At 63.7% G+C, this 55,377-nt stretch carries 61 protein-coding genes and 2 pseudogenes (2 of these 63 only partly in view); 36 read left to right on the plus strand and 27 right to left on the minus strand.

Annotation, left to right across the window (positions count from 1 at the left end; translation table 11 throughout):
• A protein-coding gene (locus G6N54_RS22945) for an acyl-CoA dehydrogenase family protein (protein WP_163792254.1) crosses the window boundary here: on the plus strand, window positions 1-270 show its 3' end. The gene continues 906 nt to the left of window position 1, outside the view; the window shows 270 of its 1,176 coding nt (coding positions 907-1,176); its start codon lies beyond the left edge, outside the window; it ends in the stop codon at window positions 268-270.
• Between the two features lie 50 nt (window positions 271-320).
• Here G6N54_RS22945 and G6N54_RS22950 read toward each other — a convergent pair whose 3' ends face one another.
• From G6N54_RS22950 to G6N54_RS22975, 6 genes and pseudogenes are all read right to left on the minus strand, one after another.
• Entirely contained in the window at window positions 321-890 is a 570-nt protein-coding gene (locus G6N54_RS22950; RefSeq protein WP_163792256.1) for a hypothetical protein, read from the minus strand.
• Entirely contained in the window at window positions 887-1,792 is a 906-nt protein-coding gene (locus G6N54_RS22955) for a hypothetical protein (protein ID WP_163792258.1), read from the minus strand. Before G6N54_RS22955 ends, G6N54_RS22950 begins: the two co-directional genes overlap by 4 nt.
• A 35-nt stretch (window positions 1,793-1,827) precedes the next feature.
• Window positions 1,828-2,271 (minus strand): hypothetical protein, encoded by a 444-nt coding sequence (locus G6N54_RS22960; protein ID WP_163792260.1) that lies wholly within the window; start codon window positions 2,269-2,271, stop codon window positions 1,828-1,830.
• A gap of 105 nt (window positions 2,272-2,376) precedes the next feature.
• Window positions 2,377-3,741: pseudogene (locus G6N54_RS22965) on the minus strand (cytochrome P450).
• 14 nt (window positions 3,742-3,755) lie between these two features.
• Window positions 3,756-3,956, minus strand: coding sequence for a ferredoxin (locus tag G6N54_RS22970; RefSeq protein ID WP_163792262.1), 201 nt, complete (start codon window positions 3,954-3,956; stop codon window positions 3,756-3,758).
• 54 nt (window positions 3,957-4,010) lie between these two features.
• Window positions 4,011-4,712: an SDR family NAD(P)-dependent oxidoreductase gene (locus tag G6N54_RS22975; RefSeq protein ID WP_163792264.1), complete on the minus strand. Its 702-nt coding sequence runs from the start codon at window positions 4,710-4,712 to the stop codon at window positions 4,011-4,013.
• A 406-nt stretch (window positions 4,713-5,118) separates the two neighbouring features.
• Between G6N54_RS22975 and G6N54_RS22980 the strand changes: the two genes are divergently transcribed.
• The 9 genes from G6N54_RS22980 (at window position 5,119) to G6N54_RS23020 (ending at window position 16,222) form a co-directional block, all read left to right on the plus strand.
• On the plus strand, window positions 5,119-6,324 hold the full coding sequence (locus G6N54_RS22980; RefSeq protein WP_163792266.1) for a CaiB/BaiF CoA transferase family protein: 1,206 nt from the start codon (window positions 5,119-5,121) through the stop codon (window positions 6,322-6,324).
• Between the two features lie 330 nt (window positions 6,325-6,654).
• Window positions 6,655-7,473: an MlaE family ABC transporter permease gene (locus tag G6N54_RS22985; RefSeq protein ID WP_163792268.1), complete on the plus strand. Its 819-nt coding sequence runs from the start codon at window positions 6,655-6,657 to the stop codon at window positions 7,471-7,473.
• A gap of 6 nt (window positions 7,474-7,479) precedes the next feature.
• Window positions 7,480-8,325 (plus strand): ABC transporter permease, encoded by an 846-nt coding sequence (locus tag G6N54_RS22990; protein ID WP_163792273.1) that lies wholly within the window; start codon window positions 7,480-7,482, stop codon window positions 8,323-8,325.
• Between the two features lie 134 nt (window positions 8,326-8,459).
• A complete protein-coding gene (locus tag G6N54_RS22995; RefSeq protein ID WP_163794909.1) occupies window positions 8,460-9,638 on the plus strand; it encodes an MCE family protein in 1,179 nt (392 codons plus the stop codon).
• On the plus strand, window positions 9,635-10,657 hold the full coding sequence (locus G6N54_RS23000) for an MCE family protein (RefSeq protein WP_163792276.1): 1,023 nt from the start codon (window positions 9,635-9,637) through the stop codon (window positions 10,655-10,657). Before G6N54_RS22995 ends, G6N54_RS23000 begins: the two co-directional genes overlap by 4 nt.
• A complete protein-coding gene (locus G6N54_RS23005; RefSeq protein ID WP_163792280.1) occupies window positions 10,657-11,775 on the plus strand; it encodes an MCE family protein in 1,119 nt (372 codons plus the stop codon). Before G6N54_RS23000 ends, G6N54_RS23005 begins: the two co-directional genes overlap by 1 nt.
• A complete protein-coding gene (locus G6N54_RS23010) occupies window positions 11,772-13,187 on the plus strand; it encodes an MCE family protein (RefSeq protein WP_163792283.1) in 1,416 nt (471 codons plus the stop codon). The genes G6N54_RS23005 and G6N54_RS23010 overlap by 4 nt, the downstream gene beginning before the upstream one ends.
• On the plus strand, window positions 13,184-14,476 hold the full coding sequence (locus G6N54_RS23015; protein ID WP_163792286.1) for an MCE family protein: 1,293 nt from the start codon (window positions 13,184-13,186) through the stop codon (window positions 14,474-14,476). Before G6N54_RS23010 ends, G6N54_RS23015 begins: the two co-directional genes overlap by 4 nt.
• Entirely contained in the window at window positions 14,477-16,222 is a 1,746-nt protein-coding gene (locus tag G6N54_RS23020; protein WP_163792289.1) for an MCE family protein, read from the plus strand. It abuts the gene before it with no gap.
• A 69-nt stretch (window positions 16,223-16,291) separates the two neighbouring features.
• Here G6N54_RS23020 and G6N54_RS23025 read toward each other — a convergent pair whose 3' ends face one another.
• The 3 genes from G6N54_RS23025 to G6N54_RS31730 form a co-directional block, all read right to left on the minus strand.
• Window positions 16,292-16,813, minus strand: coding sequence for an Rv2253/PknI dimerization domain-containing protein (locus G6N54_RS23025; protein ID WP_163794910.1), 522 nt, complete (start codon window positions 16,811-16,813; stop codon window positions 16,292-16,294).
• A 131-nt stretch (window positions 16,814-16,944) separates the two neighbouring features.
• A complete protein-coding gene (locus tag G6N54_RS23030; RefSeq protein WP_163792292.1) occupies window positions 16,945-17,589 on the minus strand; it encodes a hypothetical protein in 645 nt (214 codons plus the stop codon).
• Entirely contained in the window at window positions 17,586-18,365 is a 780-nt protein-coding gene (locus tag G6N54_RS31730; protein WP_163792295.1) for a hypothetical protein, read from the minus strand. The genes G6N54_RS23030 and G6N54_RS31730 overlap by 4 nt, the downstream gene beginning before the upstream one ends.
• Before the next feature lie 275 nt (window positions 18,366-18,640).
• On the opposite strand from G6N54_RS31730, the gene G6N54_RS23040 reads away from it, so the two are divergent.
• Both G6N54_RS23040 and G6N54_RS23045 read left to right on the plus strand, forming a co-directional pair.
• Window positions 18,641-18,940, plus strand: coding sequence for a hypothetical protein (locus G6N54_RS23040; RefSeq protein WP_163794911.1), 300 nt, complete (start codon window positions 18,641-18,643; stop codon window positions 18,938-18,940).
• 108 nt (window positions 18,941-19,048) lie between these two features.
• A complete protein-coding gene (locus G6N54_RS23045; protein ID WP_232072935.1) occupies window positions 19,049-19,450 on the plus strand; it encodes a hypothetical protein in 402 nt (133 codons plus the stop codon).
• 2 nt (window positions 19,451-19,452) lie between these two features.
• Here the strand turns inward: G6N54_RS23045 and G6N54_RS23050 are convergent, their stop codons facing one another.
• Window positions 19,453-20,055: a TetR/AcrR family transcriptional regulator gene (locus G6N54_RS23050; protein ID WP_163792297.1), complete on the minus strand. Its 603-nt coding sequence runs from the start codon at window positions 20,053-20,055 to the stop codon at window positions 19,453-19,455.
• Window positions 20,056-20,160: 105 nt separating this feature from the next.
• Between G6N54_RS23050 and G6N54_RS23055 the strand changes: the two genes are divergently transcribed.
• The 4 genes from G6N54_RS23055 to G6N54_RS23070 are packed head-to-tail and all read left to right on the plus strand — an operon-like array spanning window position 20,161 to window position 22,630.
• Entirely contained in the window at window positions 20,161-20,937 is a 777-nt protein-coding gene (locus G6N54_RS23055; protein ID WP_232073816.1) for a hypothetical protein, read from the plus strand.
• Complete coding sequence (locus G6N54_RS23060) at window positions 20,934-21,749, plus strand: hypothetical protein (RefSeq protein ID WP_163792300.1); 816 nt, start codon at window positions 20,934-20,936, stop codon at window positions 21,747-21,749. Before G6N54_RS23055 ends, G6N54_RS23060 begins: the two co-directional genes overlap by 4 nt.
• Window positions 21,746-22,345 (plus strand): cytochrome c oxidase subunit 3, encoded by a 600-nt coding sequence (locus G6N54_RS23065; RefSeq protein WP_163792303.1) that lies wholly within the window; start codon window positions 21,746-21,748, stop codon window positions 22,343-22,345. The genes G6N54_RS23060 and G6N54_RS23065 overlap by 4 nt, the downstream gene beginning before the upstream one ends.
• 3 nt (window positions 22,346-22,348) lie before the next feature.
• Window positions 22,349-22,630 carry a cytochrome C oxidase subunit IV family protein gene (locus G6N54_RS23070; protein WP_163792305.1) on the plus strand — a complete coding sequence of 94 codons (282 nt, stop codon included), beginning with the start codon at window positions 22,349-22,351 and terminating at the stop codon, window positions 22,628-22,630.
• 18 nt (window positions 22,631-22,648) lie between these two features.
• Here the strand turns inward: G6N54_RS23070 and G6N54_RS23075 are convergent, their stop codons facing one another.
• Window positions 22,649-23,944, minus strand: a complete 1,296-nt coding sequence (locus G6N54_RS23075; RefSeq protein ID WP_163792308.1) for a cytochrome P450 — start codon at window positions 23,942-23,944, stop codon at window positions 22,649-22,651.
• A gap of 188 nt (window positions 23,945-24,132) precedes the next feature.
• Here G6N54_RS23075 and G6N54_RS23080 point away from each other — a divergent pair, with 188 nt between their 5' ends.
• The gene (locus G6N54_RS23080; RefSeq protein ID WP_163792310.1) at window positions 24,133-24,834 is read left to right on the plus strand and encodes a TetR/AcrR family transcriptional regulator; all 702 of its coding nucleotides are present in this window, start codon (window positions 24,133-24,135) and stop codon (window positions 24,832-24,834) included.
• Here G6N54_RS23080 and G6N54_RS23085 read toward each other — a convergent pair.
• Entirely contained in the window at window positions 24,750-25,154 is a 405-nt protein-coding gene (locus tag G6N54_RS23085) for a hypothetical protein (RefSeq protein ID WP_163794914.1), read from the minus strand. The two genes, G6N54_RS23080 and G6N54_RS23085, sit on opposite strands and share 85 nt — an antisense overlap.
• A gap of 38 nt (window positions 25,155-25,192) precedes the next feature.
• The gene (locus G6N54_RS23090; protein WP_163792313.1) at window positions 25,193-25,939 is read right to left on the minus strand and encodes an enoyl-CoA hydratase/isomerase family protein; all 747 of its coding nucleotides are present in this window, start codon (window positions 25,937-25,939) and stop codon (window positions 25,193-25,195) included.
• 107 nt (window positions 25,940-26,046) lie between these two features.
• On the opposite strand from G6N54_RS23090, the gene G6N54_RS23095 reads away from it, so the two are divergent.
• From G6N54_RS23095 to G6N54_RS23115, 5 genes and pseudogenes are all read left to right on the plus strand, one after another.
• On the plus strand, window positions 26,047-26,469 hold the full coding sequence (locus G6N54_RS23095; RefSeq protein ID WP_163792316.1) for a lipoprotein LpqH: 423 nt from the start codon (window positions 26,047-26,049) through the stop codon (window positions 26,467-26,469).
• A gap of 87 nt (window positions 26,470-26,556) precedes the next feature.
• Window positions 26,557-27,747, plus strand: coding sequence for an amidohydrolase family protein (locus G6N54_RS23100; RefSeq protein WP_163792319.1), 1,191 nt, complete (start codon window positions 26,557-26,559; stop codon window positions 27,745-27,747).
• An 85-nt stretch (window positions 27,748-27,832) separates the two neighbouring features.
• Complete coding sequence (locus G6N54_RS23105; protein ID WP_179969113.1) at window positions 27,833-29,236, plus strand: FadD3 family acyl-CoA ligase; 1,404 nt, start codon at window positions 27,833-27,835, stop codon at window positions 29,234-29,236.
• Window positions 29,233-29,855, plus strand: a pseudogene (locus tag G6N54_RS23110) (fatty-acid--CoA ligase). Before G6N54_RS23105 ends, G6N54_RS23110 begins: the two are co-directional and overlap by 4 nt.
• A 16-nt stretch (window positions 29,856-29,871) precedes the next feature.
• Entirely contained in the window at window positions 29,872-30,102 is a 231-nt protein-coding gene (locus G6N54_RS23115) for a (2Fe-2S)-binding protein (protein WP_163792322.1), read from the plus strand.
• Here the strand turns inward: G6N54_RS23115 and G6N54_RS23120 are convergent.
• On the minus strand, window positions 30,049-31,764 hold the full coding sequence (locus G6N54_RS23120) for an alpha-keto acid decarboxylase family protein (RefSeq protein ID WP_163792325.1): 1,716 nt from the start codon (window positions 31,762-31,764) through the stop codon (window positions 30,049-30,051). The genes G6N54_RS23115 and G6N54_RS23120 overlap by 54 nt on opposite strands.
• Window positions 31,765-31,829: 65 nt before the next feature.
• Between G6N54_RS23120 and G6N54_RS23125 the strand changes: the two genes are divergently transcribed.
• Genes G6N54_RS23125 through G6N54_RS23140 form a run of 4 tightly spaced genes read left to right on the plus strand, consistent with a single transcriptional unit; the run spans window position 31,830 to window position 34,404 of the window.
• Window positions 31,830-32,273, plus strand: coding sequence for an SRPBCC family protein (locus tag G6N54_RS23125; protein WP_163792328.1), 444 nt, complete (start codon window positions 31,830-31,832; stop codon window positions 32,271-32,273).
• Window positions 32,274-32,277: 4 nt separating this feature from the next.
• Window positions 32,278-33,411 (plus strand): CaiB/BaiF CoA transferase family protein, encoded by a 1,134-nt coding sequence (locus G6N54_RS23130; RefSeq protein WP_163792333.1) that lies wholly within the window; start codon window positions 32,278-32,280, stop codon window positions 33,409-33,411.
• 58 nt (window positions 33,412-33,469) lie between these two features.
• Entirely contained in the window at window positions 33,470-33,922 is a 453-nt protein-coding gene (locus G6N54_RS23135) for an SRPBCC family protein (RefSeq protein ID WP_163792336.1), read from the plus strand.
• Window positions 33,923-33,951: 29 nt separating this feature from the next.
• The gene (locus G6N54_RS23140; protein ID WP_163792339.1) at window positions 33,952-34,404 is read left to right on the plus strand and encodes an SRPBCC family protein; all 453 of its coding nucleotides are present in this window, start codon (window positions 33,952-33,954) and stop codon (window positions 34,402-34,404) included.
• Here the strand turns inward: G6N54_RS23140 and G6N54_RS23145 are convergent.
• Window positions 34,391-35,563: a pyridoxal phosphate-dependent aminotransferase gene (locus tag G6N54_RS23145; RefSeq protein WP_163792342.1), complete on the minus strand. Its 1,173-nt coding sequence runs from the start codon at window positions 35,561-35,563 to the stop codon at window positions 34,391-34,393. The genes G6N54_RS23140 and G6N54_RS23145 overlap by 14 nt on opposite strands.
• Before the next feature lie 215 nt (window positions 35,564-35,778).
• Between G6N54_RS23145 and G6N54_RS23150 the strand changes: the two genes are divergently transcribed.
• From G6N54_RS23150 to G6N54_RS23175, 6 genes are all read left to right on the plus strand, one after another.
• On the plus strand, window positions 35,779-36,990 hold the full coding sequence (locus G6N54_RS23150) for an acetyl-CoA C-acetyltransferase (protein ID WP_163792346.1): 1,212 nt from the start codon (window positions 35,779-35,781) through the stop codon (window positions 36,988-36,990).
• 9 nt (window positions 36,991-36,999) lie between these two features.
• The gene (locus G6N54_RS23155) at window positions 37,000-39,144 is read left to right on the plus strand and encodes a 3-hydroxyacyl-CoA dehydrogenase NAD-binding domain-containing protein (RefSeq protein WP_163792349.1); all 2,145 of its coding nucleotides are present in this window, start codon (window positions 37,000-37,002) and stop codon (window positions 39,142-39,144) included.
• Between the two features lie 418 nt (window positions 39,145-39,562).
• The gene (locus G6N54_RS23160; protein WP_163792352.1) at window positions 39,563-39,991 is read left to right on the plus strand and encodes a MarR family winged helix-turn-helix transcriptional regulator; all 429 of its coding nucleotides are present in this window, start codon (window positions 39,563-39,565) and stop codon (window positions 39,989-39,991) included.
• A gap of 9 nt (window positions 39,992-40,000) precedes the next feature.
• Window positions 40,001-40,456, plus strand: coding sequence for a hypothetical protein (locus tag G6N54_RS23165; RefSeq protein WP_163792355.1), 456 nt, complete (start codon window positions 40,001-40,003; stop codon window positions 40,454-40,456).
• The gene (locus tag G6N54_RS23170) at window positions 40,453-40,719 is read left to right on the plus strand and encodes a hypothetical protein (RefSeq protein ID WP_163792357.1); all 267 of its coding nucleotides are present in this window, start codon (window positions 40,453-40,455) and stop codon (window positions 40,717-40,719) included. The genes G6N54_RS23165 and G6N54_RS23170 overlap by 4 nt, the downstream gene beginning before the upstream one ends.
• Complete coding sequence (locus G6N54_RS23175; protein ID WP_163792359.1) at window positions 40,716-41,042, plus strand: rhodanese-like domain-containing protein; 327 nt, start codon at window positions 40,716-40,718, stop codon at window positions 41,040-41,042. The genes G6N54_RS23170 and G6N54_RS23175 overlap by 4 nt, the downstream gene beginning before the upstream one ends.
• Before the next feature lie 257 nt (window positions 41,043-41,299).
• Here the strand turns inward: G6N54_RS23175 and G6N54_RS23180 are convergent, their stop codons facing one another.
• From G6N54_RS23180 to G6N54_RS23190, 3 genes are all read right to left on the minus strand, one after another.
• Window positions 41,300-42,844 (minus strand): GMC family oxidoreductase, encoded by a 1,545-nt coding sequence (locus tag G6N54_RS23180; protein ID WP_443677339.1) that lies wholly within the window; start codon window positions 42,842-42,844, stop codon window positions 41,300-41,302.
• 588 nt (window positions 42,845-43,432) lie between these two features.
• Window positions 43,433-44,440 carry an AraC family transcriptional regulator gene (locus tag G6N54_RS23185; protein WP_163792364.1) on the minus strand — a complete coding sequence of 336 codons (1,008 nt, stop codon included), beginning with the start codon at window positions 44,438-44,440 and terminating at the stop codon, window positions 43,433-43,435.
• Window positions 44,441-44,540: 100 nt separating this feature from the next.
• Complete coding sequence (locus tag G6N54_RS23190) at window positions 44,541-45,743, minus strand: FAD-dependent monooxygenase (RefSeq protein ID WP_163792367.1); 1,203 nt, start codon at window positions 45,741-45,743, stop codon at window positions 44,541-44,543.
• A gap of 70 nt (window positions 45,744-45,813) precedes the next feature.
• Between G6N54_RS23190 and G6N54_RS23195 the strand changes: the two genes are divergently transcribed.
• Entirely contained in the window at window positions 45,814-46,350 is a 537-nt protein-coding gene (locus G6N54_RS23195; protein ID WP_163792369.1) for a TetR/AcrR family transcriptional regulator, read from the plus strand.
• Between the two features lie 7 nt (window positions 46,351-46,357).
• Here the strand turns inward: G6N54_RS23195 and G6N54_RS23200 are convergent, their stop codons facing one another.
• Window positions 46,358-46,540 carry a hypothetical protein gene (locus tag G6N54_RS23200; RefSeq protein WP_163792372.1) on the minus strand — a complete coding sequence of 61 codons (183 nt, stop codon included), beginning with the start codon at window positions 46,538-46,540 and terminating at the stop codon, window positions 46,358-46,360.
• Window positions 46,541-46,656: 116 nt separating this feature from the next.
• On the opposite strand from G6N54_RS23200, the gene G6N54_RS23205 reads away from it, so the two are divergent.
• Entirely contained in the window at window positions 46,657-47,640 is a 984-nt protein-coding gene (locus G6N54_RS23205) for an LLM class F420-dependent oxidoreductase (protein ID WP_163792375.1), read from the plus strand.
• A 3-nt stretch (window positions 47,641-47,643) separates the two neighbouring features.
• Here G6N54_RS23205 and G6N54_RS23210 read toward each other — a convergent pair whose 3' ends face one another.
• Genes G6N54_RS23210 through G6N54_RS23225 form a run of 4 tightly spaced genes read right to left on the minus strand, consistent with a single transcriptional unit; the run spans window position 47,644 to window position 50,521 of the window.
• A complete protein-coding gene (locus tag G6N54_RS23210) occupies window positions 47,644-47,937 on the minus strand; it encodes a putative quinol monooxygenase (RefSeq protein WP_163792378.1) in 294 nt (97 codons plus the stop codon).
• Between the two features lie 18 nt (window positions 47,938-47,955).
• Complete coding sequence (locus tag G6N54_RS23215; protein ID WP_163792381.1) at window positions 47,956-48,972, minus strand: ABC transporter substrate-binding protein; 1,017 nt, start codon at window positions 48,970-48,972, stop codon at window positions 47,956-47,958.
• Complete coding sequence (locus tag G6N54_RS23220) at window positions 48,969-49,706, minus strand: ABC transporter ATP-binding protein (RefSeq protein WP_163792383.1); 738 nt, start codon at window positions 49,704-49,706, stop codon at window positions 48,969-48,971. The genes G6N54_RS23215 and G6N54_RS23220 overlap by 4 nt, the downstream gene beginning before the upstream one ends.
• Window positions 49,703-50,521, minus strand: coding sequence for an ABC transporter permease (locus tag G6N54_RS23225; protein WP_163792387.1), 819 nt, complete (start codon window positions 50,519-50,521; stop codon window positions 49,703-49,705). The genes G6N54_RS23220 and G6N54_RS23225 overlap by 4 nt, the downstream gene beginning before the upstream one ends.
• 225 nt (window positions 50,522-50,746) lie before the next feature.
• Between G6N54_RS23225 and G6N54_RS23230 the strand changes: the two genes are divergently transcribed.
• Entirely contained in the window at window positions 50,747-51,160 is a 414-nt protein-coding gene (locus G6N54_RS23230) for a Zn-ribbon domain-containing OB-fold protein (protein ID WP_163792390.1), read from the plus strand.
• A gap of 69 nt (window positions 51,161-51,229) precedes the next feature.
• Complete coding sequence (locus tag G6N54_RS23235) at window positions 51,230-52,375, plus strand: thiolase family protein (protein WP_163792392.1); 1,146 nt, start codon at window positions 51,230-51,232, stop codon at window positions 52,373-52,375.
• Between the two features lie 145 nt (window positions 52,376-52,520).
• Here G6N54_RS23235 and G6N54_RS23240 read toward each other — a convergent pair whose 3' ends face one another.
• The 4 genes from G6N54_RS23240 to G6N54_RS23255 form a co-directional block, all read right to left on the minus strand.
• Window positions 52,521-52,976, minus strand: a complete 456-nt coding sequence (locus G6N54_RS23240; RefSeq protein WP_163792395.1) for a RidA family protein — start codon at window positions 52,974-52,976, stop codon at window positions 52,521-52,523.
• A gap of 270 nt (window positions 52,977-53,246) precedes the next feature.
• The gene (locus G6N54_RS23245; RefSeq protein ID WP_163792398.1) at window positions 53,247-53,957 is read right to left on the minus strand and encodes an alpha/beta hydrolase; all 711 of its coding nucleotides are present in this window, start codon (window positions 53,955-53,957) and stop codon (window positions 53,247-53,249) included.
• A 213-nt stretch (window positions 53,958-54,170) separates the two neighbouring features.
• On the minus strand, window positions 54,171-54,848 hold the full coding sequence (locus G6N54_RS23250) for an RraA family protein (protein WP_163792400.1): 678 nt from the start codon (window positions 54,846-54,848) through the stop codon (window positions 54,171-54,173).
• 37 nt (window positions 54,849-54,885) lie between these two features.
• Window positions 54,886-55,377: the 3' portion of an SDR family oxidoreductase gene (locus G6N54_RS23255; RefSeq protein WP_163792402.1), read on the minus strand. Its footprint extends 294 nt past the window's final position; 492 of the gene's 786 nt are visible here — the last part of the coding sequence; its start codon lies off the right edge, out of view; its stop codon occupies window positions 54,886-54,888.

Here is a 55,377-nt window from a genome sequence, read left to right on the forward strand (position 1 = left end):
GAAGACGACGTGGCGGCGATCTCGGTGCTCAAGTTGCTCGGGTCCGAGGCTGAGTTGCGTGGGATGGAGCTTGCGTTGACGTCCGCGGGATCCGACGGGCTCGTGCACCCGGCTTTGACCGGGCCGTATGCGCACATGAACCTCGACCACTACTTCGCCAGCTGGTTCGAGCGTTATGCACGAAGCTTTTCCGGCACCATCGCCGGTGGAACGTCGGAGATCCAGCGCAACATCATCGCGCAGCGGGTGCTCGGCCTACCGCGCGGCTAGCCGGCGTTCGACGCCGAATTGCTTGTTATCGCAACGGCATTCAACGTCGGCTAGACCGGGTCGAATTTGGTGATCAGCCAGTTGCCGTTGACTCGGGTCAAACTCACCAGCACGCTGCTGGACGCCATCGAGGGCTCGGGATTGTCCTTGCTCGTGGTGCTCTGGTCGACCAGCACCAGCACGACGGCCGAATCGGGATGCAGTTCCTGAACCGCGGCCCCCAACACCCGAGCGTTGGTCTTCAGCGACTTCTGCTTGGCGGCGGGAGCCACGATCTGTTGGGTGAACTGGTTGTAGTACGACAAGAAGTCCCCGGACAGGTGCGACTTGGCGGCAGCGAAGTCCTTGTCGAGTGTGTCGGGTGAGTAGGACAGCAATGCGACTGTCCCGTCGGATGCCGAACTGATGACTGCGTTCGCGACGCTGGCGTTGGTCTGTTGATCGGGCCGGTACTGCTTGAAGTACAGCCACGCTGCCGCGCCAGCGGAGATCAGCAGCAGCGAAATCAGAACAACGGGAACGACTTTCACCTTGCGTCGCGCGCGTGGCTCACTTCGTCCAGTGCGTTCTGTTTCATCCGACGAGTCGGCGTGGTCGGTGCCGGGGTTGTCCTCGGTCATGGAATGAACTCCACGTTGGACATCTTGTATTTCCCGCCGTCGTCTTTGACTGTCACCTTAAGCCGCCAATTGCGTGGTTCGTCTTTCGCGCCCGCGGCATTCGTGATGTGCGATGTCGCCGCGACGAGAACCAACGCGTAATCGCCGTTTATCGATTGCACGGCAGCCGCATTCACGGTTCCTTGGGTGACCACCTTGGACTGCTCAACGACGGTCGTGAAATCTTTTTCACGCTGCTGGAAGTCGTCGCGGAACTGGCCGGTCGAGCTGTCGATCACCCGCTGGACGTCCTCCTTGGCCTTACTGAAGTCCAAGGAAATCATGTTGACGACACCCTGTCTGGCTCCCGCGATGAAGTTCGCGACGCGCTGGTTGCGCTCGGTGATTTCATGACGCTGCCACATCATGTATCCGCTGGCCCCGGTGAAGACGCAGATGAGGATGATGACGGCCGCTTTCCACGTCACGGACAGCGATGGCCACCGCAGGCGGAGCCGGCGGGCCGGCTTGGTTTCGGATTCCGCGTCTTCGGGTGTTTCGTCGGAGGCTTCTTCCTCGGATTCCTCCGACTCCGCTGCGTCGGTCGCGTCCTCGGCGGCGGCGTCGTCGTCGGTCTTCGCCTCGGCGGCGGCCTCGGCCTCGGCGTCGTCGTCGGTCTTCGCCTCGGTTGCGTCCTCGTCGGCGTCCGACGATTCTTCGGTGGTTTTGGCGGTCTCGGCCTCCGTTTCAGCGCTGACCTCGGCTTCGGCCTCGCGGCGGAGCCGGGCGGCCCGGGCACGAGCGCGCGCCGCGGCGGCCAGCGCTTCGGCTTCGGCGGCTTCGGCTTCGGCTTCCTCGATCAACGCCATGGTGTCGGCTCTCGATGTGGCCGAATCTCGCGATGGCTTCTTCGCCTCAGCCAAAGTGCCTGCTCCCCGTTGCTGAACGTCTCACGCGGTTACCACCGCACGAGTGAAAACGGATAACTGTTGGTGCCCCCCGGGCCGCCTCCGCAGCCCGTGTTGAACGTTGAGTCGACCTGACCCGCCAGCGTCACCTCGTCCCACGAGTAAACGTCATGCGAGGAAAAGAACTGGACCACGCAGCGCACACCGTCGGGCACGTCAACGGCCATGGTGTAACGGCCGTTGGACAGGTGCGCGTCTGACTTCCAGGGTGCGGCTTGCCCGTTGGGTTGCGGAACCCCTTGAATGGACAGGCATCCCGGCGCTGTAGGAGTGCACCTGCCGAGGGCCCAGATCCACAGGTGGCCGGGGTCCCGGGGTGTATCCACTCTGTAATTGCCAATGATCATGTCCGCGTGGGCGGTCGGCATGACGGTCAGCGCGGCCGTGGCGAGCGCAAGGCTCACTGCGAAAGTCTTCACCGGAACGACTCCCATCTCTGTACACGCGCTCGTCTCGAATATAAGGCGCGGTCACGCTGAACAGGCCTACTCGGAAAAACTGCGGCAGTCAACGGCCGGTTTTAAAGGTGCGTGTCGCGCTCAGTCGATGACCGCAACTTCGGTGCGCTCGGTGACCGGCAGGGCGAGTTGCTGCTCGTCGCAGATGCGCTGCAGCTTGTCCAGGGTCTCGTCTAGGCCCGCACCGATCTTGCGGCCCGGGGTGAAGGTGGCCGGCAGCTTCCGCATGCCCTGGATAACGCCGATGCACTCGTAGTGCACGGTGCCTTCGAGGTCGCAGCGGTAGTCGGGCATCCGATCCAGCACTGCCGTCAGCATGGACTTGAACACGGTACGCGCCACATTCGACCCCTTGCACCGATGCAAGCCGAGACCAAAGCTGAAGTGCCGATTGCCCTTACGATCGAGGACAATCTCGTCGGGGTCGGTGAACAGCGATGGGTCGCGGTTGGCCATGGCCCACGAAATCCACAGCCGCTCACCCTCTTTGAAATGATTGCCGTCGAGTTCGACGTCGTCGGAGAAGGTCCGGCCGTCACCGGCAGCCGGGGTGAAGTACCGCAGGAACTCCTCGGTCGCCGGGCCGAGCAGGGTGTCGCGCTCCTTGGAGAGCCGCTCGCGCTCATCGGGGTGTTCGGAAAGCCACTCCAGCGTGTGGGCCGTCAGCGCCGTCGTGGTGTCGAAGCCGCCACCGATGACCAGGCCGAGGTTGCCGAGAACCTCTAGATCGGGGGCGGGCTCACTGTCGATTCGCATCTGCAACAGGCCATTGATGATGCCGGGCCGCGGATTCTCGCGGACCTCCAACATGTTGTTGACCATGTCGAGCCCCATCTCGCGGTGCATCGCGGTGACGCGCTCGATGTCGGGGGAGTGTTCGGGGGTATAGACGGCGGCGTGGACGGGTTCGCTGTAGAGGGCCCACTTCTTCAGTGGAATGCCCAGCATCGCCAGGGTCAACACGGCGGGCACGACGTTGGCTAGGTCGTCGACGAAGTCGATGCCGCCGCCTTCGATCTTCTCGTCGAGGCAGGCCCGAGTGATGTCGTCGATAAAGGGTTCCCAGCGCTTGACCGCCGCCGGTGACAGGTAGGGGTTGAGCACGTTGCGGTACGTGCGGTGGTCGGGCTCGTCCATCTCGAGGATGCCGCCGCGCACGGCCGCGACGCGGCTGGCGGTCGGGATGGAGATGCCCTTTTAGCCGCGGCGCTCGTTGTGGATGTCGTGGTCGTTGGAGACCGCGGGGCAGCGGGCGAGTTCGAAGACTTCGTGGCTACCTGCCGCGACCCAGTGTCCACCGTAGGTCTCAGACCACGCCATCGGGCACTTGGCGTGCATCTCCGCAGTGATCTGCTTGAACTGCGAACGATACTCCGGCGCGTTTCGGTCAAAGTGATACGTCGGCTTCTTGCCGTCGCCTTCGCCCACGACATCCTCGACACTCAACGTGATGTCTCCCTTTAGGTTTCGTCCGTGATCTTGATCGCCTGCTCCGGGCAGGAGTGCGCGGCCTCGCGCACCTGGTCTTCCTGGTCGGCCGGCACCACCTCGTTGACCGCCGACGAACTGCCGTCAATATCGCTGAGCTGGAACGATTCCGGCGCAATCATCGCGCACAGGGTGTGGCCCTGGCAGCGTTCTGAATCAACCCAGACCTTCACGATGTCTCCTCCTGGGGGCTGCGGTGTGACTGGCGTTGCGGACGCCGACGTCGCTCAGGTGTTTCGACCGCCGTTGACGCCCAATATCTGACCGGTGATGTAGCCGGCTTCCTCGGATATCAGAAATGCGCACGCGGCCGCGATGTCTTCGGGCTTGCCGATCCGGCGCACCGGGGTCCGGGCGATGGTCTCGTCGATATCTCCGAGGTAACCGCGTTGCTCGGCGCTGCGCAGCATCGGGGTGTCAATGAAACCGGGCGGCACCGCGTTGACCGTGATTCCGCTCGGGCCGTACTCGAGGGCCAGCGACTTGGTGAGTCCGTTGACCGCCGACTTGGCCGCCACGTAGTGCGACATATAGGGAGCGCCGGAATGGGTGCTCGACGAGGAGATGTTGACGATTCGTCCCCACCCGGCCTCGACCATGTCGGGCAGCACCGCCTGGGTCATGTGGAAGACGCCGTGGAGGTTGACGTCGACCACGCGTTGCCAGTCCTCGAACGTGATGTTGCTGAAACGCTTGAATCCATCCAGGCCCGCGGCATTGACCAGAACGGCCACCGGCCCCAATTGCGCGCGGATCGCAGACAGCGCGGCATCCACCTGGGAGCGATCCGTCACGTCGGCGGTGAACGACAGCTCGGCGTCCGACGGCCTCAGATCGATGGTCGCGACATCGAGACCATCGGCACGCAGCCGATGGGCGACCGCCAGACCGATACCGGATCCGCCACCGGTGACCACTGCGGTCTTCACGCCACTGCCCCTGAGCCCAGTGCGGGCGTCTCAGTCACAAAGAATCTCCTTCGCAATTATGAGAACAGTACTCTCACGCCGAAGTGACGTGCAACATAGCGGGGAAACGGCTTACTGCCTGGGCTGAGGCGGCCCACACGCTATCGTGTAGCCGACACCGGCGCTGGTCAGTCCCCGTGTCCCATTCTTATGGCTTTCTTGAATTCTCGAGACTCGAATGTAAGATTCGCCGAGGATGAGAATGAAATTTTCGTGACCGCCACCACATCAGGAGCCGAATGTCAGCGCAGGTCACACTGCGGACGCCGCGGAAACGACGGGCTCGGGGGTCGACCGTGGCCTGCTGATCGATGGCCGGCTCATCATGACGGACAACCTTCGCCGTGCCGGTGATGGGAGGCAATAAATGAGGCCGTTAGAGGGCATCCGTGTGCTCGAGGTCGCCATGTACGGGTTCGTCCCGTCGGCGGGTGCCGTGTTGGCCGAATGGGGCGCGGACGTGGTCAAAGTGGAGCACGCGGTGACGGGTGACCCGCAGCGTGGGCTTCGGCAGACTGGCATGTTGCGCGTCGAAGGCGATCCGAATCCCAACATCGAGCACGCCAACCGCGGCAAGCGCAGCGTCGGACTCGACATGTCGGTTCCCGAGGGCAAGGAAGTGCTCTACGAATTGGCCCGCCGCTCGGACGTTTTCTTGACGAGCTTCCTGCCCGGTGCCAGGCAGAGGTTCGGCATCGACGTCGACGACATCCGCGCGGTGAACCCGAAGATCGTCTACGCGCGCGGCAGTGCGCTCGGGCCGCGCGGTGAGGAGGCGACGAAAGGCGGCTACGACATGACCGCCTTCTGGTGCCGGGCCGGAACAGCTGCCACGATCACCCCGATGGGGATGCCCGGCATGATCGCGCCGCCGGGGCCTGCCTACGGCGACACCATTTCCGGGACCAATCTGGCGGGAGGCATTGCCGCGGCGCTGCTCAAGCGGGAGCGCACCGGGGAACCGTCGGTCGTCGACGTGTCTTTGCTGGGCAGCGGGCTGTGGTCGATGGGCCACACGGTTGCGCTGACCAAGCATTTGAACCAGCGGCTGGAGGCTCCGCCGCCGGGTGTGCACGGTGCACCGAACAACCCGTTGGTGGGGTTATATACGACATCTGATGGCCGGTACATCTCCTTCGTGATGATGCAGCCGACGAAGTTCTGGGCTGATGTGTGCCGGCACGTCGACATGCCTGAACTGGCAGATGACCCTCGGTTTGCGAGTGTCGAAAAAATTGCTGAGAACACATCCGAGGCCGTGGAGATCTTGACCAAGGCCATCGCAACCCGCACGCTTGCCGAGTGGAGCGACCGCTTTGCCACGTTGGCCGGCCCCTGGGCGCCGGTCCAGGACACGTTGCAGGCGACCGACGATTCACAGATCCGAGCCAACGAATACCTCGTGCGCGCAGGCGAACTCGACCTGGTCGCCAACCCCGTTCAGTTCGACGTCACCGCACCGCAAACCGGACCGGCACCGGGATTTGCCGAACAAACCGACGAGATCCTGCAGGAATTGGGATTCGACTGGGACCGCATTATCGAATTCAAGGCGGCCGGCGCCGTTACTTAGAAGCGGAGCAGCCCTCAATTGTCTAAGCCGAATATCCCGGGTGTTCGCACCCGCCCGCACGATCCGGGCGCGGCGGCCAAAAGTCGTTCGATAACGGTTGCGCGATTTTTGCTTCGCCCGGACGTGGCATGAGTCACAATGACCCGACGCTTTCTCGCGCGACAGAACGGAGGACCAGCGTGATGCTGGTTGCGGCTGTCTCTCCGGCGATCGATGTCGGGATGCGGCTGCTCGGTGGGCATTTCGACATCGGCTTTCAACCGAATCTACCGGAGCCATTGCGGATGAACAAGACTGTCCGTCTCGTTACGCGGGAAGGGTCTGAGGCCGATGGTGGATAGCCGCGTCGAGCGCTGGTCGACGGGACTGCCTGCGCTGAGTTGGAAGTTCGACCTTTCGGGGCCGATGCAGGCGGTCGGTGCCCTGTTCGCAATGTCGGCCGACGCGGTGAAGTTCTTGTTCCGCCGGCCGTTTCAAGGGCGAGAGTTCTTGGAGCAGTCGTGGTTTGTCGCGCGGGTGTCGCTGGCTCCTACCTTGTTGGTGGCGATCCCGTTCACCGTGCTGGTTAGCTTCACGCTCAACATCCTGTTGCGCGAATTGGGTGCGGCGGACCTCTCTGGTGCGGGTGCCGCGTTCGGTGCTGTCACCCAGCTCGGCCCGCTCGTCACAGTTTTGATCGTGGCGGGCGCGGGTGCCACGGCGATGTGTGCGGACCTGGGGTCGCGCACGATTCGCGAGGAAATCGACGCGATGGAAGTGCTGGGCATCAACCCGATACAAAGATTAGTCACCCCGCGCATGTTGGCTTCCGGGTTGGTGGCCTTTCTGCTCAACAGCCTCGTCGTCATCATCGGCGTTGTTGGCGGGTACGTCTTTTCGGTATTTGTGCAAGACGTCAATCCCGGAGCGTTCGCCGCGGGCATCACCTTGCTCACCGGCGTCCCCGAGGTGGTCATTTCCTGCGTCAAGGCAGCCCTCTTTGGCCTCATCGCCGGCTTGGTCGCGTGCTATCGGGGCCTGTCGATCACCGGCGGCGGCGCCAAGGCCGTTGGCAATGCGGTCAACGAAACCGTCGTCTATGCCTTCATGGCCCTGTTCGTCGTCAACGTGGTCGTGACCGCGATTGGCATCAAGATGACGGTGAAGTAGGGCTGCATGGCACTACGGGCTGCATATCCGCGATTGAGCCGCCAATTCGGAAAGCCGGCCGCCTCGTTGGGCCGGATCGGTGACCACACCCTGTTCTACGGCAAGGCGCTCGGCGCGATGCCCTTCGCCGCGGTTCACTACCGGCACGAAGTCATTCGACTGATCGCCGAGATCAGCATGGGCGCGGGCACTTTGGCGATGATCGGTGGAACCGTGGTGATCGTCGGCTTCCTGACGCTGGCGGCCGGCGGCACGCTGGCCATTCAGGGTTACACCTCGCTGGGCAATATCGGCATCGAGGCGCTGACCGGCTTTCTGTCCGCGTTCATCAATGTGCGTATCGCGGCACCGGTGGTCGCCGGGATCGGCCTGGCGGCCACCTTCGGCGCCGGGGTGACCGCTCAACTGGGTGCCATGCGGATCAACGAAGAGATCGATGCGTTGGAGGCCATGGCCATTCGGCCGATTTCCTATCTGGTGAGCACCAGGATCCTAGCGGGCATGTTGGCGATCACGCCGTTGTACAGCGTCGCCGTCATCTTGTCGTTCGTGGCCAGCCAGTTCACCACGACGTTCTTGCTGGGTCAGTCGCAGGGTCTTTACCAGCACTACTTCAACACGTTCCTTAATCCGATCGACTTGTTGTGGTCGTTCTTGCAGGCCATCCTGATGGCGCTCACCACCCTACTAATCCACACCTACTACGGCTATTTCGCTTCGGGCGGGCCGGCCGGTGTGGGCAACGCGACCGGTAACGCGGTACGCACGTCGCTCATCGTCGTTGTGTCGGTAACTCTGTTGGTTTCGCTATCGATTTACGGTACGAACGGCAACTTCAACTTGTCCGGTTAGGAGGGGCAGACGTGACAGACAAGTTCGGGCCGGGCCCCATACACGTGTCTGAAGCCGCCGGTGACGCGTCTCCTGTTGCCGCGTCACCGGGACGCCATTTTGGTGCTCAGTCCTACGTACGCCCGCTTGCGGGCCTGGCCACCGTGGCCGTCGTCGTCGTCATCTTCGCGTTTGCGGTGGGCCTCTTCCGTGGCTCGTTCACCGAATCCGTTCCGGTAACCGTGATTTCGGAACGCGCCGGGCTGGTCATGAATCCAGACGCGAAGGTCAAGTTGCGCGGCGTGCAGGTGGGCAAGGTTGCCTCGATCGAGCCACTCGCCGATGGCCAGGCGGCTATTCACCTGGCCATGGACCCGTCGCAGTTGCGCTTTATTCCCAGCAATGTGTTGGTCAACATCGCGTCATCGACGGTGTTCGGCGCGAAGTCCATCCTGTTGGTCGACCCTGACCAACCCTCCGCGCAGCGGCTGCACAGCGGCCAGACTCTGCAGGGTCAGCACGTCATGGTCGAAATCAACACGGTGTTCCAGCAATTGGTGTCGGTGCTGTCGCACATCGACCCGCCGAAGCTCAACGAGTCACTGGGCGCGCTGGCGCAAGCGTTCAGTGGGCGGGGCCCGCAGCTCGGCCAGTCGCTGAGCGACCTGGATTCGTTTCTCGCCAAGCTGGAGCCGAGCCTTCCGGCGTTCCGCCATGACCTTTCGGTCCTGCCGGCGGTGTCCAACGCGTATGCCGACGCGGCACCGGACCTGCTGAGGACCGCTTCCAACGCGACCCGCATCAGCAAGACGATTGTCGAGGAACAGCACAACCTGGATGCATTGTTGATCAGCGCGATCGGCTTGGCCGATATCGGCAACGATGTGTTCTCGGCGAACCGCCAACCGTTGACGGACGTGATGCACCTGCTGGTGCCGACCACCAATCTGACCAACGAATACAGCCCGGCGCTCACCTGTGCTCTCGGCGGGATGGTCAATATCTCGCACAGCGCGCCGTTGTCGGAGCCGAGCATCAACATCTCGGCGAGTCTTACGTTGGGCGCCGAACGTTATCGGTATCCGACTAACCTGCCGAAGGTTGCGGCGACGGGCGGCCCGCGCTGCGTGGGTTTGACGCCGGTAAGCGAACACGATGGTATGCGGATACCGTTCAACACGAACCCGCCGCAGTTGATTGCCGATACCGGCGCCAACGCGGTGGGTTACGGAAACCCGCAGGTGCTGCTCAACTTCGACGGGCTCAAGCAGCTGCTGTACGGCCCGATCGCCGGCCCGCCACGCAACCCGGCTCAGATCGGACAACAGGGATGAGTACGCGCGCAACGCTGATCAAGTTCGGCATCTTCGCGGTCGTAATGGCGATGCTGACCTCGTTCCTGTTCTTCATCTTCGGCCAGTACCGGACGGGCTCGACGAACGAGTATTCGGCGGTATTCACCGACGTGTCGCGCCTCAAGGTGGGGCAGTCGGTGCGGGTCGCCGGGATCCGGGTGGGAACGGTCAACAGCGTTTCGCTGCAGCCGGACAAGAAAGTTGTGGTGAAGTTCGACGTCGACCACAACATCGTGCTCACCGAGGGCACCAGGGCGGCGGTCCGCTACCTCAACCTGGTGGGCGATCGCTATCTCGAGCTCATCGATGGCCCGGGTTCAAGCAAGCGCATGGCGGACGGCGCCCAGATTCCCGTCAACCGGACCGCGCCGGCGCTTGACCTCGACCTGCTGCTGGGCGGACTCAAACCGGTTACCCAGGGTCTGAACGCGCACGATGTCAACGCGCTGACCTCAGGGCTGTTGCAGGTCTTCCAGGGCCAGGGCGGGACTCTCGACTCGCTGTTCTCCAAGACGACATCGTTTTCAAATGCCTTGGCCGACAACGATCAAACCGTGCAACAACTGATCGACAATCTCAACATCGTGGTCGGCACGGTTGCCAAGGATGGAAAGCAGTTCGATGGCACCGTCGATCGGCTCGAGCAGCTGATCAGTGGGCTGGCAAACGATCGAGACACGATCGGGTCCGCCATTGACGCCTTGGACCGGGGAACCACTTCGCTGGCGGATTTGCTGGCCAGCGCGCGACCGCCGTTGTCCGGCACCATCGCTCAGCTGAATCGACTGGCGCCGATCCTCGACAATGACAGGGACCGCCTCGACACCGCAATTGGCAAGGCGCCCAAGAACTACCGCAAGCTGGTCCGACTCGGCGTGAACGGCGCCACCGTTCCGTATTACCTCTGCCAGTTCGGGATCCGCGGCACGGATCTTCAGGGTAAGACCGTGCGCGCCAATATCTACAGGTCAGACGCGGGAAGGTGCACGGAGCCCTAATGCTGAAGTATCGCGGAGGCGGGCGAGTCAAGGCGGGATTCATCGGCGTCGCCCTGGCGGTGATGATCATCCTGGTGGGCCTATCGCCGGACCGGTTCGTTGCCTGGGCGACGATGGTCCGCTACCAGGCGCTGTTTACCGAAGCCGGCGGCATTGCGACGGGCAACCCCGTGATCGTTTCGGGGGTGAAGGTCGGAACGGTATCGGACGTGTCGCTGCGGCACGGCGATGCGCTGGTGACGTTCACGACGAAGGGCGACGTCCTGCTCGGGTCGGAGACCACCGCACACATCCGCACCGGCTCGCTGCTAGGCGAGCGGATGCTGACCCTGGAGTCCTCCGGTGGCGGCACGTTGCATCCGATGAGTCTGATCCCGGTCTCGCGCACGTCCTCGCCGTACTCACTGACCGAAGCGGTCAGCGACTTCGCTTCGGACACCGCGGGAACCGACACCGCCTCACTGAATCAGTCGTTGGACACCCTGGCGTCGACACTCGACCAGATCGCGCCCCAGATGGGCCCGGCCTTCGACGCACTCACCCGGTTGTCACGCACCCTCAACAGTCGTAATAGGAACCTGGGCGATCTCTTCAAGAGCGCGGGCGACGTCACCGGGATACTTTCCGAACGCAGCCAGCAGGTCAACAAGCTCATCCTGAACTCCGACTCTCTGCTGCAAGTACTGGTGGCCCGGCGACAAGAGATCGTGGACCTGCTGGCCAGCACGTCGACGGTGGCCAAGCAGTTGACGGCGTTGGTGCACGACAACGAAGCAACGTTGGCACCAACGCTGGAGAGGCTGAATCGGGTGACCGAGGTGCTGCAGAAAAACCGTGACAACATTGGCAAAGCGCTGCCGGGTCTCGCCAAATTCCAGATCACCGTCGGTGAGGCCATCTCCAGCATGTATGCCTACTCGGCGTTCGTCCCGAACTTCCTTGTCCCACAACTCTTCCAGGAATTGTTCGACTACCTGTGGGGCTTCCGCACCTTCGACACGGCCCGCGGTCCCGGCTTCCCGTCGCCGATACCTCGGGCGCTGACCCCCTGGCCGTACAACTCCATTCCGATGTGCCCGACCTGCACGATGGGTGGCAGGATCGGAGGATCACAATGATCTCCCGGATCCCCCGCAACAGGCTGACAACCGTCACGGCGGCTGTCTTGGTCGGGCTCATCGTTGCCGGCGTCGCAATGGTCGTCCGCAACACGTTCTTCGGTCCACGAACGATTACCGCCTACTTCGCCACCGCCACCGCCATCTATCCCCATGACGAGGTGCGGGTATCCGGTGTCAAGGTCGGCAACATCAAATCCATTGAGCCGCAGGGCACCCGGGCTAGGTTGACCCTCGAGGTCGACCGCGACGTACCCATTCCGGCGGACGCAAAGGCGATCATCGTCGCCCCGAACTTGGTGGCCGCCCGTTACGTTCAGCTGTCGCCGGCCTATCGGGATAAGGGGCCGGTGATGCACGACGGGGCCGTCATCCCGGTCGAACGTACTGCGGTGCCGGTCGAATGGGACGAGGTCAAAACCCAGTTGATGCGGCTGGCAACGGATCTGGGACCCAAGAGCGGAGTATCGGGCACATCGGTGGGTCGCTTCATCAACAGTGCCGCCGACGCTCTCGACGGCAACGGCGACAAGCTGCGGCAGACACTCGGGCAACTGTCGGGGGTGGGCCGGATCCTCGCCAACGGCAGCGGCAACATCGTCGACATCATCAAGAACCTGCAGACCTTCATCGGCGCGCTGCGCGACAGCAATGTCCAGCTCGTGCAGTTCAACGACCGCCTGGCGACGCTCACCAGCGTGGTCAATGACAGCAAATCCGACCTGGACGCGGCGCTGGCCGACCTGTCGACGGCGGTCGGCGAGGTGCAGCGATTCATCGCCGGGACTCGCAACCAGACCAGCGAGCAGATTTCCAGGCTGGCCGACGTCACACAGAACCTGGTCGATCACCGCATGAACCTGGAAAACATCCTGCACGCAGCACCGAACGCGTTCGGCAACTTCTTCAACGACTACAACGCCGACACCGGAACCATCGTGGGAGGGTTCGGGCTCATGAATATGGCGAATCCCACCTGGGGCGGTCAGGTTCTGGTGTCCGTGCCAGGCTGCGACCAAATCGGCGCCATCGAGAACGTCACCGCGGTCGAATCGGGCAAGCTGTGCGCCCTGTTCCTCGGTCCCGGATTGCGGCTGCTCAACTTCAATAACTCGCCACTTCCCCTCAACCCAGTTCTCGCCAAGTCGATGGACCCGTCCAAGATTCTCTACACCGAACAGCGGCTGGCGCCCGGGGGCGAGGGCCCGAAGCCGGGACCGCCCGAAATCCCGCCCGCGGTGTCGGCCTACACCGGCCTGCCGGGTGATCCGGTGGGACCGCCAGGGTCGGTGCCACTAGAGCGGATACCGGGTGCGGCGATGCCGCTGCCGCCCCCACCGTCGACACCGATGCCACCACCGCCACCGCCCGCGGCGGGCCTGCTGCTGCCAGCAGACGGGCCCCAGCAGTGATCGCCGGGGCTGCGGTTCGGCGGGTGCTGACCGTCGGTTGTTGTGTGGTGTTGACCTCGACGGCCTGTGCATTCCACGGCCTGAATTCACTACCGTTGCCCGGTGCGGTCGGGCGCGGGCCGGGAGCCAACATCTTCCACGTCGAGCTGCCGAATGTTGGCACGATGGAATCGAATTCGCCGGTGATGATCAACGACGTCGTCGTCGGCAGTGTCGGTGAGATGCGGGTGCAAGGCTGGCACGCCGACGTCGAGATCTCGGTCAAGCCCGACGTGGTGGTCCCAGCCAACGTGGTGGCCACCGTCGGCCAAACCAGCCTGCTGGGCTCGATGCATGTGGAGCTCAATACTCCGGTGGGCGAGTCGGGTAGCGGACAGCTGAAGCCGGGCGCCACCATCCCGCTGAGCCGCTCAACAGCCTACCCGTCGACCGAGCAGACATTGTCGTCGTTGGGCGCGGTCGTCAACGGCGGCGGACTGGGTCAGATCGGGGAGGTCATCCATAACTTCTCGGCCTCGTTGTCCGGGCGTGAGGGTGCGGTGCGTGATCTGCTGACTCGCCTGGACACGTTCGTCGGGACCTTGGACGATCAGCGCGACAACATCGTCGACGCCATCCACGCGCTGAACCGGCTTGCCGGCACCTTCGCTGACCAACGTGACGTCATCACTGAGGCGCTGAACAAGATTCCGCCGGCACTCGATGTGTTGGTCAAGGAGCGGCCGCGCCTGACCGAGGCCCTGGATCATCTTCGCGCGTTCAGCAATACGGCCAACAGGTTGGTCAACGACGCTCAGGCGGACCTGGTGAAGAACCTGCAGAACCTGGAGCCGACCATCAAGGCGCTTGCCGATGTCGGACCGGAGTTCGGCGCGGCCATCGCGGCGTCGTTCGTGTTCCCGTTCAGCCAGAACTTCGTCGACCGCGCGGTCCGGGGCGACTATTTCAACCTGCACTTCGACTTCGACTTGACGATTCCACGGCTCAAGAAGGGTCTGCTGCTGGGGACCCATTGGGGACAGCTGGACATGCCCGTGCCACCGGTGCCCGGCGACCCGTATCGCATGAACTACACCCTCGGTCCGCTACATAACCCGCTGAGGCCACCGTGGGTCGACCCCAACGCGTTGCCGCTGCCGCCACCCCCGCCGGGTGCCGTGCCGTCACCGGGGGTGGGGAACTATGGACCGCTACCCGGGCCTGCGCCGGGTCCGGTTCCGGCGCCTGATGCCGTTCTTGGTCAAGCGCCACCGCCAGCAGAGGCACCTTCGATGGGAGCGGGTGGATAGATGCTGACGCGCTTCGTTCGGATCCAGCTGGCGATCTTCATGATCGTCGGGACCATTGGCGTGATCGCGATGGTTCTCTTCTACATCCAAGCGCCGACCCTGCTGGGCATCGGCCGGATGACGGTGACGCTGGAGTTGCCCGCCACCGGCGGTCTGTACCAATTTTCCAACGTGACCTACCGTGGGGTTCAGCTCGGCAAGGTCACCTCGGTGGGGCTGACGCCGACAGGCGCGAAAGCGACACTGTCGCTTAGCACTTCACCTAAAGTGCCCGCGGACCTGACGGCGCAGGTGCTCAGTGTCTCCGCGGTGGGTGAACAGTACGTGGACTTGCGGCCCAAGACCGACTCGGCGCCCTACCTGCACGACGGCTCGGTAATCTCCATGCGCGACACGACGATTCCGCAGGCGGTCGCCCCGATGCTCGAACAGCTCAATGCGTTGGTTGGCAGCATTCCGAAGGAAAAGCTCGGCCAATTGCTCGACGAGACCTTCCAGGGATTCAACGGTGCCGGTTACGACTTGGGATCACTCATAGATTCCTCGAAGATACTCGCTCGCGACTCGAACGCCATCGTCGATCGCACCAAAGCCCTCACCGAAGACAGCGGGCCGTTCCTGGATTCTCAGGCGAAAACCACCGATTCGATCAGGACATGGGCGCGCAGCTTCGCCGGCATCTCGGATGTGTTGGCGAACAACGATTCCCACTTCCGCACGCTGCTGGAAAATGGCCCCGGCGCGGCGGACGAAGCGTCCAGCCTTCTGCAGCAAATCAAACCGACGCTGCCGGTGTTATTGGCGAACCTGACCACCATTGGGCAGATCGGCGTCACGTATCACCCCTCGCTAGAACAGCTGCTGGTGTTGCTGCCGTCCGGGGTCGCCATCGAGCAGGCGGCTCAGGGTGAAAACCATCCCGACGGTAGGGCTTACGGTGACTTCGCAGCCACAGTCGACGATCCGCCCATTTGCACCGTCGGTTTCATGCCTCCCAACACGTGGCGGTCCCCGGACGACCTGACCGACATCGACACGCCGGACGGATTATATTGCAAACTGCCGCAGGATTCGCCGCTCTCGGTTCGAGGTGCCCGCAACTACCCGTGCATGGGCCACCCGGGCAAGCGCGCGCCCACCGTCGAAATCTGCAACAGCGACAAGCCTTACATGCCTTTGGCGATGCGCCAGCACACCCTCGGTCCCTACCCGCTGGATCCGAACCTGCTAGCTCAGGGCATACCACCCGATGACCGGGTTACGTCCAACGACAGGATCTTTGGTCCGATCGAGGGCACGCCGTTGCCGCCGGGCGCGGTGCCGCGTGGCACACCTGCAGGACCCCGGGGAGAAAGTCCGCCATCGGGCACGGCTGGGGCCGCTGTTCCTCCCGTGCCGTCGTCGGGGCTACGGCTGGCGATCTCGCCAATGTCGGCTGACATTCCGGCTTTTGCGCCACTCGACGTCGCCGCACCGGGTGAGCTTCCGGCCCCCCCGCCAGCACCAGCGGCGGCGCCGGCACCGGAGCCCGCGCCCGCGCCGATGGATCAGGTCGACGGTCCACAGCCGCAGGCGGCGCCAAGTTCGTTCGGCGCCAACGCGTCTAAGCCTGCGCCGTCGGTCGTGGTGGCGAAGTACGATCCGCGCACTGGCCGCTATATCGGTCCGGACGGAAAGTTGTACCAGCAGTCGGATCTCGTTGCCTCGAAGGCGCCCAAGACGTGGAAGGACATGCTTCCCACCTGATTTCACGGTGAGCCGCCGCCGCCCGTGAAACGGCCCGAGGAAACGGATTAAGAAGCTATGGCCGGCCGGTCAGGACAGGCGGTCTAAGCGCAGCGGCATCGTGATATCTAGCCAATTGTTTTGCCCGCAGGCGCCGCTCGGGCCGACCGTCTTGTCCTTGCCCGAAAACACAGGCGACCCTAGATGATATCCACCATTCTCGTTCACCGGGTAGAAAAAGAAAGCCTGCATTCCGGAGAACGCGGTGCCGTCTGCGCACCGCTCCCAGTTCGGCACTTCGTGTTTCACCTTCCACATCTCCCCATCGAGCATGTAGAGAGGCGCGCTCCATCCCTGGTCGCTCGTCACCGTGCCATGGCATTCCTGGGTCGAGACGCATGTCGAGGTGATAGTCCAGACTTGGTAGACCGTCGGCTCACCGAAGTACTGATCATTTCTCTGGGCGTAGTCACCGATGGACGTGGCGCGGAATGTTCCGTTGAGTTCCACGTCTTCCTTGGTTATTGCGTGGGCCGTGGGTGCAGTCTCCAAACCACCGAATGCAATGGCGGCCATCAGCATTGCGGTGATGAGGGATTTAGTTGAACGCATCAGGTGCTCCTCGAAGCGCATAATCCGGCAGTGCCTCTGGCAACTATTCCGCCATCGGTTGCTGCGTTCTCGACCGATGACGTTACACCGCCTTGCCCGACCAGGTAATGGTTGGACAAGTTTTGCCACCCTTATCCCGCCGGATCGAATTTCGCGATCCGCCAAGAACCACTGACCTTGGTCAGTCTCACCAGGACCGCGCTCTGGGTCTTCGTGGGATCTTTCTTTTCCATGCTTGCCGTGGTCTGGTCGACGAAAACCAGCACGCCGGCCGAATCGGCATGCAATTCCATAACCGCGGCCCGAATCACCCTGGCGCTCGCCGTGAGATGTCCTTGCTTTGCCGTCGGCGCGACGACGTCGGCGGTGAATTTGTCGTAATACGCGAGGAACTCGCCGGTGAGATAGGGTCTCGCTCTCGCGAAATCGCTATCCAGATGGTCGTAGGAATAGGACAGCACCGCGACGGCACCGTCTGACGCGAACTGGATGGCCCGGTGTGCGGCCGCGTCGTCGACCTGCTGGTCCGGCCGGTACAGCATCAAGTACACACCGGTAGCGACTCCGACGAAAGCAACGACAACCGTTGCCGCGAGTATCGAACGCCACCTTGCCAAATACCAACGGGCCCAGCGCCGATTCGCTGCCAACCGGCGCCAGCGTGCCGATTCCTCACCGGCCGGTGGCTGTGACCGATCCTCGTCGGCGGGTGGAATCTGCGTGCCGTCAGTTGGTGTTTCGGCGCTGTCGAGCGACGAACCACGCTTGACAGTCATGACAGGAATTCAACTTTCGATATCTTGAGCTGACCGCCGTCTCGTTCCATGTTGACGCTGGCCCGGAACAAGGCCGGGGGCGGTTTGACGTCATCCGGTCCAGTGGCATCGGTTCTTGCCGCCACGAGCACGGCTCCCGAATCGTCGCTCACCGACTCGACGGCGACGGCTTCCACGTTGACCTTGCTGCCAACCTTGGTGTCCTCGGCCTTCTTGACTATGAGAACTGACAGGGCCGAAAGCATGTTCTTTTGGTCGCCCGTCGAGGCATCGATCATCCGCTGGACGCTGTCCTTCGCATGGTCGGGGTCAATCGTCATCAGCGCTGTGATCCCTTGCCGGGCGGCCGCGGTGAACTCCGCGGTGAGCTGCCGTTTGTGCAGCGCGATCCGGTGCTGCCACAGCATGTAACCGGTCGCGCCGAGGGAAGCGAAGGTGAGCACGATGCCGATGCCAACAGCTACTGTTTTCCGCCCTGGGTGGTGCAGCCACCGCGGACGTTTGGGACGCCAGGACAACCAGCGTCGTTTCCGGCTCGGCTTCGTGCCATTCGCCGCGTCGTCAACGTCGCCAGCTTCCCGGCGCAGCCGCGCGACGCGTGCCCGGGCCGCCTCAGCGCGCGCTTCAGCCTCGGCAACTTCGTCCTCTGCGTATGCAGCCAACGCGGGAGCCACATCGCCGGAATCGATCCCTGAGCGCGACCGCGGTTCGGTGGCATAGGCTATATCCGTCGAGTCACCACAATCGTCGGCGTCGGGCCCGTCCGGATCGTGCACGGAGAAGCAGCTTATCACTTGGGCCTGGCTTCAATGCCGTTGTCGGGCAGCTGCCGCGCGGCTCTTACATGTGGAAATGTCCGCCTTGTGAAAAGGCGAACTAGCGGTCGGATGGTTTCGCGCGAATAACGACTAGCGCTCAGGCAATCGGCAGTGGCTCGGTTTGAAACCGAGTAGCGTGAGGCGAGCATATTCGGCATGACCCCAAGACGTTTCGGGAGAAGATCGTGATGCAGATCCTTAATTTAAGCAACCGAGTTACTGCGTCGATCGGCATGGGCGTCGCCGTCTTGCTCATCGCCCCGGTCGTGCTGATGGGGGCATCGTTTGCTCACGCTGACACTGGCATCGATGGCTACATTCGTTGCGTAGGCGGCGACACGAAGCCGCCGCCGCCGGGGGTAGATGCAGAATATTGGTTTCCAAGCGTTCATGTGATCACAAACGATTTCGATGGTGGAGTTCCCTCTGCCCAAATAATTCAGAGATTAGTGGACATGGGAGTCAAGCCCAGCGATGCTGCCACCCGAGTGCAGTGTTTTCTGGCCAACCAGCCGCGGGGGATGGGGCGGTGACGCCGGCAAGGCATGAAGCCGGCTAAGCGTGGCGGGGAGGTCAAACTGACCCACAATCATCTTCTCCAAGCAGGAGAATTTTCTTTTCGGGTGTGACAAAGTAATCGGGTGCGATTAATCGTGGCCCTGTTTGCCGCGTTGCTCGGCGCCGGTGTGCTGGCGGCGCCGCCATCCTTCGCCGGGCCGACCGTCTGCGACTACCCCGACTGCACGCCGGGCATCATGGCGCATCAGGTCCTCGGGGCGCCGTGTGACAACACGACGTACTACGCCTTCGGTGTCGCGGATGGTTACGTCTCCTTCGCCTCGCAGCCCGGCCGGCTGATGTTCTGCGGTTCGCCGCGGAGATATCAGCCGCGCTGGTTCCGCTCACCTCCGATGGCGGGAGTCAAGGAGGAAGGCGCCAACTGCCAGAATTACCAGAACTACGTCGCGCAGGCGCCCGACGGCCTCTTCCTCATCTGTTTTGCCCACGACGGCATCCTGAGTTGGGTTCGCGCCGACACGTAGCCTCACTCCGCGGCTTCTGGATGCAGACCGAGCAAACGCCGGATCATGGCGGTAAGACGCTCGAGCAGGGTGTCGTCGTCGATGTCGGCCAGCAGCGGGTGCATGACGGCGGTGCTGATCGCGCCGGAGAACATGGCCGCCTCGATCCGGCCGTCGAGGCCGGCATCGCTCAGCAGCCCGTCATACAACCGGTCCATAAAGCGTTGAAATGGCTTGTGTTCGGCGAGTAACCGAACCACCACGGGATCGAACTGCAGCGTGCGGACTAACCGACGGTCGCGGACCGCCATCTCAACGACGCCCTGCAGCAGCGCATCCCGGGCCTGCGGTCCGTTGCCGTGCGCCTCGGCTGCCTCCAGCGCCGGCAGCAGCCGTCCGAGCTCGCGCTCGGTAACCGCGATCACGATCTGATCCTTGGTCCGAAATTGGTGGTACACAGCCGCTTTCGTGATCCCGACGGCGTCGGCGATCATCTGCAGCGACGTACCACTGACACCATGCTGCGCGAACAGGTCGAGCGCGGCATCGAGTACCCGCGTTCGGGCAGGGCTGTAGTGAACAACTCTCAGCGTTTCATCGCTGACCGGCCGCTGCGCTGTTCCCACGGAACGAGCCTAGACGACCGGCTATTGACCCGTGGCTAGCCGAACGGCTAACTTCGGTGGGGGCCGAAAGTAGCGCCGCGATTTTCGTGCTGAAGGGAGTCACCGATCACCGATATCGGCGGGGGAGATGCACCAGGTCGGCGGGCGACCCTGCGGACGACCGACGGTGAGGTCATCCTGCTGTGGACACTGCCCGTCACGGTGATCCTCTGGATCGCCGGCTTCCTGCTGTTCCCGGGCTTCAATCCGCCGATGTCACCCTCGATGCCGGCGGAACAAGTCGCCGCCTTCTACCGCGATCCGGCCCACGTCCCGCAGATCCGGTACAGCATGATCGTGTTCAACTGGTTCGGCGTGTGCCTCGTGCCGATCCTGGCCTTGATCGTGCTGCAGATCCGTCGCATGGCGCATCGGACGCCGATCTTCTCCTACGCGATGATGGGCTGCGTCGCCGGCGGTCCCACGTTGTTTCTCGTCGCCAACGTCTGCTGGCTGCTGGCTGCTTTTCGTCCCGAGCGGAGCCCGGAACTGACTCAGCTGCTCAACGATTTCGGCTGGATGACCTTTACCATCCTGGTTCCGTTTCTGATCGGGCAGAGGGTGATCCTTGCCGCTGCAATCTATTTCGATGATCAGCCGCGCCCCGTGTTCCCCCGCTGGGTCGCCCACTTCAACCTTCTCGTCGCTGCCGCGCTGGTGCCCGCGGCCTTCGTCGGAGTGTCATTGACCGGACCGCTGGCATGGGACGGCTTCCTGTCGTTCTGGGTGAAGAACATTGCGATCGCCGTCTGGATCGTCGTGATGGGTGTTGCGTTGGGACAAGCAATTTATCGGGAGCGTGCCGAAAACCGGGGGCGGCCAGACGAATTGGTCGACGCATGAGTGCGGCGATCACCCCGCCGACCTCGTCGGCCACGCCCCCGTCCGGCCCACTGCCGCAACGGATCGCCTGGCACCTGCTGCGCGGCCCCAAGCGTGAACTCTGGCTGGCGTGGTGGGTACTCGTCGTGTTCTACAACTTGTTCTTCCCGGTGTTCTTCATCATCGCGCAAGTTCAACCCCCGCCGGAGCCCACCTGGGACCTCGCCACGCAGGTGCACTGGTTCTCCGAGCGCCACCTCGGCATCCCTCTCGGGTTCGGCATCATCTTCGCGATCAGCGGCGCGATCGCGACCAACAATGCGCTGATCGCGTATTCGATGCGGCGCATGTCGGTCAGCCGTGCATTCGGTTACTCGTATCTGATCATCTACTCGCTCAGTGCGGTTCCCGGCATGATCCTGCTCAACATCGCGCTGATCGTCGGGACGTTACGGCCCGAACGCAATCCGGAAGCGATCGGCTGGCTCTACGACTTCGCGTTCTTGTCTTTCGACGGAACGATGGGAGTCTTCCTGATCGGCTCGCTGATCTGGATGGTCGCGATTCTGCTCGACAAGAATCGGGTGTTCCCCAAGTGGTTCGGTTATCTCAACCTCTGCAACGCGCTGACCGAGGTCGTCGTCGCCCCCTGCTGGATCTTCCGGCGTGGTGTGCTGGCCTGGGACGGTGAGATTGCCTGGTGGCTGGACATGGTCGTTTTCGGCGTCTACCAAGTCACCTTCGTCGTCATGCTGTATCGGATGATCCGGCGCGAAGACTTCGGCACCGGGCGGTTGCCGGACTTTCCGCGGAAACAGGCTGTGGCGCAATGACCGATCTGCAGGCCGTCCCGACCGACAAGCACGAACGCGCCCGGTTCATTCCGGGTCAGCCCGACATGTGGGCCTTCGTGTTGTTCGAAACATTAGTGTTCACCGGGTATTTCGGCTTCTATCTGTTCTTCCGTGCCCGCAACGACGACCTTTTCGTACACGCGCAGGCGCACCTGGACCTTTGCGTCGGAGTTTTCAACACGCTCGTCTTGTTGCTGAGCTCGTGGTCGGTAGCACGGTGTGTTCAGTCGTCGCGAGCCGGCGAATACCGGGCGGCGCTGCGCGATGTGTTCCTCACTGCGGCATTCGCCGCGGTGTTCCTCTTCTTCAAGGTTGTCGAGTGGGTCCGGCTGGTCAACACCGGAAACGGGTTGGACAGCAACGACTTTTTCACCTACTACTTCTTTCTCACCGGGATCCACTTCGTTCATCTCCTGATCGGCTTCGTCGTTCTCGGCGTGATCGTGTACCAACTCCAAAGTGCGGCAACAAGACCACGGGAATCTCAAGAGATCGTCGAAACGTGTGCCACCTACTGGCACACCGTCGACTTCCTGTGGGTGCTCATCTTCGCACTGCTCTACGTGGTGAGGTGAGGCGTGAGATTCAACAAACGGCTACTGGTGGTGTGGGTGATCCTGGCGTTGCTCACGCTCGGCTACCTGTGGATAGACCACTCGGTGGACGGGTCGCTGAAGTCCAGCGCGGTGGTGACGTCGAGCGTCATCGTGATCGCGCTCGTCAAGGTGCGCATCATTTTTCGCGAGTTCATGGAGGTGCGCAACGCGCCGGTCCTGCTGTGCCGACTGACCGACGCCTGGGTGGTGCTGATGGCCGTCGCGATGCTCAGCTGCTACTTCGTCGGGCTGCGGCTCGGGTAGTCCGCGCGACGCGGTGGTTCAGGCGACGGGCACTACCGCGTCTGCGGTGGTGAACGACAGGTGCAGTTCGCTCAGGCCCCGCAAGATGTAGGTCGGCTCATAGGTGTAGCGACGCTCGGCGGCCGGCCCGTGGTGGGCTTCGTTGATCTCGATGTGCGGCATCCGGTCCAGGATCCGCTCGATCGAGACCCTGCCTTCCACGCGCGCGTGCGGCCCGCCCGGACACGAGTGGACGCCGCGGGCAAATGCCATGTGCTCGCGGACGTTCTTGCGCCGGACATCGAACTCGTGCGGGTTCTCGAACCGACGGGGGTCGCGGTTGGCCGCGCCCGGCAGGATCATCACCACGGTGCCGGCGGGGATGTCGACGCCACCGATGGTGGTGTCCCGGACGACAAGTCGCGAGTCGCTCTTGACCGGGCTCTCCATCCGCAGTGATTCCTCGATGAATCCGGGAATGAGGCTCCGGTCGTCGCGAATCTGTTGCTGGATTTCCGGCCGGTCGCCCAGGGCTTGCAAAGCGGCGCTAAGTAGTTTGGCCGTGGTCTCCTGGCCGGCGGCGAAAAGGAAGGTGGCCGAGCGGACGACCTCGATGACCTCGGGGGTGGATCCGTCTGGATACTTCGCCGTCGCCAGCGACGTCAACACGTCTTCGCCGGGATTGCTGCGGCGGTCCTCGATGTAGGAACAGAATTTGTCGTCGAGCCACTCGAGCGGATTGATGCCGACCGACTCGTGATCAAGCGCCCCCACCCGGGCGCCGGGCCGGTCGGCTCCCAGCACGGTGCGGAACTCCTTGTGATCTTCCTCGGGGACGCCGAGTAGGTCGGCGATCACCAATGTGGCGAACGGCTTGGAGTACTCGGCGATGAACTCGCACTCGCCGTTGTGCAGGAACTCGTCGAGCTGGCGGTCTGCTAGGCGCCACATGAACTCCTCGTTCTGCTTCAACCGGCTCGGCGTCAACAGCTTGGCCAGCACCGAGCGGGCCTTGGTGTGGTCCGGGGGGTCCATCGTGACCATGTGCTCGTTCATTGGAAAGTAGCTGCGGTGCTCGTCGATCAGGGCGCTGATGTCACCGCCCTGGGGCGTGAAAGGCAGCGGAGGGAACGGCCCGCCGAGCGCGACGATGTTCGAGAATGTTTCCGGGTCTTTGTAGACCTCGGTGGCTTCGGCGTAGCCGGTGATCGCGACGACCCCATAGTGCGGCAGGCGCAACACCGGGTGCTGGCTGCGCAGGTAGTCGAAGTACGGGTGCGGATCGGGGACCAGCGACTGGTCGGTGAAAAAGTCGATCGACTCGTAGCTACTCATCGGATTGTGTCTCCCTGGGCTGGGTCTACCGGTGGGGTCTCGGCGGCATGCGGATGCGCTGCCCGATTTCGGAAATCTGCTGAGCACCTGCTTAGCACGGCAGTAATGTCGTGGTCAAGGACACAACGCCGCGCCGCGCTACGATTCGGGTGGTCGGCAGGTGAGCGTGGACAGGACGGAGCAACGGCATGACATCGGCCCGCAGGATCGGGGCGCCGGACGCCAAGAACCGCGGCCTGCTACTCGACGCGGCCGAACACTTGATGATCGAAGAGGGCTACGCCGCCGTGACGTCGCGCCGCCTAGCGAACAAGGCCGGACTGAAACCTCAGCTGGTGCATTACTACTTCCGCACGATGGAGGAACTGTTCCTCGAAGTCTTCCGTCGTCGCGGTGAGGAAGCGCTCGAGGCGCACGCCCGGTTGATGCAGTCGCCGCAGCCGCTGTGGGCGGTGTGGCGATTCGGCACCGATCCTGCGTTCACCCGTATCTCCATGGAATTCATGGCGCTGGCCAATCACCGCAAGGAGATGCGGGCCGAAATCGCTTACTACGCCGAACGTTTCCGCGAAGAACAGCGTCAAGCGCTGACGGCCGCGCTGGAGCGCTACGGCGTGGCCCGTGCAGAGATGCCGCCCGTGGTGGTGTCCGTGCTCATGTCCAGCCTGTCGAGATTCCTGGTGCTCGAGCAGGCGGTCGGCATTTCCGCTGGGCACGCCGAAACCGTTGAACTAGTCGAAAGTCACCTGCGTCGGCTCGAAGGCGAGCCACAGCCCTTTGCGGGGGTGCCGGAGACCTGGGTGGTTCACCAGCTGCGCAGCGAACAGAGCACGCCTTTGGGGCCGCCGTTGGATACGACGACGACTCCGTCCACCGCTAACACGCAGTGAAGCCCTGGCGTGCCGGGCTCGGTGCCCGTGCTCGCCACGACCATCGCGTAGTGGTCGGGATCCGTCATGTCCAGATCGAAGGTCCACGGCGGCTTGCCCGGGCCGAGATCGACGTCGACGTGCGGGGTAAACAAGTACGGGTTGTGGCTGTAATCGGCGAATTTGGCCGGCTGGTGGTCCAAGTAATAAATGTCGGTGTAGATCGAGTTCTCCGCGGTGACGGCGTACTTGACGTGATGCATCACCGGCTCGGGGTCGGCGTGGGCCCTTGGAGCGCTCACGATTGCACCGGCACCTGCCAACGGGCCGACCACTGCCATCGCAGACCCGATGCTCAGCAGTCTCTTCGCGTTCGTTCTCATGACGCTCCTCCGCCCGCCGCCGGCGGCTTGGCGTTTCGATTCATTACCCGCTCTGCGGCCTGCCAGTGCGCCTCGGCAACCCACAACCGTGCAAAGGATGCTATCGCCTCATCAGGCGAAACACCGCTGATTACGCGTTTTATCTCGGCGGCCGGCTGGTGGGCGAGCGAGGCGGCAATCGCGCGCCAGCCCTCTTCGAACGAGGCGCGCGGTAACACCACGTCCACCAACCCCATTCGCTCGGCCTCGGCGGCGTCCACGGTTTTTCCGCTGCCCGCCAACAGAAGTGCTCTGCCTTTTCCGACCAGCGCCGCCAGTCTCTCCGCACCGCCCCAGGCCGGCATGATTTCCAGTGTCGCCTGGTTGAACGCGATCTTGATATCGCTTGCGGCAACCCGGATGTCGGCGGCGACGGCCACCTCGGCTCCGCCGCCGAAGGCGTGGCCGTTGAGGGCGGCGATCACTGGTGCGGGAAAGTTCGCCAGCTGGTCGCAGATGGCCCGCATCCGCTTTGCCATCGCGGTTGCTTCCTCGAGGGTCCGCAGCGCGGCGAGCTCCTTGAGGTCACCGCCGGACACGAAGGCCTTGTCCCCGGCGCCCGTGATCACCAGGGCCTGAGCGCCCGCCGCCGTGTCGAGTGCCTTCTCCAACTGGTCCATGGTGTCGAGCGCGATGGCGTTGCGCGCGTGGGGGCGATCGATGGTGAGTACCGCCAACCCGTTGTCGAGCTCCAAATCCAGCATTCGTATTTGCTCCTCGAAGAGCCGTCGATATTGGCATTCTCGTGCAGCGAGAATAGCATCATCGCTGCAGGCTGAATGGTTTGTCAGCAAGGATATGAGGTGGCCCAGTGCAGAATGGAATCGTCGTGGCGGCCGCCGCGGTGCTCGCAGTGGCCGGCCTCGGGGCCTGCACGTCGCGACCCCCCACACAGATCTCCGGCTCGGCATCCGTGACGGTCAACGGTGACGACGCGAATTTCCACGTCGTGCAGTGCGGGCAAATTCAGTGGACGCGCACGATCGATATCGGCGGCAAGTTTGCCGGGGCCAAGATCATCATCGACCAGGGCGCGCATCCGCCGTCGGCCGAGTCGGTGCGCATCCAAAATCTGGGCGGGTTCACCGGGATGTACGCCCGGGGCGACGGTCCCGCTGCCGACATGAGCATGACCGGGGACAAGTTCACGATCACCGGCACCGCAAACGGTTTCAAGACCGACAAGCCCAACGTAGCGGCTTCGGCGACTTTCAAAATCATCGTCACCTGCTGACCCGCGAGTCGCGATCACCCCTGGGTGCAGGTTTGCCTAGCGGACTTGTAGAGAATATTATTCTCGCAAATTGCGAAGGAGGATCTCATGGGCCAATTGTCTCACCGGGTCGACGTCCCGTTTCCGATTTTTGATGCCGACAATCACCTCTACGAGCCGCCGGAGGCGCTGACCAAGTTCCTGCCCAAGGAGTACAAGGACTACGTCCAGTACGTGCAGATCAACGGGCGGACCAAGATCGCGATCCGCGGCCAGATCAGCAACTACATTCCCAACCCGACCTTCGAGGTCGTCGCTCGTCCGGGTGCCTGGGAGGAGTACTTCAAGTACGGCAACCCGGATGGCAAGACCAAGCGCGAGTTGTTCGGCGAGCCGATGCGCGCAATCCCCGCGTTCTTCGAACCGGGCCCACGCCTGGAGACGATGAACGAGCTGGGCCTGGACAAGACGCTGATGTTCCCGACCCTGGCCAGCCTCCTCGAGGAGCGGCTGCGTGACGACCCGCTCGCCATCCACGTACTTGTCCACGCGCTGAACGAGTGGCTCGATGAGGTCTGGGGCTTCAACTACCAGAACCGGATCTTCACCACCCCGGTCATCACCCTGCCGATCGTCGAGAAGGCGATCGAGGAGCTCGAGTGGGCGGTCAAGCGCGGTGCCCGTGCCATCCTGGTCCGCCCGGCGCCGGTTCCCGGCTTTCGTGGCCCGCGTTCGTTCGCGGTGCCCGAGTTCGACCCGTTCTGGGAGCGGGTCGTCGAGCACGACGTACTGGTCGGCATGCACTCGAGCGACAGCGGCTACTCCCGGTACACCTCCGAATGGGACGGTGCCGACCAGGAGATGCTGCCGTTCCAGACCAACGCGATGGGCATCCTCAATGAGTGGCGGCCGATCCAGGACTCGGTGGGGTCGTGGGTGATTCACGGCGCGCTCTACCGCCACCCGAAGCTGAAGGTCGCGATCGTGGAGGCCGGTTCGAAGTGGATGACCCCGCTGTTGGACGGCCTGGCCGAGGTCTTCCGCAAGGCCCCGGAGGCTTTCCCGAGCGATCCGGTCGAGATGGTCAAGAGCCGCATTCACGTCAGCCCGTTCTTCGAGGACGGCATCGACGATTTGGTCAACCTCGTCGGTGTGGATCAGGTGCTGTACGGCTCGGATTGGCCGCATCCCGAGGGGCTGGCTGAGCCGACCTATTACATCGAGGCGCTGTCGCACCTGTCGGCCGACGACCAGGCGAAGATCATGGGCGGCAACCTCGCTCGACTCGTCACGGTGTAGCGCCCGGTGACGATGCAGACCGCGCTGCGGTCTGAGGAGGAGGCGGGCAATCAGGCCTGAGCCAACCTGGCAGACCATCCCCGAGATGGTCTTGAGCGCGGCGGACCGCTTTGGCGATGCCGAAGCCGTCGTAGACGGTCCGCTGCGCTTGACATTCGCTCAAGTTGTCGAGCGAATCCGTTGTGCCGCAGGTGCATTCGCTGAGTTCGGGGTTGGCAAGGGCGACCGAGTCGCCGTCTGGGCACCCAACTCGGCGGAGTGGATCGTCGCGGCGTTCGGGCTACTCACCGCCGGCGGTGTGCTGGTGCCGGTCAACACGCGGTTCAAGACGGAGGAAGCGGGCGACATCATCGCGCGCAGTGGCGTCAAAGCCGTCCTGGTGCAGAAGGGATTTCTGGGCCAGGACTACACCGCACCCGCGGGGACTCCTGTCATCGATCTGAAGTCCGATTTCCTTTCCAGCGGTGCGCCGTTCGAGCGTGACGTCAACGGCAGCGATATCTCGGACATCATCTTCACCTCGGGCACGACCGGGCGCCCGAAGGGTGCGATGATGAATCATCGCCAAACGCTGAGGATGTACGAGGAGTGGGCGACGCTCGCGGATCTGCGCGAGGGTGACCGCTACTTGCAGATCAACCCGTACTTCCACACCTTCGGCCTGAAGGCGGGACTGGTCACGTCCTTTCTGCGCGGCGCGACGATGCTGCCGGTCGCGGTGTTCGATGTCGACACCGTCGTGGATCTTATTGCACGCGAGCATATTACGATGCTTCCCGGGCCGCCGACGTTGTACCACTCGCTGCTGACGGTCGCCGACAAGTCGAAGCTGTCGACGTTGCGGGCCGGCGTCACCGGTGCCGCCGACATCCCGGTCGAGCTGGTCCGTCGCATCCATGACGAGCTGCCGTTCCAGACGCTGATGACCGGTTACGGGCTCACCGAGGCCGGCAACGTCACCCTGTCGCTGCCCGGCGATTCGTTCGAGCACGTCGCCACTACCGCGGGTGTGCCGTGCGACGGGGTCGAGGTGCGCATCGCCGACGACGGCGAGGTGCTGGTCCGCGGCTACGGTGTGATGCAGGGCTACCTGGACGACCCCGCCGCCACGGCGCAGGCGATCGACGGCGACGGCTGGCTGCACACCGGAGACCTGGGCAGCTTCACCGAGACCGGTCGACTGCGCATCGTCGGGCGCAAGAAGGACATGTTCATCGTCGGCGGTTTCAACGCCTATCCCGCCGAGATCGAGGGTTTCCTGCTCAATCACCCGGCAGTCGCGCAGGCGGCGGTGATCGGCGTCCCCGACGACCGGATGGGCCAGGTGGGCAAAGCGTTTGTGGTCCGCAAAGGCGATGTCACCGCCGACGAGTTGATCGGCTGGTGCCGTGACCGCATGGCGGGATTCAAGGTCCCGCGCGGGGTACAGTTCCTTGATTCACTTCCACTCAACGCGACCGGGAAAGTGGTCAAGGACCAACTTCGATGACTAACGGCGACATTCACTCGATGGTGATTGCGTCGGACTATCGCGTGCCCGATCCGAGCCGGGTGTGGCCACTGCTCGAACACAACAGAGCGGCGCTCTCCGACATCGGCGCGCATCACGTTCTGGTCATACCTCAACGCACGACTACGGCCGGGTCCTGGTGATGATCGGTGTGCACAGTCGTGAGCCGATCGTGGAGTTGCTGCGATCGCGGGTCTTCTTCGACTGGTTCGACGAGGCGGGCGTCGAGGACATCCCCGCGGTCTTCGCCGGCGAGATCATCGACAGATTCACTCCGGCGTCCGCGTCGACCCCAGAAGTCCCCGGGGTCGTGGTGGCCGCCATCGCGTCGGTCGACGATGTGTCGGCGCTGACCGCCGATGTCGGCTCGGCGATCGACAGGTTCGCTGCGGCCGGCATCCGAAAGACATGGATATTCCGGGCTTTTGACGACGACCACGAGGTATTGATCCTGCAGGAATTTCCCGATGAACTAAGCGCGCGGCGGTGGATCGATCACCCCGACGCCGCCGCCCAATGGATGTCCGCCGCGGGCGAGGGTCCCTACCCACCGCTGTTCGTCGGCCAGTTCTCCAACATCATGCGTATCGAGGGATAAGCGAGTCGACCGCGCGATGTTCGTGTGCCTGTGTAACGGCGTCACCAGCCACACGGTGACCGACGTGGTCCGGGCCGGGGCATCGACGACCAAAGCCGTGGCCCACGCCTGCGGGGCCGGGGCGGACTGCGGTCGGTGTCGCCGCACCATTCAGGCGATACTCAAATCATCGACGCCCGGGCCGGAGCCCGAGTCAGCGACGCCTACTGCCATCCGGCGACATGGGTTGCACGAGTTCGACCAGTAGCGGCGGAATCTCCATGCGGGGCAAGACAACCTCGACGAGCACCATGCGATCCTGATGGCCCGCGGCCGCGGTCAGCGCGTCGTCGAGCTCGCCGTAGGTTTGCGCGCGGTAGGCGAGGTGATTGGCTACACCCAGTGCGTTGGGGATGTCGGTCCAACTCCAGCTGGCGATGTCGTTGTAGGGCGCGGTCTCTCCGTGGATAGCCCGTTCGACCGTGTAGCCGTCGTTGTTGACGACCACGATCACCGGGGAGAGTCCTTCGCGAAAGAAAGACCCGAGTTCCTGGACGGTCAGTTGCGCGGCGCCGTCACCGATCAGCAGCACCGTCCTTCGGTCCGGATGGGCGACCGCCGCGCCAAGCGCCGCGGGCAGCGTGTAACCGATTGAGCCCCAAAGGGGTTGGCCGATGAACGTGACCCCCTTGGGCAACCGGTGGTCGGCCATCCCGTAGAAGGACGTCCCTTGGTCGGCGAGCACCACGTTTCCAGGCGTGAGCGCGTCGCACAGTCGGTCCCAAACCATCTCCTGGGTCAGAGGCTGATCGCGCGCGGGCGCTTGGGCCCCGACTGCGGGCTGTCGGTCCGCTGCCGAACTGACCGGTGGCGAACTGATTCCGCGCCCGGTCAGGATCTCGGCGAGCGCCCCGAGCGCGGCGCCCATTTCCAGCGGCGCGAACACCTCGCCGGCCACACTGCTCTGATACTGCCCGACGTCGATGGTCCGGGTCGCGTCGATGTGCTGGCTGAAGAAGCCGCTGACCATGTCGGTGAACACGACGCCGGCGGTGACCAACACCGGCGCGTCTTCGATCGCCGCACGCACCTGCGGCGCGCTGGCCGCACCCGCGTAGATCCCCAGGAAGTTCGGTGAGCTCTCGTCGAGCAGGCTCTTTCCCCACATCAGCGTGGCGTAGGGCACCACGTCGGCGGTCAGCAATGCCTCGAGCTCTTTGACCGCCTGCAGCCGATGCACCAGCAGGTCCGCCAGCACCGTCAACCGGTTGTCGCCGATAAGTTCGCGGGCCGCCTCGACGAACATTGACAGCGCACGCGGGCTGGTACCGCCGGTGTAGCGGGGCAGCGGCGCTTCGGGGGGTTCGGTGGGGAAGCGCGCCACATCGGTGGACAGCAGTATGTAGCCTGGCCGCTTCTGCTCACGCACCTCGGACAGCACCCGATCGATCTCCCGGCGCGCCGTCGCCGGCATGAGATTGGCTTGCGCACAGGTGATTTCGCGGCTGATCCGGAAAAAATGCTCGAAGTCGCCGTCGCCGAGCGAATGGTGCAACGCCCGCCGGGTTCCCTGGGCGTCCTTGGAGGGGCCGCCGACGATATGCACGACTGGCACATGCTCGGCGAAGCTGCCGGCGATCGCATTGGTCGCCGAGAGCTCACCCACGCCGAATGTCGTTACCACAGCTGCCATTCCGCGCAGCCGTCCGTAGCCGTCGGCGGCATAGCCGGCGTTCAACTCGTTGGCGTTGCCCACCCAGCGAATTCTCGGGTGCGCGACGATGTGGTCAAGGAATTCCAGGTTGTAGTCGCCGGGGACGCCGAAGATCTCGGAGACGCCAAGCTCGGCGAGACGGTCCAACAGAAAGTCACCGATGGTGTAGGCGGACTCCGCGGGGCTGGCCCCGGCGTCGGGCGTGGTAGCAGTCACGAAGTCGACGGTACGCTCGGTCGAATTCGCTCCCGGCCGGACGCCGCTTCGCTATCGTGCGGGCCATGGCGATCAAGGAAACCCGCGAAGTTGTTATCGAAGCCAGCCCCGAAGAGATCATCGACGTCATCGCCGATCTCGAGTCGGCTCCCGAATGGTCACCGCCTCATCAGAGCGTTGAGATTCTCGAGCGGGACGCCGACGGACGGCCCGCCAAGGTCAAGATGAAAGTCAAAGCCGCGGGTATCACCGACGAGCAGGTGATCGCTTACACCTGGGGCGATAACGAGGTGAGCTGGACGCTGGTCAGCTCCGGTCAGCAGCGCTCACAGGATGCGTCCTACACCCTGATACCCGACGGCGACGCCACGAAAGTCAAGTTCCAGCTCAGCGTCGATCCGGTGGTGCCACTACCCGGGTTCGTATTGAAGCGCGCCATCAAGGGCACGGTCGACACCGGGACCGAGGGCCTGCGCAAGCGGGTGCTGCAGGTGAAGAAGGGTAGGTAGCCCTGTGACCGGCGCAGGGCCGTTGGCCGGGGTCAAAGTCATCGAACTCGGCGGCATCGGACCCGGGCCGCACGCGGGGATGGTGCTCGCCGACCTGGGTGCCGACGTGGTGCGGGTGCGCCGACCCGGCGGCGTGGCGATCGCAAGCGCGGCGAAGCCGGGCGAGGCGGGTCGCCACGAAGCAGTTCCGACGATGCCGGCCGAGGACCGCGACCTGTTGCACCGGGGCAAGCGGATCGTGGACCTGGACGTCAAGACGCGGCCGGGGGCGCTGCTGGAGCTGGCCGCCAAAGCCGATGTGCTGCTCGACTGCTTCCGGCCGGGCACCTGCGAGCGACTCGGCATCGGACCCGACGACTGTGCGGCGGTCAACCCGCGGCTGATCTACGCCCGGATCACCGGCTGGGGGCAAGACGGACCGCTGGCCCCGACCGCGGGGCACGACATCAACTACCTGTCGCGGACCGGCGCGTTGTCGGCGTTGGGCTACGCCGACCGGCCGCCGATGCCGCCGCTGAACCTGGTCGCCGATTTCGGCGGCGGTTCGATGCTGGTGCTTCTCGGCATCGCCGCCGCGCTCTACGAGCGGGAACGGTCGGGCCGGGGACAGGTGATCGACGCGGCGATGGTCGACGGGGTCAGTGTGCTCGCGCAAATGATGTGGACCATGAAGGGAATTGGCAGCCTGCGCGACAAGCGCGAATCGTTTCTGCTCGACGGCGGCGCCCCGTTCTACCGGTGCTATGAGACCTCCGACGGCGGGTACATGGCGGTCGGCGCGATCGAGCCGCAGTTCTTCGCGGCATTGTTGCGCGGGCTCGGTCTGTCGCCCGACGACGTACCGGGTCAGCTGGAAGCCGGTTCCTACCAACAGATGTACGAGGTCTTCGCGCAGCGGTTCGCCAGCCGGACGCGCGACGAGTGGACCCAGGTTTTCGCCGGCACCGACGCCTGTGTCACGCCGGTGCTCACCTGGAGCGAGGCTGCCACCGATGACCATCTGAACGCGCGGTCGACGGTTATCACCGCCCACGGCGTCGAGCAGGCCGCGCCCGCTCCGCGTTTCTCCCGCACACCGGCCGGGCCGGTCGGGCCGCCACCGGCCGCCACCACGCCGTTCGACGAAATCAACTGGTAGCAAATTACTTATTCCGAACACGTCCCGCGCCCGGGACGGGGTTGCTAGGTTGAGTTCAGTGGCTGTAAAGGCATCGCGTGAATTCATTGTTGATGCGCCGCTCGACGTGGTCATGGGGGCGCTCGAGGATGTCAACGTGCTGGAATCCTGGTCGCCGCTGCATAAGCGGATAGAAGTAATCGACCGCTATGCGGACGGCCGCGCCCACCATGTGAAGACCACGATTCGGATTTTTGGCCTCGTGGACAAGGAGGTCCTGGAATATCACTGGGGCCCGGACTGGGTGGTGTACGACGTGAAAGGAACCGCACAGCAGCACGGCCAGCATGTCGAGTACAACCTGAAACCCGAAGGCGTCGACAAGACCCGGGTGCGCTTCGATATCACCGTCGAACCGGCGGGGCCCTTTCCCGGATTCGTCGTCCGGCGTGCAATGGAGAAAATTCTCGACGCCTCGGAGAAGGGGCTGCGGAATCTGGTTACGCGCGGCGGTTCGCATACGGCAACGTAATTCTGCGTCTATTGCTAATTTGGTAGGCAGTGGCCATACGCGCATCGTCGCAAATTGTCATTGAGGCGCCTCCGGACGTGATCATGGAGGCGCTGGCGGACGTGGACGCCGTGCCCTCGTGGTCTCCGTTGCACAAGCGGGTCGACGTCATCGACAGATATCCTGACGGCCGGCCACACCACGTGCGGATGACGATCAGAGTCAGTGGCATCGCCGACACCGAAATGGTCGAATATTACTGGGGCCCAGATTGGATGGTCTGGGATGCGCAGAAGACCTCTCAGCAGCATGCCCAGCATGGCGAGTACAACCTGGAACGTGGGGGCGACGACAAGACCCGGGTACGGTTCAGCCTCACGATCGAACTCAGGGTCCCGCTGCCGGGTTTCTGGGTGCGCTCGGCCGGCAACAAGATCCTCAACGCCGCGCTGGAGGGCCTGCGAAAGCGCGTGATGGGCGACGAGGACGCTACCCAGATTTGAGCGCGGACAGCCTTCTGATCGCCTCGTCAAGAGTGTCGTCCCGCTTGCAAAAGGTGAAGCGCACCAAGTGATTCCACAGATCGGCATGTGGTGCGGCCGGGTCGCAGAAGGCTGACATCGGAATAGCCGCTACGCCAACCTTTTCCGGTAATGCCGCGCAGAACGTCGTGCTGTCGTCGAAGCCTAATGGGCGCGGGTCGGCGCACAGGAAATAGCTGCCGTTGCTGTCGTGGACCGCGAAGCCGATGTCGGCGAGGCCCGCGGCCAGGCGGTCGCGTCTGGCCTGCAGCGAGCGCCGCAGCTCGTCCACCCAGGCGTCCTCGGTGTCCAGCGCCAGCGCGACCGCCGGCTGGAACGGCGCACCGCCGACGTAGGTCAGATACTGCTTCGCGGCACGCAACCCGGCGATGAGTTTCGCTGGGCCGCAGGCCCATCCGATCTTCCAGCCGGTGCAGTTGAACATCTTGGCCGCACTGGAGATCGTGACGGTGCGTTCGGCCATGCCGTCGAAACCGGCTAGCGGCAGGTGTCGATGCTCGTCGAACACCAGATGTTCGTACACCTCGTCGGTGATCACCAAAAGATCCGCCGCGACCGCGATCTCGGCGATGGCCTCCAGTTCGGCCGTGCTCAGCACGGCGCCGGTCGGGTTGTGCGGCGAGTTGACGATGAGCGCTCGGGTCGCCGGCGTCACCGCCCGGCGTAGTGCGTCGATGTCCAGCGCGAAGCCGCGGCCGTCGGCGACCAGCGGCACCGCGGCGCGCCGCGCGCCGGCCATCGCGACCACCGGTGAGTAGGAGTCGTAGAAGGGCTCGATCAGCAGCACTTCCGAGCCGGGCTCGACCAGGCCGATGACTGCCGACGCGATGGCCTCGGTGGCGCCGACCGTCACCAGCACCTCGGTGTCGGGGTCGTACTCGATGCCGAAATGCCGCTTGCGCTGTGCGGCGACCGCGTGGCGCAGCGGCGCGATGCCGATCCCCGGCGGGTACTGGTTGACGCCGTCGGCGATCGCGTCCTGCGCGGCCTTCAGCAGCGCCGGGGGACCGTCTTCGTCGGGAAAGCCCTGACCCAGGTTCACCGCGCCGATCCGCGCGGCCTGTGCCGACATTTCGGCGAACACCGTGGTTGCGTAGGGCCGCAATCGCGACACCGTCATGGTCGTCGAGCTTAGGCGGGGTGGGTCATCCCTCTCGCCGCGAGTGCGCGGCGAGACGCACGTTCGGCAGCCAGTGTGCGGCTGGACGTTCACTCGGGCGGATCCGGACCAGTGTTGCCGACCAGCACCAGCTGGCCAACCAACAGGTTGGCCGGGAGCCCCTGTTAGGGTGCACATAGACGGACCGAAACCCCATTTGTGAACAGGAAGTCGACATGTCCGAAGAAGCTTTTGTCTATGAAGCCATCCGCACACCACGCGGGAAGCAACGCAATGGATCGCTGAACGAGGTCAAGCCGCTGAACCTGGTGGTCGGCCTGGTCGAAGAGCTGCGCAGGCGCTTCCCCGACCTGGACGAAAATCTGATCAGCGACGTTGTGCTGGGCGTGGTGTCGCCCGTTGGTGACCAGGGTGCCGACATCGCTCGTACCGCGGTGCTGGCGGCGGGCCTGCCCGACACCGTCGGTGGCGTGCAGCTCAACCGGTTTTGCGCGTCGGGCCTCGAGGCCGTCAACACCGCCGCGCAGAAGGTACGGTCCGGCTGGGATGACCTGGTCTTGGCCGGTGGCGTTGAGTCCATGAGCCGGGTGCCCATGGGGTCTGACGGCGGTGCCATGCTCACCGACGTCCCGTTCACCTATGACAACTACATCGCACCGCAGGGCATCGGCGCGGATCTGATCGCCACCATTGAGGGCTTCAGCCGCGACGACGTCGACGCCTACGCGCTGCGCAGCCAGGAGCGTGCGGCCGCGGCGTGGTCGGGCGGTTACTTCGCCAAGTCCGTGATCCCGGTTAGGGACCAGAACGGGCTGGTCATCCTGGACCACGACGAGCACATGCGGCCCGACTCCACCATCGAGGGTCTGGGCAAGCTCAAGACCGCGTTCGACGGCATCGGCGAGATGGGTGGCTTCGACGACGTGGCGCTGCAGAGGTACCACTGGATCGAGAAGATCAACCACGTCCACACGGGCGGCAACAGCTCCGGCATCGTCGACGGCGCCGCGCTGGTGCTCGTCGGCTCCGAGGCCGCCGGCAAGTCGCAGGGCTTGACCCCGCGGGCGCGTATCGTGGCCACCGCCACCAGCGGCGCTGACGCGACGATCATGCTGACCGGCCCGACCCCGGCCACTCGGAAGGTGCTGGACCGCGCGGGTCTGAGGGTTGAGGACATCGACCTGTTCGAGCTCAACGAGGCGTTCGCCTCGGTGGTGCTGAAATTCCAGAAGGATCTCAACATTCCCGACGAGATTCTCAACGTCAACGGTGGCGCTATCGCGATGGGCCACCCGTTGGGCGCCACCGGCGCCATGATCCTGGGCACCATGGTCGACGAACTGGAGCGCCGCAACGCGCGCCGTGCGCTCGTCACATTGTGCATCGGCGGCGGCATGGGCGTCGCGACCATCATCGAGCGAGTCTGAGGAAAGAGCATGGCAGAGAACACCATTCAGTGGGACAAGGACGCCGACGGCATCGTCACCCTGACGCTGGACGACCCCACTGGGTCGGCCAACGTGATGAACGAGCACTACGCCGAGTCGATGCACAACGCGGTGGAAAAGCTTGTCGCTGAAAAGGATTCGATCACCGGTGTGGTGATCACCAGCGCCAAGAAAACCTTCTTCGCCGGCGGTGACCTCAAGGGCATGATCAAACTCGGGCCCGAGGATGCCGGCGAGGCATTCGACACCGTCGAGGCGGTCAAGCGCGACCTGCGGGCCCTGGAGACCCTCGGCAAGCCGGTGGTGGCCGCCATCAACGGCGCCGCACTCGGCGGCGGCCTGGAGATCGCGCTCGCGTGTCATCACCGGATCGCCGCCGATGTCAAGGGAAGTCAGCTCGGATTGCCCGAAGTGACGCTGGGGCTGCTGCCCGGTGGCGGCGGGGTGACCCGCACCGTGCGGATGTTCGGCATCCAGAACGCGTTCATGAACATCCTGTCGCAGGGCACCCGGTTCAAGCCGGCGCAAGCCAAGGAGAACGGACTCGTCGACGAGCTGGTCGGCTCGGTCGAGGAGCTGGTGCCCGCGGCCAAGGCATGGATCAAGGCCAACCCGGATTCGCACACCCAGCCGTGGGATGTCAAGGGCTACAAGATGCCCGGCGGCACCCCGTCCAGCCCGGCGCTGGCCGCGATCTTGCCGTCTTTCCCGGCGCTGTTGCGCAAGCAGCTCAAGGGCGCGCCGATGCCGGCGCCCCGGGCGATTCTGGCCGCTGCGGTCGAAGGCGCCCAGGTCGACTTCGACACGGCCAGCCGCATCGAGAGCCGCTACTTCGCTTCTCTGGTCACCGGTCAGGTCGCCAAGAACATGATCCAGGCGTTCTTCTTCGACCTGCAGTACATCAATTCCGGGGGCTCCCGTCCCGACGGCATCGAGCCGGTCAAGATCAACAAGATCGGTGTGCTCGGTGCGGGCATGATGGGCGCGGGCATCGCCTACGTGTCGGCCAAGGCCGGCTACGACGTGGTACTCAAAGACGTCACCATCGAGGCCGCCGCGAAGGGCAAGAACTACTCGGAAAAGCTTGAGGCCAAGGCACTTCAGCGTGGCAAGACCACCGAAGAGAAGAGCAAGGCGCTGCTGGCCCGGATCACGCCGTCCGCCGACCCTGCCGATTTCAAGGGCGTCGACTTCGTGATCGAGGCCGTCTTCGAGAACCAGGACCTCAAGCACAAGGTATTCCAGGAGATCGAGGACATCGTCGAGCCCAACGCGCTGCTCGGGTCGAACACCTCGACCCTGCCGATCACCGGTCTGGCGACCGGCGTGAAGCGGCAAGAGGACTTCATCGGGATCCACTTCTTCTCGCCGGTCGACAAGATGCCGCTGGTCGAAATCATCAAGGGCGAGAAGACTTCTGACGAGGCGCTGGCCCGGGTGTTCGACTACACACTGGCGATCGGCAAGACCCCGATCGTCGTCAACGACAGCCGCGGCTTCTTTACCAGCCGGGTGATCGGCACGTTCGTGAACGAAGCCCTCGCGATGCTCGGTGAGGGCGTGGAGCCCGCCAGCATCGAGCACGCCGGTTCGCAGGCCGGCTACCCGGCGCCGCCGCTGCAGCTGTCCGACGAGCTCAACCTGGAGCTGATGCACAAGATCGCCGTCGCCAGCCGCAAGGGCGTCGAGGACGCGGGCGGCAAGTACGAGCCGCACCCCGCCGAGGCGGTGGTCGAGAAGATGATCGAACTCGGCCGGCCGTCGCGGTTGAAGGGCGCGGGCTTCTACGAGTACGAGGATGGCAAGCGCACCCGCCTGTGGCCGGGCCTGCGCGAGACGTTCAAGTCCGGCTCGTCGCAGCCGCCGCTGCAGGACATGATCGACCGGATGTTGTTCGCCGAGGCGCTGGAAACCCAGAAGTGCCTCGACGAGAACGTGCTGACGTCGACCGCCGACGCCAACATCGGCTCGATCATGGGCATCGGGTTCCCGCCGTACACCGGTGGTAGCGCGCAGTTCATCGTCGGCTACTCCGGCGCGGGCGGTACGGGCAAGGAAGCCTTCGTGGCTCGAGCGCGTGAGCTGGCGGCTAAGTACGCCGACCGCTTCCTGCCGCCGGATTCATTGACCTAGCCCGGTTTTCTGCTTTAGCGCGTGATCTCAGCTACTCTCCGGTCGGGGGTTCGGCACCACCGACCGGAGAGTATGCAGATGCTCGACGTCCCCGACGGCAACGAAGCAGCGCCGGCTCGCGTTCAAGCGCACCAACCGGGTGCTGACCCTGGTCTGGCGTTTGACGTTCGCGGCCAATTCCGCGTTGGCGTTACCCGGAACGGGTGCGGGCACAGCAGGCGGCCGGCGGCTGGGCCTAGCGTCTGGGCGATCCGCACCGAGGCTTAAACCGTTGCGATGCGATATGGCGGGTCGTCGCAATGGATTAGGTGTCGCGGCGCTGAAAGCAGCAGTACCGCGCCGGGGCTTGCTCGCCGTCCATCTCGCGCTCGTTCCGGCGGACACCAGAGTTCAAGGCCGGGGGCGGTAGCCTGCCTCCATGTCCCAGCCGCCGCCGTTCAGCCCGACCGTTGCGCTGCTCACGGTGGGCCGGGTCTGGGAAGCCGCGTTTGGGGAGGCCCTCAAGCCGCTCGGGCTGACCACCCGGAAGTACGGCCTGCTGGGGCATATCCGCGGAACCCCGGGCATCTCGTTCAGTGAGCTGGCGAGGCGGTCTCGCATCACCGTGCAGAGCGCACATGCCGCGGTGGCTACGTTCGTCGCTGCGGGACTTGTCGATGACAGGACCGCGCACGCGGGATCCGCGTCGCAGCTATCGGTGACTGCCGAGGGCGAGGCGCTGCTCGCGCGCGCCGCCGAGGTCGTGACGCGGCTTGACGCGGAGTTCACTGCCCAGCATCCCGAGTTGACCGACGCGTTGCGCGTGTACGTGGCCCGGGCTGTGTCGAGATCCACAACCTTCAGTTAAACTGAAGGTGTGAAATCCCTGTTGCTCTCCGTCCACGTCGTGGCGGGCATCTTATTTGTGGGCCCGGTGGCCGTGGCTACCAGCCTGTTTCCCCGGTACGCGCCAGTGGCGGACTTACCGGTGGGCGGTCAACCAGCGAAGCGGGGCTTCGAGACCGCCCAACTGCTGCACCGCATCACCCGCGTATACGGAACGCTGGCGCTCCTAGTCCCAATCGTCGGCCTCACACTCGCCATCGTTCAGGGGCGCGTGACCGAGGTCTGGATCATCGTCGCGATGGTGCTCACCGCGTTCGCGGGAGGCCTGCTCGCCCTCCAGATCTCGCCGCGGCAACGGGATGTGTTGGCGCACCCGGACTCGGGCGCCCAGTTGCGCGGCCTCGGCATGCTGACCGGGATCTTCAACCTGCTGTGGGCTGCCGTGGTGGTGTTGATGATCGTGCGGCCCGGATCGAGGTACGCATGAGAGCGTTACTGCGGACGCTCGCGGCCCTCTCGGCACTCGAACTGGTCAGCGTCATCGTCCTTTTCGGCAACCTCGCAACCGTGCACGACCACACGATCACTACCGTCGTGGGGCCGGTGCACGGCGCGATCTACCTTACGGTGGCCGTCACCGCGCTGCTCGGTCGCAACCTTGCGGCGCGGACCAGGATCGGCGCGCTCATCCCGGTGCTGAGCGGTCCCTTGACGATGGTCAACGTGCGGCGAGAGGCGCGCGCGACATGAGCCTGCGGCACTATCTGCGGAGACCACCCGCCGTGTCCGCGGCCGAGGCTATTCGCCTGGTCGAAGAGGGCGCGCTAATCGTCGATGTTCGCCGAGAATTCGAATGGAACCGGGTGCACATCCCTTCGGCGGTGCATATGCCTCTCGAAAAATTGGGCGATCGCTGCCTCGAGCTTCCCGACGATCGGCTGATCATCACCTTCTGTACCGGCGGCATCAGGTCTGGCGGAGCGGCGAACGTATTGGTGGAGAACGGTTTTGACGCAGTCAACATGAGCGGTGGCCTCATCCACTGGCGCGCCGCGGGTGGATCGCTGACGTAGCCGCGGGCTCGCGCCAAGTCGCTCGGCGCGCGAAGAGGTAGTACCACGCGCCGGGGATTCGCCGCTACGTTTAGTCGGCGCAAGCGCTGCTCTCGCGCGCCGATCGGCTGCGGCGGGGCAATGACGCGATGAAATCGGCTAGCAGCCTGGCAAAATCGTCCGGACACTCGACTTGCGGCATGTGGCCAATGCCCTGGAATACGCGAGTCTGCGCATGCGGAAGAACCCGTCGCGGCGAAAAGCTTGCGGGTAGACGGTCAGCATTTGGATTTGATGATGTCGGCGGCGCGCTCACCGATCACCACGCAGGGCGCCATGGTGTTACCGGTTGTCACCCGTGGCAGTATCGAGGCGTCGGCGACCCGCAAGCCTTCGACCCCATAGACCGCGAGATCTGCGTCTACCACCGACATCTGGTCGCGGCCCATCTTGGCGGTTCCGCTGCGGTGCCAATATGTCATCGCCGCGTCGCGTAGGAAGTGATTCATGTCGGAGTCAGTCAAACTGCCCGGCAATGCTTCCCGCTTGACGAAGGGCCGCATTTCCGGTGCACTACCGACTTCCCTCAACGCACGTATACAACGCCTAGCCGCGGCCATGTCATCGGGATGCGACAGGACATTGGCATCCAGGCGAACGGGGTCGCTGCGCTTGGGCCCCGTCAACTGCACAGTGCCGCGGCTCACCGGTCGGGCCAGGGCGCCGAACAGATTCCATCCCGCCTGGGGCAGGCTATAGCGAAGAGCTACTTCGGGACTCGCCAGGGGTGCCACGCCAAACGTCGCGAACAAGTCGGGGTGTTCGATAGTCGGCTCACTCCTCCAGTACATGCTGGCCTCCGGCAAGAAGGTGACGGGTCGTGGTTCGGGTAACTCCCACACGCAGGTGAAACCGATGTGGTCCTGAAAGTTCATCCCCACCCCGGGAAGGTGCTGTGCTATGGGAATCCCAAAGCATCGCAATTGTCTCTCGTCACCAACACCGGAATGCATCAAAACCTTCGGGGTATTGATCGCACCCATCGACAGCACGGCCTCAGCGTTGACGGCGACCCGTTGCACTCCTTCCCGGAAGGAAAACTCGACGCCGACGGCGCGCTGTCGATTGATGATCACCCTGTGCACTGTCGCACCGGTCAGCACGGTGAGGTTCGGGCGGTCCAGGTACGGATACAGGTAGGAGTCGAAAACAGATTGGCGCCGACCCTGTTTGATACGCATATCATTCAGTGCCGCACCAACATTGGCCTCCATCATCAAGCCGTTCAGGCTAGCGAATGACGGTGCGCCGATGCGGCTTGCCGCTTCGACTGCCGCTGCGGCACAAGGGCTGGGGTCTGGTATGGGGGCAACATGGACAAGGCCACCACGTCCGCGATGATCCGGGTCGGCAACGCCCTGCCAGTCCTCGATGCGGCGAAAGATTGCCAACACGGCTGCATGGCCCCAAGCCGGGTCTCCCGACTCGGATGCATAGAAATCCCAGTCACTTCGGTGTCCGTGCACCCACATCATGGCATTGATGGAAGACGCACCGCCCAGGCCTCGACCCATCGACATCGGTAGTTGTCGGCCGTTGACATGCGGGCTGGGTTCGGCGGTAAAAGCCCAATCGCGCTCGGTGCCGAAATTGGTGATCCACAGGCTTGGCTCGCTGACACTGGCCGCGTCCGCGGGTGGTCCCGCTTCCAACAGAAGTACTGTGGCCGAGGGATTCTCGGCGATGCGACGGGCGACAACCGATCCGGAGCTGCCGGCGCCGCAAACGACGAAGTCGTATCCGGACTGAAGCTCCGTGGCCAAACGTCTCTGGTTCTCCTGTGCTCGCACCTCAAAGTCAACGTCGAGCGAATCGCATGTACTCATGCGCTTAGCCAATCCTCGTGTGTCGCTCAGTGATGTCCGGGCGTTCTTCGATGAACTCGCGTCGTCCAACTGACCGGTGCGCGGCGACTGCGATGAGCAGCAACGGCAAAATAGCCAGTGCCATAGAGAGATTCGCAGAGAAGGCGATACCTATCAGAGCTGGGGTTGTCAGCAGTACCAGCATGAATTCCGACAGCCTGCTAACCAGGGGAGTCCACTGTAAGAGCGTCAGGCGCAATACGTTCACGTCACGACACCTTCCCTCAATCAACGATTTCGTGGCGAGGTCCGCTGGCGCTGGGGATCTCGACGTCCGCCGAATCTGGCTGGGAGAACTTCCACGACGACCAAGGTATGGCTCCCCGGACCTGCCGGCTGTACAGCGCGTGCCATTTTCTTGACATTTCGCGCCACCGCCGCGACGCCCTCAGAGGGCTCGAAGATGAAGAGCGAACTCGAAGATGAAGAGCGAAAACGGTTCGGCTGGCTCGCAACCTTGTTGTCAGCACGCGGTCGGGTGCGAGCCTATCCCGCGGCGAGTCCGGCGCGACGGAACTCGCGCGGCGAAGTGCCGAACCAGCGTCGCACCGAACGCGCCAAACAACTTTGTTGCGAATAGCCCAGCGTGGCAGCGATTTCGCCTAACGACAGCGCGGTGTTCGAGAGGTAGTGCTGGGCCCGCTCGCGCCGTACCTCATCGAGCAGCGCTTCAAAGGAGGTGCCCTCGGCGGCGAGGCGGCGCTGCAGTGTTCGCCCGCTGTACCCGAGGTGTGTAGAGACATTTATCCAGGTCGCTTGACCAACCGGCAGCATTCTTGAGATCAGCAAACGGACTTGAGGTACGAGCCCTTCGTCGGCGTCTGACGTCGTATCTTCCAAGTAGCGGGCGATAATTCGTCGCAATTCGCGATCGGTGTTGGGACGCGGCCGCCGTAGGTCGTCGGTTCGCAGGTCAAGACCGCAGAAGTCCGCATCCAGCCGCACGGGACACCCGAAATATGCTCGATAGGTCGCCGGAGCTGCCTGCGCCGCATGGGGAAACGCAACTTCGACGGGACGGAAGTCGGAGCCGGCCAGAAGCTTGAAATTCGAATAGGAGATACCCATCCCAAGTTCGAGTATCTGCGCTGATCGCGTCATTGCTAGCTGGATCGACAGGCGATATCGACTGAGCCCACCACCGATATCGGTGAGGTCGATCTTCAGTGCCGGCGCGTACGAGGGCATGTAATACGCAAGGTCATGCATCGCGGCCAATGCGCTGGCGGAGTGGCGGGCGATCAGCGCGAGCGGACCGAGAATCTCGACCCGTTGCCTGCTGGCCAATAGCAGCCCGAAGTCGGGACGGTCGAGCTTGCGGGCGGTGAGCTCGAGAAGCTCGGACAAGCTGGGTAGGGGAATGAACGAATCGGGATCGTCCGGCCGCGCGTCGTGCAGGCTAACGGCACGCAAGAGGGCTGCTGGGGATCCGCCGAGTTCCTCGACGAGGGCCTCAAAGTTTGTGAGCGCCGACGCTCGTACGAGTTCGTGCATGCTGCCGGACCTACACCCCCTGCGACGGTCAAAACCAATGCGCTCTTACACCAGGCTACGGACTAACCGTGGGCACCGGGGTTCGCTGTCGTCACCGACGTCAAACGACGGCATACTCCTTGTACTCCATCGAGTCGTACAGACGGGCACCGTTGGTGTTCATCTTCGCGATGGCCCTGCTGACACCGGCGGGCAGCATCGAGATCAGCTGTGCGGCACGAGTCAGCCCCCACACACCGGCGCGGGAAGTGGGCACGATCGACTTGGCGGCAGTGCGGGCAAAGGCACGACTGTGCCGGACGGCGTCGGCCATCGCTTTTTCGTAGGACGCGAACGCGTGCGGGTAATCGCCTTTGGCTTGCGCCAATTCACCCGCCAGCACGTAGGCGCCTATCACCGCAAGGCTGGTGCTGCCCCCGACCGCCGGCCCGGGGCAGTACCCGGCGTCGCCCACCAGGGCGACCCGTCCGCGTGACCAAGTGTTCAACTCCAGCTGGATGATCGAGTCGAAGTAGAACGTCGGTGTGTGGTCGAGCTCCGCGACCCAACAGTCCACCGCCGCATCCATCCCGGCGAATCTGCGTCGCAATAACTCCTTCTGTCCCAGGGCATCTCGGTAGTGAATCTGGAATTCTTCCTTGCTGCGGAACATGAACAGCGCACGTGCGTCGTCAAGGGGATGCGCGGTGTAGATCCCCGCCATCCGTCCGGCGCCCATGTGCACCGCCATTTCTCCATTGCGGGCAAGGGATTTCGGCACCGACTCCACCGCCAGGTAGCCACCGAGGAACCTGGTGCGTCCCGCATCCTCGCCGAAGGCCAGACGGTGCACGTTGGAGTGCAGACCGTCGGCGCCGATGACGACGTCGAACGAACGTGGCTCGTTGTGCTCGAAGGTGACGTCACCGTCCACCGAGATGGACGTGATCGAGTCGCCGAAGAGGTATTCGACGTCATCGCAGCCGGCGCGGTAATAGGCCTCGCTGAGGTCGTCGCGCATGATCTCGACGTGCCGATCGGATGACGCGCCGAAGACCTTGCTCAGGTCGACGCGTGCCGGCCGCTTGACGCCCTCGCGATACATGCTCAGCTCGTTCGTGCCGGTGGCGAGCGCCTCGATCTGCGGCAGCACGCCCATCTTTGCCGAGATCTCCATGGCCGGGCGGAACAGATCGACGGCGTGGCCACCGGTCTTACGTAATTGCGTCGCGCGCTCGACGATCGTGACGTCGAATCCGTGGCGAGTCAGCCAGTACGCAAGTACGGGGCCAGAGATGCTCGCCCCCGAGATCAAAATGCGCATGTCGACCTCCTTGAAGTTAGGCGACCCTAACATAGCACTTACCTATCGATAAGTCAGCTAAAATTCTCCGGTGACGAGACCGCGGTCAGATACCCGCCAGCGCATCCAAGAGGTCGCCCGGGATTTGTTCCTCCAGCTGGGCGTGCAGCGGACCAGCCTGCAGGACATCGCTGACCGGTTGGGCATCACCAAACCCGCGCTGTATTACCACTTCACCTCGCGCGAAGAGCTGGTGCGCAGCATCGTGATGCCGTTGATCGAAGACGGCGAGCGGTTCGTCGCCGAGCAGGAAGGCCGTCGCGACATCCATGCCCGCGACTTACTGGAGGGCTACTTCGATTTCCACTATCGGCACCGTCAGTACATCGTGTTGGTACTCACCGAATTGACGATGCTGGCCGACCTCGGACTGATCGACAAGGTACTGGCCTGGCGGGATCGGTTGGGCAAGTTAGTCTTTGGCCGCCGACCCACACTCGCACAGTCCACCCGCGCGGTGGTGGCCTTCGGTGGCCTCCAGGACTGCTGCCTACAGCTTCCGGACACGCCGTACGACGCGCTGCGCGCTAGCGCTGTCGACGCCGCGCTGGCCGCGCTGGGCGTGTGACGCCGGGCTACGTTCCCGCGCCGCTCGCGGTGCTTTGGTCCTGGGCGTTCTGCTGGAAGATGTCGCCCGATGTCTGGCCGTTGTCGTTGACGAAGTTCTCGTCATCATTGTCGACGTTGACAATGCGGGGGCCATCCGCGTCGGTCGCCGCCCCGCCAATGTCAGGTGAACGATCTTGTTTGCGATGCATTCATTTACCGCTCCGTTGCCAGCTGCGGGCTGGGTGCTCTATCGCGATCCGCTGTGAGCGAACGAAGCTTCCCAAGCCGTTCCGGCCTGTTCCGCCGGCGGCTAGAGTCCTCGACTATGCGCTTTGGTCTTTTCATTCCGCAGGGCTGGCGGATGGACCTCGTCGACATCGAACCGGAAAAACACTGGGCGGTGATGCGCGACCTGGCCACCTACGCCGACAACGGCGCGTGGGACTCGCTGTGGGTCTACGATCACTTCCACACCGTGCCGATGCCGACGGGTGAGGCCACGCATGAGGCCTGGTCACTGATGGCGGCCTATGCGGCGACGACGTCACGCATCAAGCTCGGCCAAATGTGCACGGCCATGAGCTATCGCAATCCGGTCTACCTGGCCAAGGTGGCGGCGACCGCCGACATCATTTCCGGTGGCCGCATCCAGATGGGGATCGGTGGCGGCTGGTACGAACACGAGTGGCGGGCCTACGGATACGGATTCCCGTCGGCGGGGGCGCGGCTGGGCCGGCTGGATGAAGGCGTGCAGATCATGCGGGACGCCTGGCGCGACGGCAAGGTCAGCTTCAACGGCAAGCATTACCAGGTTGATGGCGCGATCGTCGAGCCGAAACCATTACAGGACAACGGCATTCCGCTATGGATCGCCGGCGGTGGCGAGAAGGTGACGCTGCGCATCGCGGCGCAGTACGCGCAGTACACCAATTTCACACCGGAGCTCGAGGCCTTCAGGCACAAGTCGCAGGTGCTTGCCGAGCACTGCCGCAACCTCGGCACTGACTTCGACGCGATCGTGCGCTCGGCCAACTTCAGCGCGATCGTCGGCACCTCCGAGGCTGACATCAACGACCGCAAGCAACGGATACGCGAGCGCATTTCCCGCTATGTCCCCGAGACGGCCGCCGATGCGATGCTCTCCGGCGGTTCAGAGGGGGCAACGGGCACGACCGAACAAGTGATCGAGCGGATCGCCAAGGTCCGTGACCTCGGTTGCGAATACGCGATCTGCTACTTCCCCGAGGCCGCGTATGACCGCTCCGGTATCGAGTTGTTCGAGCGCGAAGTCATCCCCGCCCTGAGCTAACCCTCACACGTCGGTGGTGGTGTACCGCGTCTTGACCGGCGGCGCGGCCAGCAGGGGAGGAAGCTGCGTCACTTTGCCTTCGCCGGCGCGAAACGCGCGGTAGGCCTCGTCCGCCTCGACGGACTCCCACTCTTCGTAAATGATCCAGTGGGCTTCGTCGTCCGCGTCCTCCCAGACGTCGGTGCGGAGATTTCCCTCGAATGCCCGGGTGGTTTCCAGCGTCCGGCCCATCAATTCACGACCAGCGCCGACCTGGTCGGGTTTGAACTTCAGTTCCAGCAGCACGATGACCGCCACAGTCGTCTCCTCGCATCGTCATTGTGTGCCGCTCGCCGCGAGCACACCGTTGAACCTACGGTCGACCCATTTGACGAAATCGGGCGCCTCCGGAATTTGGTCGGCAGCGGCGAAAAGATCGGCGAGGCGTTGTTCGGCGGTGACCACCTTGTCGTCGAGGGGGACCGGCAACCGCAGCAGGTGACTCTGGGCGAGCTCGGCGATCTTGATGTCCAGGCCCACGGCCTTCGCGTACTTTTTCGCCCACTCCGACGGATTCTCGCGGGCCCACTGCGCCGCTCGCTGGAGGCGGACCAACAGGTCGGCCAGCGCGGCATTGCGCTTCGGATCGGTCAGCGCCCGGATGGAGGCGCTGCCGAACTGGTAGCCGTTTTCGGCCGTCCCGATATTGCGCACCTTCAGCGTGAGTGTGGCCTGTGACGTGTAGGGCTCCCAGATCACCCACGCATCGCCCTGCCCGTTGGCGAACGCCGACAGCGCATCGGCGGGCTGCAAGAAGACCAACTTCACGTCCTTGGGCTTTCGTCCCGTATCTGCCAGGTGTTCAAGCACATTGGCGTGCGCCGCGCTGCCCTTGGCCACCAGGATCGTCTTGCCCTTCAGGTCGGGAACCGAGGCGATCGAGGAATTGGCGCGCACCAGGATCTGCTCGCCGCTCTCGGCGCCGTCCCACACCGAGACCACGCGGGTCTTCGAGTTGGCCGCGGCGCCGAACACCGGTGGGGTGTTGCCGGTGAGGGCGAAATCGATTTTGCCCGCGGTCAGTGCCTCGATCTGCGGGGGGCCGGACGTGAACGTCGAGAACGCGATCTTGTACGGCAGATTGGCGAGTGCGCCGGCGGCGCGCAGCAAGGCTTCGGTGCCGCCCTTTTGGTCGCCGACTTGCAGGGTGACCCCGGAAAGCTCGGATACCGGAACCGGCGCCGGAACCGCGATCAATTGCGGTCCCAACGACCGCGACACGCAGCCGGGCGTGCCGACCACCAGAGCCAGCACCAGTGCGGCGCGAAACGTGATGCGACGCTTGGCCGTCAAAGCCGGACGCCAAGTTTGTCGAGAAGTTCGGCTCGGTAGTGGTCATGCTGCGCGGTGCGCTCCGACGGCGTGGGCCGCGGGGCTTGGATCTCGATGGAGTGTGCGACGCGGCCGTCTTCGAGGACCAACACCCGATCGGCCAGCTCGATCGCCTCATCGACGTCGTGCGTGACGAGCAGCACGCCGAATCCGTGCCGGCGCCACAGGTCGAGCAGCAGCGCGCGCATGGAAAGCCGGGTGAGTGCGTCCAGCGCGCCGAATGGTTCGTCGAGCAGTAGCAGCTGCGGTTCGGCGACCAGTGCCCGTGCCAGCGAAACCCGTTGTGCCTGACCGCCGGACAACGTCAGCGGCCACGCCGACGCGTGGTCGGCAAGCCCAATTTCGCCCAGCGCTCGCTGCGACCGATCCCGCGCTGCATCGGGGGCCAGGCCGGCCCGATTGAGGCCGTAGCGCACATTGGTCAACACGTCGCGCCACGGGAAGAGGCGCGGCTCCTGGAAGGCAACCGCCGGCGCGCCGGCGACCTCGCGATCACCGGTGTGGTCGGGGGAAAGCCCTGCCAGCGAACGTAATACGGTCGACTTACCGCAGCCGCTGCGCCCCACCAGTGCGACGATCTCGTGCGTGCGGATCTCGAGGGAGATGCCGTCGAGGACCTTGCGGTTCCCATACCACTTGTCGATGTTGTTGAGCCTGCCGACGACGGCGGTCTGTCGCTCGGATGTCACGGTCATGTGCGGTACCTCAGGGCTCGATGTTCAAGCGCTCGAACGATCGCATCGGTCCCGATACCGAGCAGCGCGTAGATGACGAGGCAGAAGATGATGATGTCGATGCGCAGGAAGTCGCGGGCGTTGTTGATCAGGAACCCAATGCCCTTGTCCGCGTTGATCTGTTCGGCGACGATCAGGGTCAGCCACGCGATCGCCAGCGACTGCCGCAGCCCGACCAGCACCTGTGGCGCCGCACTCGGCAAGATGATGGTGCGCAGTCGCTGCCAGAGCGAAAAGCCAAGCACATCAGCGGTTTCCAGCAGTTTCGGGTCGACCTGCTTGATCGCCGAAACGGTATTGAGGTACAGCGGGAAACTGACGCCGAGCGCGACCAGCAATACCTTCGGCAGCTCGCCGATGCCGAACCACAGGATGAACAATGGAATCAAACCCAGGTGCGGCAGTGCGCGCACCATCTGTAGTGGTGGGTCGACGGTGGCCTCGAACCACCGCGACAGCCCGACAATCACGCCTAGGGCCGCACCGATCACGCCACCGAGCAGCAGGCCGTCGGCCACGCGCAGCCCGGATACCTGCAGGGCCTCGACGAGCTTGCCGTTGCGGATCAGTTGTAGGCCGGCATCGAAGATCAGCTGCGGGGCCGGCAACACGTCCTGAGGGATCAGGCCGGTGGCGCTGAAAAGTTGCCACAAGCCCAACAGCCCCAGCGGTGACGAGAGTCGGATGACCGCCCAGCGGCGCTGTTTGCGCGGTCTGGTGACGGCGGCCGCCGGCGCGGCAGAGCCGACGGTCGTCTGGGCGGGAGTGCTGACCATTGTTGGTGAAACCTCTGGGGGGAGTGGGCAAGCGCCAATGGGTTACCGGCGGCATTGCCCGGTGTAAACGCTAGGTGGGCTTGGCCAGGCCATGAAGGGTTTGGCTCCCGGTGACGGGAATGGGAAGACGGCCCGCGTGGGGTGTAGGAGAATACCGTTTCCACTTTTCGGAAGGCTGTTATACGGTTCAGTGAGCACTGTTTCCCGACGACGGAGGATCCCTCGATGCAGAAGGCACTCGCTCCTGAGATCTCGACGTGGCCCGACGAGAACCCGCAGCTGATCGGCAGCCGGTGCGGTGATTGCAGTGCCACCACCTTCCCGGTACAGCAGCGGTGCCCGCGGTGCAGCGGCGGCGCGATGAGCGACGTGTTGTTGCCGCGGACCGGAACCGTGGTCGCGTGGACCACCCAGGGTTTCCCGCCCGGCGCCCCTTATGCCGGCCCGACCGGCAACGACTTCGTGCCGTTCGGCGTGGGTTTGGTCCAGCTGGGTGACGTGATCCGCGTCGAGGGCCGGCTGACCGAGAACGACCCGGCCAAACTCCAGTTCGGCCAGGAGGTCGAGCTCACCATGGTGCCGTTCACCACCGACGCGGACGGCAACGAGATCATCACGTTCGCTTTCCAGCCGGTCTAGTGGCGATCGCGAGCACGGCGATGCCGGGTGAAGCGGGTCGGCACCATCTATCCGATAGAGGAGCCTGAGATGACGAACGACGTTGCCATCATCGGCGTGGGCCTGCATCCCTTCGGCCGCTTCGATAAGACCGCGATGGAGATGGGCGCCGAGGCCATTGACGCGGCGTTGACCGATGCCGGTGTGCAGTGGAAAGACATCCAGTTCGGCTTCGGCGGCAGCCACGAAGTGTCCAACCCGGACGCGGTGACCCGCCTGGTCGGACTAACCGGCATCACCTTCACCAACGTCTTCAACGCCTGCGCCACCGCGGCCAGCGCGATTCAGCAAACGGCCGACACGATCCGGTTGGGCAAGTACGACATCGGCATCGCCATCGGCCTGGACAAACACCCCCGCGGGGCGTTCACCGACGACCCCGGCAAGCTGGCGCTGCCGCAGTGGTACGCCCAGAACGGGCAGTTCGTCACCACCAAGTTCTTCGGGATGAAGGCCAACAAGTACCTGCACGACCACAACATCTCGCAGGAGACGCTGGCGCGGGTGGCCAACAAGAATTTCCGCAATGGCGCATTGAACCCGAATGCCTTCCGGCGCGAGGAGATCTCCATCGACGAGATCCTCAACTCCACCGTGCTCAACTACCCGCTGACCCAGTACATGTTCTGCGCACCCGACGAGGGTGCCGCGGCCGTCATCATGTGTCGCGCCGACATCGCGCACAAGCACACCGACAAACCGGTGTATGTGCGCGCCTGCGAGATTCGCACCCGGACCTTCGGAGCGTATGAGGTGCATGCCACGTTCGCGCCGCCGGATGAAGACGTCTCGCCGACGGTGTACGCAGCCAAGGCGGCCTACGAAGCCGCGGGTATCGGGCCCGAGGACGTCGATATTGCCCAGCTGCAGGACACCGACGCCGGCAACGAGGTCATCCACATGGCCGAGACAGGTCTGTGCGCCGACGGTGAGCAGGAGAAACTGCTGGCCGACGGCGCCACCGAGATTCACGGCTCGATGCCGGTGAACACCGACGGCGGGCTGATCGCCAACGGCGAGCCGATCGGCGCCTCGGGGTTGCGGCAAATGCACGAACTGGTGCGTCAGCTGCGCGGCGAGGCGGGCGAGCGTCAGGTGCCCGGCAACCCGCGGGTCGGCCTGGCGCAGGTGTACGGCGCTCCCGGCACCGCATCGGCGACGATCCTGTCGCTCTAAAGCGCCGGTCCCAGAAGGTCATCCGCGTCGCGAACGATGTAGCCATAGCCCTGCACGGTCAGGAAGTCCTGTCGGTGTTCAGCGACTGAGATCGAATAGATCGGGTGTCAGCGGATCTCGAAATCTTTGATGTCGAGTTGGGTCGTTAGTTATCCAGTCCGGAGCCGATGTAGGCAACCGCGACGAGTTCGATGCGGCCATGCGGGAGCGCTACTACCTGGTACGTCGACCGCGGCGGAAACGGCGCCGCGAAGAGCTCGGCTTGTACCGCGTTGAGGGTTCGGAGGTCGCTCAAGTCTGTCAGCATGGCAGTGAGCATCACGATGTCCTTGAGGCTGGCACCAGCCTCGAGGCAAATCGCCTCAAGGTTGCGGAAGGCTTGTCGGATTGCCGCTTCGGGGCTCTCGTCGACGACACGTTGCTCGTGCTGATTGGTGGCGAGTGTGCCCCCGATGTAAACGATGTGGCCGATTCGCACCACCTGCGAGAAATTGCCGATGTTGATGCCCGCGTTGTCGGGCGCATCCGCGGCGTGGACGAAACGCTGTGTCGGAACGTTATTCATAGCATCATTGGTACCAATGCCGTTGTCCTCTGTCAATTGATGCTGTCTGTGAATTATGTTGCGACATAACATCTTTCGTACTCTCCTTACAAATTCATGTTTACGAGAACACTTCTCAGATCTAGCTGTCCCATCGGAACACGTTTTGTGCAACGGTTTATGCCGCTACGAAAGTGGCTAGAACTCGCAGCGGCGCCGATGGTTTCTGCGTTTCCGCTCACTGGACTACTCAGCAGCGGCCAAGGTTCGGACTAAGAGGCCGGGCTGCTGTCCTTGAAAGTCGCGATAACGGACGGCTACGCGCAGCTATATCAGTCCGTGAATAAAAGTGCTTATGGCAGAGGCTACTTCGTTCTTGTCATAGTCGATGGTCGCGAGATGCCCTCCTTTTTCGAGAAGGACGGTCGACGTGTCAGGCATCGTCGCGGAAAGATGGTCTGCTGCAGCAGTCGCGTCGAGAACGTCGTCGTTGCGGCTTGCCAGGATGAGAGTGGGGATCTTGATGGCGGATAGGGAGGGCTGAACTTCGTCGACAGCGTCGAGCGCTGAGAGGAAGGATGCAATGGGAACGGCTCCGTAGTCCGCGGCGGAGACTTGGGGGTCCTTGATATCTCCGCCGAAAGGCGTAAGCAGCGTCTCGCCCCTGGCAACCGCCTCTCGAAGCTGCCGTTTTAAATCTGGTGTGGGGCAAATAAGTGGGTTGATCAGTACGAGGCCGCGGATGTGTTCTTGCAACGGCGTGGCGAGTGTTAGAGCGAGAGTGGCGCCCATCGAGAGACCGATCACAACCAGCGAGTTTGATCTGTCAAGCGTCTCTGTTGCAGCACTTTGAGCTTTGGCGAGCCAGTCGTCCCACGTGGTGCCGTACATATCGGCAAGGACCGTGCCGTGGCCGGGCAGTGTTGGTGTCGAGCAAAGATAGCCGAGCTCCGATAGGTGTTCGGGCAGCTCACCGAATATCTTGGGGTTTCCGGTGAGTCCGTGTAGGAGGAGGATTGCCGGTTTTGAGGGGGTCATGGTTGTACTCCTTTTGAGGTTCCGACCGTCGGTTGTTGACGGTCTGCTGGCGATGTGACTCGTACTACGTGAGCCGGGGTGGGCGAAGGCATAGGCGATCGCCCTCGTTGCGACGGGCAGTACGCCGCTTTCGGGTAACTCCTACCGATGCTGGTTAGTCGGGGTGACCGATTATGAGACGCCACAGCGCTTTAAGGCCGGACGCGATAAGCATCAAACATGTCCGAATCTGGCAAGGCACTCCTGCAGAGAGAAGCCTTCGGCGATTGCTTGCCGCACAAGCACTTCGGCGCTGGTGAGCGCCTCAGCACGGACAAGTACGCGGTCGATCAGCTTTGCCGGGATGACTAAGGCGCCGTCGGCGTCAGCGTGAATGAAGTCACCAGGGTTCACAGTGACGTGATGGGTGGTCGCCCCGGGCAGGTAGACGGGTTGGTTGTAGTGGGTGACTTTCCATCGTCGGATGGACTGAATGGGCGATCGGTAGCGACCAAACACGGGAAAGCCATGTTTGCGTAGCCATTTGAGATCACGTACGCCTCCGTCGACGATTGCTCCGACAGCACCGCGTTCTGCCATTCCGAGGGCAATGAGTTCTCCGAAGTAGCAGATACCAACGCCTGCTCCCGACCATACGGTGATGTCACCCGGAGATATGTCGGCACATGCCGCCATTTTGGTGGGGTCGCCATCGCCGGTGTAGGGCAACATCGCACCGGAAATGGTGAATGCCCATCCGGCAAGAGAGTCTCCAGCCAGCGCGCCTAGCGCCGGGTCGAGACCTTGGTCGTGGTAACCGAGTTCGTCGAGGACATCACCCACGTTCGACGTATCGATTGCCAAGAACCGTGTTCGGATGGTTTCGCGTTGTTCAGCGGTGGTGGTGTTCATCGATGAGTAGGTCCTTCCATGCTTCGGGAATGGTCGGTCAGATACTGGGAATGAGTCCGTCGTCGACGCGGAGGATGGATCCTGTGATGTAAGAGGCGCGAGCGCTGGCCAAAAAGGCTACGGCAGCACCGTATTCGGCGGGATTCCCATAACGACCGAGGGGAATGGCAGCGGTACTTGCCGCAGCCACGTCTTCGACCGTGGTGCCGTCACGTTCCGCTTTGGCTTCGTCAAGTGCGGTGATTCGGCCGGTAGCGATACGACCCGGGACAACAATATTGCTGTTGACGCCGTCGCGACCAATCTCTGCGGCAAGAGTCTTTGACCACCCTGCCAGGGATGCGCGCAAGGAGTTCGATAGTGCGAGGTTGGGAATTGGGCAGGTGATTCCTGACGACGTGCTGGTGATGATGCGGCCCCACCGGCGGCGGCGCATCGCAGGTAGTACGGCGGCGGTGGCGGTAACGACCGGGATGACCAGAGCATTGAACCAGGTGTTCCAGTCGGCGCCGGCGATCTCAGTGGCCGC

This window comes from Mycobacterium stomatepiae, assembly GCF_010731715.1.
Lineage (GTDB): Bacteria > Actinomycetota > Actinomycetes > Mycobacteriales > Mycobacteriaceae > Mycobacterium > Mycobacterium stomatepiae.

Excerpts from the sequence above, each read along its gene's own strand:
- G6N54_RS22950 (WP_163792256.1), bottom strand. The coding sequence starts at position 890 with ATGACCGAGGACAACCCCGGCACCGACCACGCCGACTCGTCGGATGAA.
- G6N54_RS22960 (WP_163792260.1), bottom strand. The coding sequence starts at position 2,271 with ATGGGAGTCGTTCCGGTGAAGACTTTCGCAGTGAGCCTTGCGCTCGCC.
- G6N54_RS22980 (WP_163792266.1), top strand. The coding sequence starts at position 5,119 with ATGAGGCCGTTAGAGGGCATCCGTGTGCTCGAGGTCGCCATGTACGGG.
- G6N54_RS22985 (WP_163792268.1), top strand. The coding sequence starts at position 6,655 with ATGGTGGATAGCCGCGTCGAGCGCTGGTCGACGGGACTGCCTGCGCTG.
- G6N54_RS22990 (WP_163792273.1), top strand. The coding sequence starts at position 7,480 with ATGGCACTACGGGCTGCATATCCGCGATTGAGCCGCCAATTCGGAAAG.
- G6N54_RS23000 (WP_163792276.1), top strand. The coding sequence starts at position 9,635 with ATGAGTACGCGCGCAACGCTGATCAAGTTCGGCATCTTCGCGGTCGTA.
- G6N54_RS23005 (WP_163792280.1), top strand. The coding sequence starts at position 10,657 with ATGCTGAAGTATCGCGGAGGCGGGCGAGTCAAGGCGGGATTCATCGGC.
- G6N54_RS23010 (WP_163792283.1), top strand. The coding sequence starts at position 11,772 with ATGATCTCCCGGATCCCCCGCAACAGGCTGACAACCGTCACGGCGGCT.
- G6N54_RS23020 (WP_163792289.1), top strand. The coding sequence starts at position 14,477 with ATGCTGACGCGCTTCGTTCGGATCCAGCTGGCGATCTTCATGATCGTC.
- G6N54_RS23025 (WP_163794910.1), bottom strand. The coding sequence starts at position 16,813 with ATGCGTTCAACTAAATCCCTCATCACCGCAATGCTGATGGCCGCCATT.
- G6N54_RS23030 (WP_163792292.1), bottom strand. The coding sequence starts at position 17,589 with ATGACTGTCAAGCGTGGTTCGTCGCTCGACAGCGCCGAAACACCAACT.
- G6N54_RS23040 (WP_163794911.1), top strand. The coding sequence starts at position 18,641 with ATGGGCGTCGCCGTCTTGCTCATCGCCCCGGTCGTGCTGATGGGGGCA.
- G6N54_RS23060 (WP_163792300.1), top strand. The coding sequence starts at position 20,934 with ATGAGTGCGGCGATCACCCCGCCGACCTCGTCGGCCACGCCCCCGTCC.
- G6N54_RS23065 (WP_163792303.1), top strand. The coding sequence starts at position 21,746 with ATGACCGATCTGCAGGCCGTCCCGACCGACAAGCACGAACGCGCCCGG.
- G6N54_RS23075 (WP_163792308.1), bottom strand. The coding sequence starts at position 23,944 with ATGAGTAGCTACGAGTCGATCGACTTTTTCACCGACCAGTCGCTGGTC.
- G6N54_RS23080 (WP_163792310.1), top strand. The coding sequence starts at position 24,133 with ATGACATCGGCCCGCAGGATCGGGGCGCCGGACGCCAAGAACCGCGGC.
- G6N54_RS23085 (WP_163794914.1), bottom strand. The coding sequence starts at position 25,154 with ATGGCAGTGGTCGGCCCGTTGGCAGGTGCCGGTGCAATCGTGAGCGCT.
- G6N54_RS23090 (WP_163792313.1), bottom strand. The coding sequence starts at position 25,939 with ATGCTGGATTTGGAGCTCGACAACGGGTTGGCGGTACTCACCATCGAT.
- G6N54_RS23100 (WP_163792319.1), top strand. The coding sequence starts at position 26,557 with ATGGGCCAATTGTCTCACCGGGTCGACGTCCCGTTTCCGATTTTTGAT.
- G6N54_RS23105 (WP_179969113.1), top strand. The coding sequence starts at position 27,833 with ATGGTCTTGAGCGCGGCGGACCGCTTTGGCGATGCCGAAGCCGTCGTA.
- G6N54_RS23115 (WP_163792322.1), top strand. The coding sequence starts at position 29,872 with ATGTTCGTGTGCCTGTGTAACGGCGTCACCAGCCACACGGTGACCGAC.
- G6N54_RS23125 (WP_163792328.1), top strand. The coding sequence starts at position 31,830 with ATGGCGATCAAGGAAACCCGCGAAGTTGTTATCGAAGCCAGCCCCGAA.
- G6N54_RS23145 (WP_163792342.1), bottom strand. The coding sequence starts at position 35,563 with ATGACGGTGTCGCGATTGCGGCCCTACGCAACCACGGTGTTCGCCGAA.
- G6N54_RS23150 (WP_163792346.1), top strand. The coding sequence starts at position 35,779 with ATGTCCGAAGAAGCTTTTGTCTATGAAGCCATCCGCACACCACGCGGG.
- G6N54_RS23155 (WP_163792349.1), top strand. The coding sequence starts at position 37,000 with ATGGCAGAGAACACCATTCAGTGGGACAAGGACGCCGACGGCATCGTC.
- G6N54_RS23160 (WP_163792352.1), top strand. The coding sequence starts at position 39,563 with ATGTCCCAGCCGCCGCCGTTCAGCCCGACCGTTGCGCTGCTCACGGTG.
- G6N54_RS23170 (WP_163792357.1), top strand. The coding sequence starts at position 40,453 with ATGAGAGCGTTACTGCGGACGCTCGCGGCCCTCTCGGCACTCGAACTG.
- G6N54_RS23175 (WP_163792359.1), top strand. The coding sequence starts at position 40,716 with ATGAGCCTGCGGCACTATCTGCGGAGACCACCCGCCGTGTCCGCGGCC.
- G6N54_RS23185 (WP_163792364.1), bottom strand. The coding sequence starts at position 44,440 with ATGCACGAACTCGTACGAGCGTCGGCGCTCACAAACTTTGAGGCCCTC.
- G6N54_RS23190 (WP_163792367.1), bottom strand. The coding sequence starts at position 45,743 with ATGCGCATTTTGATCTCGGGGGCGAGCATCTCTGGCCCCGTACTTGCG.
- G6N54_RS23200 (WP_163792372.1), bottom strand. The coding sequence starts at position 46,540 with ATGCATCGCAAACAAGATCGTTCACCTGACATTGGCGGGGCGGCGACC.
- G6N54_RS23205 (WP_163792375.1), top strand. The coding sequence starts at position 46,657 with ATGCGCTTTGGTCTTTTCATTCCGCAGGGCTGGCGGATGGACCTCGTC.
- G6N54_RS23220 (WP_163792383.1), bottom strand. The coding sequence starts at position 49,706 with ATGACCGTGACATCCGAGCGACAGACCGCCGTCGTCGGCAGGCTCAAC.
- G6N54_RS23225 (WP_163792387.1), bottom strand. The coding sequence starts at position 50,521 with ATGGTCAGCACTCCCGCCCAGACGACCGTCGGCTCTGCCGCGCCGGCG.
- G6N54_RS23230 (WP_163792390.1), top strand. The coding sequence starts at position 50,747 with ATGCAGAAGGCACTCGCTCCTGAGATCTCGACGTGGCCCGACGAGAAC.
- G6N54_RS23235 (WP_163792392.1), top strand. The coding sequence starts at position 51,230 with ATGACGAACGACGTTGCCATCATCGGCGTGGGCCTGCATCCCTTCGGC.
- G6N54_RS23245 (WP_163792398.1), bottom strand. The coding sequence starts at position 53,957 with ATGACCCCCTCAAAACCGGCAATCCTCCTCCTACACGGACTCACCGGA.
- G6N54_RS23250 (WP_163792400.1), bottom strand. The coding sequence starts at position 54,848 with ATGAACACCACCACCGCTGAACAACGCGAAACCATCCGAACACGGTTC.